We start from the raw sequence: 56,917 nt of genomic DNA on the forward strand, positions 1-56,917 counted from the left end.
CTTCCGGGACGTCGCCGACCACCTCGCCCGCGTCCAGGAGGAGGTCATCGGCTTCGACGAACTGCTGAACTCCATCCTCCAGGCCAACCTCGCCCAGGCGACCGTGGCCCAGAACGAGGACATGCGCAAGATCACCTCCTGGGCGGCGATCATCGCCGTCCCGACGGCGGTCTGCGGGATCTACGGCATGAACTTCGACCACATGCCGGAGCTCCAGTGGAAGTACGGCTACCCGATGGTGCTGACCGGCATCGCGGTGATCTGCTTCGCGATCCACCGCTCCCTCAAGCGCAACGGCTGGCTGTAGCACCGTGGACGGGCGGGCCGGGGCGCTCGGTAGGCTTCCGGCATGACAACCCCACCGCTCGCCAGGGCGCTCGTCGAGGAGGCCACCAAGAAGTCCGGCCTCGTCTGGGTCCGCGGCGAGGGCCCGGCGCGCGCCCTGTGGCACGTGTGGCACGACGGTGCCGCGCTCGTCGTCGGCGACGGGCCGGGCGAGCAGCCGCTGCCCGGTCTGGCGGACGGCGGCGCCGCCGAGGTGACCGTCCGGAGCAAGGACAAGGGCGGCCGGCTGGTCGTCTGGACCGCGTCCGTACGGCAGTTGACGCCCGGTTCGCCGGAGTGGGACGCGGCCGTCGGCGAGCTCAGGGGGAAGCGGCTGAACGCGCCGGACGCGGAGCGGATGACGGAGCGCTGGGCCCGCGAGTGCCGCGTCCTGCGGCTGGAGCCGCGCGAGGCGTTCACCGAGATGTCCGACGAGTCCCTCGCCGCCGCCCCGCTGCCCAGCGACGCGGTCACCCGCCGGCCGGCCCCCGCGGCGCTGCCGAAGCTGCTCCTGCGGCGCTCGCGGCGCCGCTGACGCCCCGCGGGGCCCGGGTCGGGGTGCCGTCAGCCGCCGGACGACGTGGGGAGCTGACGGCCGTAGTCGAGGGTGTCGCCCTTGGCCGGTTCGGCGAGCGGGAAGTCCTTGTCCCATTCGCCGAGCAGCAGCACGCCCGCGCCCGCCGCCCGCGCGAACTGCAGCGGATACGGCTGCCCGATCAGCGCCACGTCGAGGACGCCGCCGGCCCCCTCGGAGGCGAGCACCTTGATGGTCTTCACGCCGCCGACCTGCGTGCGGTCGCCCTTGCTCAGCTCGCCCTGCATCCCGAGCAGCCCGTCCAGGAGCTGGTCCATGTCGGTGAAGCCGCGGAACCGCTTGTACGACGGGTCGTTCTGAGGCACCTTCACGTACTTGTCGCCGAGCTTCTTCGCCGCCTCGGCGTCGGCCTTGCCCGGCTCACCGCCGTCGCCGCCGGCGCCGCTCCAGAAGCCGGCGTCGGCCTTGAGGAAGAGGGCGTCGCCGATCCGCAGCAGCTCGAAGGTGTTGTCCTTCGAGGTGACCGAGCCGCTCGCGCCCTCCTGCTTGAGGCGCATGTTCAGCTTGTACGTGCCGCCCTTGCTGACCAGGGTCCCCGACAGGCGGACCGCCTCGGCCCCGTCCACCGCCGTCCGCGCCTTCTCCTCGATCTCCTCGGCACTGAGCTTGCCGATCCCGTTCGTGCCCGCGTCCGGGTCCTCGCCGCAGGCCGTGAGCCCGGCGGACAGTCCGGCGCACAGCACCGCGGCGACAGCGGCCCGGCCCGCCCGGCCGGCCGAAGGGAGGGGAGTCACCAGCACCCTGCCTCTCATCTCTGGGGGGTTGGCAGACCGCAGCGTACCTGTGCCCGCGGGGCGCGCCCGCAGCCAGCCGTACGGAGGTGGGCCGGGGGCGCCCCGGAACGGTACGGGCTAGCCTGAACCCGTCGAACAGCAGGTTTCCCGGCAAAGGAGGCGCGGTATGGCGGCGGGCGCCCCCCGGGTCTTCGTCTCGCACATCGCGGGCGTTCCCGTCTTCGATCCCAACGGCGACCAGGTCGGCCGGGTGCGCGACCTGGTGGCGATGCTCCGCGTCGGACGCCGGCCGCCGCGGCTGCTGGGGCTGGTCGTCGAGGTGATCAGCAGGCGCCGTATCTTCCTGCCCATGACACGGGTGACGGGCGTGGAATCCGGACAGGTCATCACCACGGGTGTGCTGAACGTGCGCCGCTTCGAGCAGCGCCCCACCGAACGCCTCGTCCTCGGCGAGCTGCTCGACCGGCGGGTGCGCCTGGTGGAGAGCGGCGAGGAGGTCACCGTCCTCGACGTCGCGGTCCAGCAGCTCCCCGCCCGGCGCGACTGGGAGATCGACAAGGTCTTCGTCCGCAAGGGCAAGGGCGGCGCCCTGCGCCGCAAGGGCGAGACGCTGACGGTGGAGTGGTCCGCCGTCACCGGCTTCTCGCTGGAGGAGGACGGACAGGGCGCCGAGAGCCTGCTGGCCACCTTCGAGCAGCTCCGGCCGGCGGACCTCGCCAATGTGCTGCACCACCTGTCGCCCAAGCGCCGGGCCGAGGTCGCCGCCGCGCTCGACGACGACCGGCTGGCCGACGTGCTGGAGGAACTCCCCGACGACGACCAGGTGGAGATCCTCGGCAAGCTCAAGGAGGAGCGGGCCGCCGACGTGCTGGAGGCCATGGACCCGGACGACGCCGCGGACCTGCTCTCCGAACTCCCCGAGGAGGACAAGGAGCGGCTGCTGACCCTGATGCGCCCCGACGACGCCGCCGACGTGCGCCGGCTGCTGTCGTACGAGGAGCGCACCGCGGGCGGCCTGATGACCACCGAGCCGATCGTGCTGCGCCCGGACGCCACGGTCGCCGACGCCCTGGCCCGGGTGCGCGCGGCCGACCTCTCCCCGGCGCTCGCCGCCCAGGTGTACGTGTGCAGGCCGCCGGACGAGACGCCGACCGGCAAGTACCTGGGCACGGTGCACTTCCAGCGGCTGCTGCGGGACCCGCCGTTCACCCTGGTCAGCTCGATCGTCGACAACGACCTCCCGCCGCTGTCGCCGGACACCGCGCTGCCCGCGGTCACCAGCTACCTCGCCGCCTACAACATGGTCGCCGCGCCGGTCGTCGACGAGAGCGGGTCCCTGCTGGGCGCGGTGACCGTCGACGACGTCCTCGACCACCTGCTGCCCGACGACTGGCGGGAGACCGAGTTCGAGGAGTCCGCCCATGGGTAGCGGCGACGGCGGCCAGGGCGAGCGGAGCGAGCCGCGCGACCGGATGCCGGCGGGCGCCAGCGCCTCCTCGCGCCGGGTGCGCCTGGACCTGCCGCGCATGCCGCGCCGGAGTCTGCTGCCGGACTACGACCCGGAGGCGTTCGGGCGGTTCTCGGAGAACATCGCGCGGTTCCTCGGCACCGGCCGGTTCCTCGTCTGGATGACCCTGACGATCGTCGCCTGGGTGGTGTGGAACATCGCCGCCCCCGAGGACCTGCGCTTCGACGAGTACCCGTTCATCTTCCTGACCCTGGTGCTGTCGCTCCAGGCGTCGTACGCGGCGCCGCTGATCCTGCTGGCGCAGAACCGCCAGGACGACCGGGACCGGGTCAACCTGGAGCAGGACCGCAAGCAGAACGAGCGGTCCATCGCGGACACCGAGTACCTGACCCGGGAGATCGCCGCGCTGCGGATGGGCCTCGGCGAGGTCGCCACCCGCGACTGGATCCGCTCGGAGCTGGAGGACCTGGTGCGGGAGCTGGAGGAGCGCCGCGCCGTATTCCCGGCACGGCCCGCGGACCACCGTGACGAAGGCGACCGCTGACGGGTCTTTCCGGAGGTGGCGGGCAGCGCCGTACCATCGTCGGTATGGCTACGGAAGACGCGGTGCTCGAGGCACTGGCGACGGTGAACGACCCCGAGATCAACCGACCGATCACCGACCTGGGCATGGTGAAGTCGGTCACGGTCGGGGACGACGGCACGGTCGCCGTCACGGTGTACCTGACCGTCTCGGGCTGCCCCATGCGGGAGACGATCACCAGGAACGTCACGGAGGCGGTCGCCCGCCTCGACGGCGTCACGGCGGTGGACGTCACGCTGGACGTGATGAGCGACGAGCAGCGCAAGGACCTCGCGGCATCGCTGCGCGGCACCACCGCGGAACGCGAGGTGCCCTTCGCCAAGCCCGGCTCGCTGACCCGTGTCTACGCGGTGGCCTCCGGCAAGGGCGGTGTGGGCAAGTCCTCCGTGACCGTGAACCTGGCGGCCGCGATGGCGGCGGACGGTCTGAAGGTCGGCGTCGTGGACGCCGACATCTACGGCCACAGCGTGCCCCGCATGCTGGGCGCGGACGGCCGGCCCACCCAGGTCGAGAACATGATCATGCCGCCGTCGGCGAACGGCGTGAAGGTCATCTCCATCGGCATGTTCACCCCGGGCAACGCGCCCGTGGTGTGGCGCGGCCCGATGCTGCACCGGGCGCTCCAGCAGTTCCTCGCGGACGTCTACTGGGGCGACCTCGACGTGCTGCTGCTCGACCTGCCCCCGGGCACCGGCGACATCGCCATCTCCGTCGCCCAGCTCGTGCCGAACGCCGAGATCCTCGTCGTCACCACCCCGCAGCAGGCCGCGGCCGAGGTCGCCGAACGCGCCGGGTCCATCGCCGTCCAGACGCACCAGAAGATCGTGGGCGTCGTCGAGAACATGTCGGGCCTGCCGTGCCCGCACTGCGACGAGATGGTCGACGTCTTCGGCACCGGCGGCGGCCAGAAGGTCGCGGACGGGCTGACGAAGACCACCGGCGCGAGCGTGCCGGTGCTCGGCTCGATCCCGATCGACGTCCGGCTGCGCGAGGGCGGCGACGAGGGCCGGCCCGTGGTCCTGACCGACCCCGAGTCCCCCGCGGGCTCCGCGCTCCGCGCGATCGCGGGGAAGCTCGGCGGACGCCAGCGCGGCCTGTCGGGCATGTCACTGGGCATCACCCCGCGCAACAAGTTCTGACACCCGGCGCCCCGTCGCCCCCCGGCCTCAAGCGGCCGGGGGGCGACGGGGTGTCGGAGCCGGTGTCCCGGACGCCGGAGCCGTACGGCCCCGCGCACGGGCCTCACACGTACGGCGTGAGGTCCTCGATCGCCGAGAAGGCCAGGCCGTAGGCGCTCATGCCCCGCCCGTAGGCGCCGATGTGGACGCCGTTGCCCGCCGTGCCCGCCAGGACCCAGCCGAACTCGGACTCCCGGTAGTGGAAGGGCGTCGGCACCCCGTCCACGGGGAGCGAGAGGGCCGACCACTCCTCGCCCGCCAGATCGTCGGCGAGCTCGAAGGCCGTCTCCGTCTGCTGGTCCAGCCAGTCGTCCCGCAGGGTGTGGTCGAGCTGCGGGGGCCAGGTGTGGGCCAGCAGGCCCGAGCCCGCCAGCCAGGCCGCCGAGGAGACCGTGGTGGCGTCCAGGACGCCCGTGCCGTCACCGCTGCGGCGCACCGGGCTCGCCGCGACCGTCACGACGACCGCGAAGCGCTCCTTGTCCGCCGCGCTCGCCTCGTTCCGTATCGACGGCTCGTCCCCGTGGCCGATGGCGCCGTGCTGGACGGTGCCGTCCGCCGCCGTACCCACCTGCATCAGCCGGCGCGGGCCGGTGAACGCCCCGTCCAGGCCGTACCACGGGAAGGCGGCACCGCGGAAGCCCTCGGCGGTGCGCCGGGCCGCGGCCGCGGCCGCGACACCCGGGTCCGGCGCCGTGCCGGTCGTGCTCTGCGCCGTCATCCGGCTCGTCGTAGCCATCTATCCGGCCGCCTCCTCTGTCACTCGCACCCACAGCGGACGGCCCCCGGTCCTGGGGCGTGCTCACTGCCGGACAGATGGAGAGAATAGCCACCCGGCGACGGCGGGCGGCCATTGACAGCCGTCAGGTGGCGTCCGAGTCGAACGGCGGGCGTTCGTCGCGGGCCGGCTTGTCGCGCTTCTTCAGCAGGTCGGGACCGCCGGAGGGGCTGCCGTTGACCGTCGCGGGGACCGCGGTGTCGGACACGCCGGACGGCTCGCGGGCGTTGACCGCGTCCGTGACCTCGTCGATCTCCTTCTTGAGGTCGAAGCTGCTGCGGAGCTCCTTGAGCTCCTTCAGGTCCTCGTTCTCCGCGAGCTGCTTGCGCAGGTACGTCTTGGGGTTCAGGTCCTCGAACTCGAAGTCCTTGAACTCGGGCCCCAGTTCGCTGCGGATGTCTTCCTTGGCGTTCTCCGAGAAGGCGCGGATCTTCCGGATGAAGGCGGCCGCGTCCTGGATGACCTTCGGCAGCTTGTCGGGACCGAAGATGAGCACGGCGAGCACGACCAGAGCCACCAGCTCCAGTCCGCCTATGTCATTGAACACCCTGCTGCTCCTCGTGTTCGCTGTGGCCCGCAGGTCCTCCGGGGTCGGGACCCGATCCACGGTACCTGCCGAATCCGTCGGTCCGGTACCTGCCGGGCGGCACGCAGATGGTCATGAACTGTCCGCCGACCCCAGGGTCAGTGTCACCTTCCGCTCGTCGCCGCCGCGGGTCACGGTGAGCTCCAGCCGGTCCCCGGGGCGGTGGGCGCGGATCTTGACGATCAGCTCCTCGCCGCTGTGCACCCGCTGGCCGTCGACCTCGGTGATCACGTCCCCCGGCTTGATCCCCGCCGCGGCGGCCGGGCCGCCGGGGGTGACCGCGGGGGTGTCGTCCTTGCCCTTGTCGCCGACGCGGGCGCCGTCCCCGGCGAACTTCATGTCCAGGCTGACGCCGATCACGGGGTGGGTGGCCTTGCCGGTGTTGATCAGCTCCTCGGCGACCCGCTTGCCCTGGTTGATCGGGATCGCGAAGCCGAGGCCGATCGAACCGGCCTGGCCGCCGTCCGCGCCGGCCCCGGTGTCGGCGGCCCTGATGGCGCTGTTGATGCCGATCACCCGGGCCTTGGCGTCCACCAGCGGCCCGCCGGAGTTGCCGGGGTTTATCGGGGCGTCGGTCTGGAGCGCGTCGACATAGCTGACGTCGCTGCCGTCGCCCTTCTCGCCGCCGGCCGTGATGGGCCGCTCCTTGGCGCTGATGATGCCCGCGGTGACCGTGTTCTGGAGGTCGAAGGGGGCCCCGATGGCGACGACCGGGTCGCCGACCCGCACGTCGTCGGAGTTGCCGAGGGGCAGCGGCTTGAGGCCGGACACCCCGGTGACCTTGACGACGGCCAGGTCGTAGCCGCTGTCCTTGCCGACCAGGGTGGCCTCGGCCGTCTCGCCGCCGCTGAAGGTGATCGTGATGTCGCCCGACTCGCCCGCCGGGTCGACCACATGGTTGTTGGTGAGGATGTGGCCCTTGCGGTCCAGCACGAAGCCGGTGCCGGTGCCCTGCTCGCCCCCGCCGCTGACGTGGAGCGTGACGACGCTCGGCAGCGCGCTGGCCGCGATGCCGGCCACGCTGTCGGGCGCCCGGTCCCTCGACTCGCTCTCCGCCTGCGGCAGTTCGAGCTGGGTGATGCCTCCGTTGCGCTCCGCGTAGACGCCGATCGCACCGCCCGCGCCGCCCGCCACGAGGGCGATCACCAGGGCGCCGACCAGCAGGGAGCCGCGGCGGCGCTTGCGGGCCGGGGGCTCACCGGCGGCCGTCAGCGGACCGCCGGGCGCGCTCCAGGGGTCGTACTGGAGCCACACGGAGTTCAGCGGCTGCGGCCGCTCGTCCACCGGGTGCGGCTGCGCGTGCGGGTGGATCTGGGGCTGGGGCTCGGCGTGCGGCTGAGGGTGCGGCTGCGCGTGCGGGTGGGGCACGGCCGGGTGCGGCGGCTGCGGGGCGGACGCCTGCGGGGGCGCCGCCGCCGGCTGCGGGGCCATCGGCTGCGCGGGCGCCGGCTGCGGGGCCGTGTACTGCGGGGGGACCGCCGTGCCGTGCGCTGGGGTGGCCACCGGACGCTGCACCGGAGGCGCGGGCGCCCACGGGCCGGGGCCGCCGTAGGGCGGGGTGCTGTACGGGTCCGGGTCGTGCAGCGGAACCGGCCGGGCCGCGGGCTCCGGCTGCGGGGCGGCGGCGGCCGCACGGGCTCGGGGTGCGGGGCGGGCGCGTCGGCCGGAGCCGGACCGGCGGCTGCCGGGTGGGCGTCGGCCGGGGCGGGGACGGCCGGGTGGGCGTCGCCCGGAGCGGGAGCGGGCGCCGGGTCGGCGGCCGGGGCCGCGGCCGGCTCGGGGGTGCGTGGCGCGCCGGGCCGGCTCCACCACTTCGCCTTCGGTCCCGTGGGCTTCCCGTCGTCCATGCTCTCCCCGCAAACTGCCGCTCTCCGCGGTGCCCGCGCGGGCACGCACCCAGGATTCAACCAGGTTTGCGATTCCGTGCGCAGGGCACCGCATGGCTTCCGGTCGGCGCCGTGGCGCCGGCCCGGTCAGCGCAGTGGCGTCAGCGGGGAGGTCCGCGGCATGGAGGCCGCGGCCGTGGCCGGTACGGCGGGTGCCGTGGCGGTGTGCTGCGGTGTGACGGCGGGCGGCAGCACGGAGGCCGAAGCGAGCTGGAGGGTGGGACCGGCGGGCCGTATGAGCGGGGGCAGCGCGGCCGAGTCGTACATCAGGATCGACACCGTGAACGGAGGCGTCCCGGCCGGCACGGCGGGCGGCGCGGTCGGGGCGACGGCGGACGCCGGGCCGCTGTCGGCCCTGCCTCCCCCGCGGCGCCGGTCGCCCTCGCTCGCCCGGACGGCCGTCGAGCCGCCCTGCGAGGCGCCGGTGGACACGCCCGTACCGGGGACGGTGCGGGCGGGCGAGACCTTGTTGCCGCCGTTCTGGCCGCGCGAGCTCGTCTCGCCGGAGAAGTCGACCGGTACCGAGCCGCCGAGGGCGATGGCGGCGAAGGACACCGCGCTCGCCGCGGCGAACGCGAAGCGTCTGCCGCGCCACGGCGACCGCTCAGCCTCCGCGCGGCCGACCTCGTGAATGCGGAACCCGCCGCCCGCTCCGGGCAGGGCCGCGGCGTGCGACCCCCCGGGGACGTACCCGAAGGTCTCCCCGCGCCGTTCGCGGGGATGTTCCGCGGACGGGGTCAGGGCTCCGAAGACGGTGTCGGCCGGGCGCCCGCCGAAGGGGCCCTGCGGGGCGTCGCCCCCGGGCTCCGCGGGCAGCCCCTGGAGCCGCGCGAGCAGTCCCTCGGACAGCGGCGGCGGCGCGGACTGCGCGAACACGCTCTTCAGGCGGCGCTGGGCGTCCGCCTCGGCCTTGCACTTGTGACAGGTGGCCAGGTGCGCCAGCACCCGGTCCCGTGCGTCGTGCCCCAGCTCCCCGTCGACGAGCGCGGCGAGCCTGTCCCCCAGATGCTGTTCCGCCGGAGTCGGACCTGTGCCGTTCACGCCAGTCCGCCCTCCCCGGCGAGAGAGACCGCGACGGCGGGCGTGCGCTGCTCGGCGCGCGCCTGGGGGGACCGGTGCTGGAGCGCCTTGCGCAGGTGGGAGCGGCCACGGTGGATACGGCTGCGGACGGTGCCCAGCTTCACGCCCAGGGTGGCGGCGATCTCCTCGTAGGACAGGCCCTCGATGTCGCACAGCACGACGGCGGCACGGAACTCCGGCGCGAGGGTGTCCAGCGCCTGCTGGACGTCCGCGTCGAAGTGGGTGTCGTTGAAGACCTGCTGCGGGGAGGGCTCGCGGCTGGGCAGGCGCTCGGCCGCGTCGTCGCCGAGGGCGTCGAAGCGGATGCGCTGCTTGCGGCGCACCATGTCGAGGAAGAGGTTGGTGGTGATGCGGTGCAGCCAGCCCTCGAAGGTGCCGGGCGTGTACGTCGACAGCGAGCGGAAGACACGGACGAAGACCTCCTGGGTGAGGTCCTCGGCGTCGTGCTGGTTGCCCGTGAGGCGATAGGCCAGGCGGTACACCCGGGCGCTGTGCATGCTGACGATCTCCTCCCAGGTGGGAGGGGTCCACGCCTGCGATTCCGCATCCGATGCGAAGGTCGCGGTGGTGACGGAGTCGGATGGCACGGAACGGTCAGCGTTCTTGGTCACGGATTTGGGCTCACCCGCCGACCTGAGAAGGCGCCTCAGCACTCCTCCCCGATCCGCAGGTGCAGCCGCACCTCCCCTGTCAGCTCTGGTGGTGTCCAGCGGAGCCCCTACCATAGCCACCTCGCCCGTTAGCTCCGGATAAGAATCTTTACGTGGATTTGGGATCCGGCCACCGGCCCGATCCCCGTCCGTCCCCGTCCTTCACAACGCCCGGTCCCATCTGCGGGTTCCCGGGCGCAGCGGATACAGTCAGCGTCGCGCCAACTACGGGGACAGGAGAGGGTCATTACCGCCAACCGGCAGACGAGCTGGGCGTTCGCCGACGCCTTTGTCGCCGAGGACGACGCTCTGCACTGGGCCCGCGACCGGGCCCGGGAGGCAGGGCTGCCCTCGGTGTCGCCCGGCACCGGCTCCGCGCTGCGTCTGCTGGCCGCGACCGTCGACGCGAAGGCCGTCGCCGAGATCGGCACCGGCACCGGTGTCTCCGGGATCTACCTGCTCCAGGGCATGCGGCCCGACGGCGTGCTGACCACGGTCGACCTGGAACCGGAGCGCCAGCAGTTCGCGCGGGAGGCGTTCCGCGCGGCGGGTTTCGCCGGCAACCGGGCCCGCTTCATCCCCGGGGGCGCGCTCGACGTGCTGCCGAGGCTCGCGGACGGCGGGTACGACCTGGTCTTCTGCGACGGCGACCGCACCGAGTCGCTGGACTACCTTGCTGAATCGTTGCGCCTGCTGCGTCCGGGTGGCCTGGTCTGCTTCGAGGGCGTCTTCGCCGACGGCCGCACGGTCGACTCGGCGGCCCAGCCGGCCGAGGTGCTCCGGGTGCGGGAGCTGCTGCGGGCCGTGCGCGAGAGCTCGGTGCTGCTGCCGGCCCTGCTCCCGGTGGGCGACGGGCTGCTCTGCGCGGTGCGCCGGGGCTGACCCGGCGCGGCGGGCCGGACCGGTCCGGCTCCGCGGACCTGCGGGAGCGCCCGCGGGAACACCACTGCCCCGGGCGCTGCGGCGCGGACCGGGGCAGTGGGGAGATCAGGATGTGTCAGCCGACGACCTTCTTCAGGGCGTCGCCCAATGCATCGGCTTCGTCCGGAGTCAGCTCGACGACGAGCCGACCGCCGCCTTCGAGCGGAACGCGCATGACGATGCCCCGCCCCTCCTTTGTCACCTCGAGCGGGCCGTCACCCGTCCGCGGCTTCATGGCCGCCATGCTCGTTCCCCTTCCTGAAACCAGCTCACGCCAGCCGGCGGCCCCAAGACAGGTGCAGTGTCACCGGCATCGAACACATTGCTTCCAGGCCATTATCCCGCATGGCGGGACCCAAAGACCAACATCAGTCGGCATCGCTTGCGCAACGCGCTCGCGCAAAACCACCCAATTCGGGGATCCGCCTGCGATACTTCGCGCCCGCCGGGCACGACCGTGACGAGGAATGTTTGACGCAGCTCACACGGGCGCGCCGGTCGGTGTGCGGTGATCTCCGTCATGCTGGGCCCCGACACTGCCGTCAGAACCGCAAAGGGGACCCGCCATGGCCGACGCCGTGCTGTACGACGTGACCGACGGACTCGCGACGATCACGATCAACCGGCCCGAGGCGATGAACGCCATGAACGTCGCCGCCAAGGAAGCCCTGCGGGACGCGGCGCGGGCCGCCGCCGACGACTCGGCCGTCCGGGCGGTGCTGCTGACGGCGACGGGCAAGGCGTTCTGTGTCGGCCAGGACCTCAAGGAGCACGTCTCGCTGCTGGCGGCGGCCGAGCAGTCCGGCTCGGGCGGTGTGATGAGCACCGTGCGCGAGCACTACAACCCGGTCGTGCGGGCGCTCACCGGGATGGCGAAGCCCGTGGTGGCCGGGGTGAACGGGGTGGCCGCGGGCGCCGGGCTGGGCTTCGCGCTCGCCGCCGACTACCGGATCGTCGCCGACACCGCCTCCTTCACGACGTCGTTCGCCGGGGTGGCCCTGACCGCCGACTCGGGCGTCTCCTGGACGCTCCCCCGGCTGGTCGGGCCGAGCAGGGCGGCCGACCTGCTGCTCTTCCCGCGCTCGTTCTCCGCCCAGGAGGCCTACGACTGGGGCATCGCGAACCGTCTCGTGCCGGCCGCCGAGCTGGCGGCCGAGGCGCTGAAGACCGCCCGGGCGCTGGCCGAGGGCCCGACCGTGGCGTACGCGGCGCTGAAGGAGTCCCTGGCGTACGGGGCGGACCACTCGCTGGACGAGGCGCTCGACAAGGAGGAGGAGCTCCAGGCGCGGGCCGGCTCCTCCGAGGACCACGCGATCGCCGTGAAGGCCTTCCTCGCGAAGCAGCCCCCGCGCTACCTCGGGCGCTGAGCACCCGGCGCCCCGCCGCACCCGCACCCGGCCCCGCCCGCGCCGGCCGGGAGCCCGCCGGGGCGGGCGCGGACCGGGCGGCAGCCGGCCGGGCGGCAGCGGACCGCCGCGTGCCCGCCGGGCGCGGGTCAGGCGCGGCGGGCGACGCAGCCGTCGAGGTGGTCGTCCACCAGGCCGCAGGCCTGCATCAGCGCGTAGGCCGTCGTCGGACCGATGAAGCGCAGGCCGCGCTTCTTCAGCTCCTTGGACAGCGCCGTCGACTCGTCGGTGACGGCCGGCACGTCGGCGAGGGTCTTCGGGACGGGGCGGCCCTTCCGCTCCGGGGCGTACGACCAGATCAGCTCGTCGAGGTCGCCGGCCGGCCACTCGGCGAGCACCCGGGCGTTCGCCAGGGTCGCGTCGATCTTGGCGCGGTTGCGGATGATGCCCTCGTCGGCGAGCAGCCGGGCCGCGTCGGCCGCGGTGAAACGGGCCACGGCGGCGATGGAGAAGCCGGCGAAGGCGGTGCGGAAGCCCTCCCGGCGGCGCAGGATCGTGATCCAGGAGAGCCCGGACTGGAAGGCCTCCAGGCAGAGCCGCTCGAAGAGCGCGTCGTCGCCGTGGACGGGGCGGCCCCACTCCTCGTCGTGGTAGGCCGTGTAGTCCTCGGTGGACAGGCCCCAGGGGCAGCGCAGCCGGCCGTCCGGGCCGGGGACGGCACCGGTGCTCATCGGTCCCGCTCCTCGGCGGGCCCGGCGGGCCCGGCGGACTCGCCGGGCTTGGTGAACAGGTCGGGCCGGGCGACCGCGGTGGCCTGGGCGCCGGCCAGCGCCGACTCCAGCTCGGCGATCCTGGCGTCCCGCTCGGCGAGCTCCGCGCTCAGCCGGTCGAGCACGTCGTCCACGTCCTCCATGCGGTATCCGCGCGGGGTGACGGGCAGGCGCAGCGCGTCGATGTCGGCCCGCGCGACGGGGCGGTGCGCGGGCAGCGGGTCGACGAGCCGCTCGGGCGCCGCGTCGGGCAGGGCCGTGCTGTCGGTGCCCCCGATCACGGCGAGCGTGACCGCGGCGACCACCACGACCATCGTGATCAGCAAGAAAAAGAACACGAGCGACCCTCTCCCCGGAAGACCCGGGCGCACCCGGGTGGAAACCGTCCCGTGCCGATCGTGCCACGGACGACGGACAGTAGGGTCGCAGGCGGACGACCCGAGGAGGAAACTGCGGATGCTGCGGCTGGGACGGCGTGAGTTCGCCACGCACGAGCCGGTGATCATGGCGATCGTGAACCGGACCCCCGACTCCTTCTACGACCAGGGGGCGACGTTCCTCGACGAGCCGGCGCTGGCCCGGGTCGAGCAGGCCGTCGCCGAGGGCGCGGCCATCATCGACATCGGCGGGGTGAAGGCCGGGCCGGGCGACGAGGTGAGCGCCGAGGAGGAGGTGCGGCGCACGGTCGGCTTCGTGGCCGAGGTCCGCCGCCGCCACCCGGACGTGGTGATCAGCGTCGACACCTGGCGGCACGAGGTCGGCGAGGCGGTCTGCGAGGCCGGGGCCGATGTGCTCAACGACGCCTGGGGCGGAGTGGACCCGAAGCTCGCGGAGGTGGCCGCGCGGTACGGGGCGGGGCTGGTGTGCACCCATGCGGGCGGCGCCGAGCCGCGGACCCGTCCCCACCGGGTCGTCTACGACGACGTGATGGCGGACATCCTGCGGGTCACCGTGGGGCTGGCCGAGCGGGCGGCGGAACTCGGCGTCCGCCGGGACGCGATCATGATCGACCCCGGTCACGACTTCGGGAAGAACACCCGGCACAGCCTGGAGGCCACCCGCCGCTTGGACGAGATGACCCGCACGGGGTGGCCGGTGCTGGTGTCCCTGTCGAACAAGGACTTCGTCGGCGAGACGCTGGACCGGCCGGTCAAGGAGCGGGTCCTCGGGACGCTGGCGACCACCGCGGTCTCCGCCTGGCTCGGCGCCCGGGTCTACCGGGTGCACGAGGTGGCGGAGACCCGGCAGGTGCTGGACATGGTCGCCTCGATCGCGGGCCACCGGCCGCCGAAGGTCGCCCGCCGGGGCCTGGCCTGAGACCGCCCCGGCGGGAGCGCCGTGCCCGCCGGGGGGGGCGGCGAAGCCCTGCGCGTACTTCACGAGCGTCGTCTTCCGCACGAAGAAGCGGCGGCCTCCGACGGTCGCCGAGGAGACGGGCCCCGGACCCGCCTCCCGCGAACCCCGCCCGGCGCGCGACGCCTAGCGGCCGGTCTCCTTGGTCACCATGTTGACCGCCTCTTCCACGTCGTCGGTGACGTGGAAGAGCAGCAGATCGTGCTCGGACGCCTTGCCCTGGGCGACCACGGTGTCGCGCAGCCAGTCCACCAGGCCGCTCCAGTACTCGGTGCCGAAGAGCACGATCGGGAAGCGGGTGACCTTGCGGGTCTGGACGAGGGTGAGCGCCTCGAAGAGCTCGTCCAGGGTGCCGAGCCCGCCGGGCAGCACGACGAAGCCCTGCGCGTACTTCACGAACATCGTCTTCCGCACGAAGAAGTAGCGGAAGTTCACGCCGATGTCGACGTGCTGGTTGATGCCCTGCTCGAAGGGCAGCTCGATGCCGAGGCCGACCGAGATGCCCTTCGCCTCCCGGGCCCCCTTGTTCGCCGCCTCCATCGCGCCGGGCCCGCCGCCGGTGATGACGGCGAAGCCCGCGTCGACGAGGGCCCGGCCGAGCCGCACGCCCGTCTCGTACTCGGGGCTGCCCGGCTTGGTGCGGGCCGAGCCGAAGACGCTGATGGCGCTGGGAAGTTCGGCGAGCGCGCCGAAGCCCTCCACGAACTCCGACTGGATGCGCATGACCCGCCAGGGGTCGGTGTGCACCCACTGCGAGTCGCCCTCGCTGTCCAGCAGCCGCTGGTCCGTCGTCCCCGGCTGCACCTGGTCCCTGCGGCGCAGTACCGGTCCCAGTCGCTGCTCCTCCAACGCACGAAGACCCTCGGAGTTGCTGCTCATGACCTGCTCCCTCCGCCGTACAACATCACGTGTCCGGCAAGGGTAGGTCGCCGAAGGTGACGAATGGCGAAATCCGGGCGATCGGCGGGGTGCCGTTGTGTCGTCCGTCACCGGTCCCCGGCGCGCCCGCCGGGCGCCGGGGACCGTGGCGGGCCCGCCCTCAGGTGGTGAGCCAGTTCCGCAGGCGCTCCTCGCACCGGGTGATCAGGTCCACATGGACGTGCTCGTCCCGCTTGTGGGCGTAGAGGGGGTCGCCCGGGCCGTAGTTGACGGCCGGGACGCCGAGGGCGCTGAAGCGCGAGACGTCGGTCCAGCCGAACTTCGGCTGCGCGGTGCCGCCGACGGCCTCCATGAAGGCGGCCGCCGCCGGGTGGGAGAGGCCGGGCAGCGCCCCGCCCGTGTGGTCGTCGACCACGATCTCGCTCACCCCGCAGCCGGCGAAGACCTCGCGCACATGGGCCTCGGCCTCGGCCATGGTGCGGTCGGGCGCGTAGCGGTAGTTGACGACGACCGTGCAGGCGTCGGGGATGACGTTGGTCGCCACGCCGCCCTCGATGCCGACCGCGTTGAGGCCCTCCCGGTACTCCAGGCTGTCGATGACGGGCCGGCGCGGTTCGTACGCGGCGAGGCGGGCCAGGACCGGGCCGGCGGCGTGGACGGCGTTGGAGCCCATCCAGCTCCGCGCGGAGTGGGCGCGCTCGCCGGTCAGCTTCAGATGGACCCGCAGGGTGCCCTGGCAGCCGCCCTCCACCTGGCCGTTCGACGGCTCCAGCAGCACGGCGAAGTCGCCCGCGAGCCAGTCCGGGTGTGCCTCCGCGACGTGCCCGAGGCCGTTGAGGTGGGCGGCGACCTCCTCGTTGTCGTAGAAGGCGAAGGTGAGGTCGCGGTTGGGCTCGGGGACCGTGGCCGCGATGCGGAGCTGGACGGCCACGCCGGACTTCATGTCGCTGGTCCCGCAGCCCCACAGGACACCGTCGCCGTCCAGGCGCGAGGGCACGTTGTCCGCGATCGGGACGGTGTCGATGTGCCCGGCGAGGACGACCCGCTCGGCGCGGCCGAGCCGGGTGCGCGCGACGACGTTGTTGCCGTACCGGTCGACGGTGAGGTGGGGAAGGCCCCGCAGTGCCTGCTCGATGGCGTCGGCGAGGGGCTTCTCCTCGCCGCTGACCGAGCGGAAGTCGACCAGCGCGGCGGTCAGCGCCGGGCCGTCGAGGGTGAGGTCGAGCGCGGTGTCGGACATGGCCCAGACCCTATGGCTTCCCCTCCGGCGACGGGCGGCCGGGCTGCGCGCCGCCCGGTGGCCGGGAGGGCACGGCCGGGCCGCCGGAGGGTGCCGCGGCGGCCCTCCAGTACCGTGTGGGGCGTGTCCGAGAACGCCTCCCCCGTCCGGCGCGGCCGCTTCCTGCGTTTCACGGCCGCGCTGCTGGTGCTGCTGGGTATCGCCGGGTACGTCGTCGTGCAGTACGTCACCGGGGGCGGCGGAGCGCCGCGGTGCGTGGTGCGGACGTCGGAGGACGGCGGCTCCTCCTACGAGATGACCCCCGAGCAGGCCGACAACGCGGCCACGATCTCGGCCGTGGGCACCACCCGGGGCATGCCGCAGCGCGCCGTCACCATCGCGCTGGCGACGGCCCTCCAGGAGTCGGCGCTGCGCAACATCGACTACGGCGACCGGGACTCGCTCGGCCTGTTCCAGCAGCGGCCCTCGCAGGGCTGGGGCACCCCGCAGGAGATCATGGACCCGGTCTACTCGGCCGGGAAGTTCTACGAGCACCTCGCCGAGGTCCCGGGCTACTCCCGGCTGCCGCTCACCGTCGCCGCCCAGAAGGTGCAGCGCAGCGGCTTCCCCCAGGCGTACGCCAAGCACGAGCCGGATGCCACCCTGCTGGCGGCGGCGCTCACGGGCGGCGCGTCGGCGACGCTGACCTGCTCGGTGCGGCCCGGCGGCGGCGCGGGCGACCCGGCGAAGGTGCGGTCGGAACTGGTGCGCGCCTTCGGGGCGGAGGTGCTGCCCGGCGGGGCCGCCCGGGGCACGGCGGGCGGTACCGCGTCGTCGGTCCTCGCGGTGCCGGTGGCCTCGGCACGGGAGTCGGGCGGCGGCCGGGCGGACCGGCGCGGCTGGGAGCTGGCGCACTGGGCGATGGCCCGTGCGGAGGCGCTGCGCATCACGGAGGTCGCGTACGGGGACCGGGTGTGGAGCGTGGAGCGGTCCGTCGAGGGCTGGCGGACCAGGGACGCCGGATCCGGTGACGGCGGCGACGTCCGCATCCGGATCGCACACTAGGGCGCCACGACACTCGAACGTGTTGTTCCGGTCGTCGGCTGCGAGCGCCGGCGAGAGCCCGTCCACGGCATGGCTCGGCGCGCGCGATCCCTTGCGGCACTTGAGTAGTGACGGTTCATCACCTGGTCGGGCACCGACCCGTCGGCCCCCTTCGGGATGAAACCGATAATGCGACGCGTTACCAATTCTTTACCTCGCCGGGCCGCAACTTCCCCCGCCCTCCGGCCGGTTGTCAGGACGTCCGTACAGCGGGCAGCACCACTCCCCCGTCCGAACGTCCTCTCGCTTCAAGGAGCATCATGTCCCTCCCCCTGACCCGTCGGATCGCCCGTGCCGCGCTGATCATCGCGGCGGGAGCAGCTCCCGTGGTCGGAGCGGCCGGCTCCGCGGGGGCCGCGACCCTCCCCCAGACCCCCGTCGGCGGCCTCTCCGCCCTCGACACCGCGAACGTCGACGGCACGGTCGACGGGGTCTCGAAGGAGACCACCAAGGTGGCCGGCCAGGTCGGCGGCAAGACCGCCGAGAAGGCCGCGCCCGCCGTCGGCAAGACGGCCGAGAAGGCCACTCCGGCCGCCAAGAAGGCCGCGGGCGACACGGCGGGCGAGGCCGGCGGCCTGGTCGGCGGCGCGACCAAGGGCGGCCTGCCGACCGACGCCCTGACCGGCGGCGCCACCGGCGCGCTCGGCGGCGGCCTCCCGCTCGGCGGCTGACGGCCGCACCCACGCGACAGGGCCCGGGAGCGCCTGCTCCCGGGCCCTGTCGCGTGCCGTCGCCCCCGCAGGGGCGGGGGCCCGGTCAGCCGAGGCGCTTGACCGCCGCCTCGACCCGCTCGTCGGTCGCCGTGAAGGCCACCCGCACGAAACGGGCCCCGGCCTCCCCGTAGAAGTCCCCGGGGGCGACCAGGATGCCGAGCTCCGCGAGGTGGGCGACCGTCTCCCAGCACGGCTCGTCACGGGTCGCCCACAGATAGAGGCTCGCCTCGCTGTGCTCGATCCGGAAGCCGTGCGCCTCCAGCGCCGTGCGCAGCGCCGCCCTGCGCGCCGCGTACCGGGCCCGCTGCTCGCCGACGTGCGCGTCGTCGCCGAGGGCGGCGACGGTGGCCGCCTGCACCGGCGCGGGGGTCATCATGCCGCCGTGCTTGCGGATCAGGAGCAGCTCGCCCAGCACCGCCTCGTCACCGGCCACGAACGCGGCGCGGTAGCCCGCCAGGTTCGAGCGCTTGGAGAGGGAGTGGACCGCGACGACGCCCTCGTACGTGCCGCCGCACACGTCCGGGTGGAGCACGGAGACGGGATCGGCCTCCCAGCCCAGCTCCAGGTAGCACTCGTCGCTGAAGACCAGCACCCCGTGCTCGCGGGCCCAGGCCACGATCCGGATCAGCTCGTCCTTGGGGAGCACCTCGCCGGTCGGGTTGGAGGGCGAGTTGAGCCACAGCAGCTTCAGTCCGGCCGGGTCGAGCTCGGTCGGGTCGTCGTAGACCACGGGCTCGGCGCCGGCCAGCCGGGCGCCCACCTCGTACGTGGGGTAGGCGAGCCGGGGGTACGCGACCCGGTCGCCCGCGCCCAGACCGAGCTGGGTCGGCAGCCAGGCCACCAGCTCCTTGGAGCCGACGACGGGCAGCACGTTGCGGTGGGTGACGCCGACGGCGCCGAGCCTGCGCGTGATCCAGCCCGTGAGCGCGTCCCGCAGCGCGGGCGTGCCCCACACGGTCGGGTAGCCGGGCGAGTCCGCCGCCTCCACCAGGGCCTGGCGGATCAGCGCGGGCACCGGGTCGACGGGCGTGCCGACGGAGAGGTCCACGATGCCGTCGGCGTGGGCGGCGGCCGTCGCCTTGTACGGCTCGAGCTTGTCCCAGGGGAAGACGGGAAGGCGCGAAGAGACTGCGGCCACTGCGGAGCTCACTTTCTGCGTACGTCGTGCTGAACACCGCGGTCCCGTACGGACGACGAGCCGTACGGGACCGGGGGAAACGCGAAGGACGGGACCGGCCGGGCCGGATCAGCCGTTCTGCGGCGGCAGGGCGGCCACGAAGGGGTGGTCCCGCTCGATCAGGCCCAGCTTGGAGGCGCCACCGGGCGAACCGAGCTCGTCGAAGAACTCGACGTTCGCCTTGTAGTAGTCCTTCCACTCGTCCGGGGTGTCGTCCTCGTAGAAGATGGCCTCCACCGGGCAGACCGGCTCACAAGCACCGCAGTCGACGCATTCGTCCGGGTGGATGTACAAGGACCGGGAGCCCTCGTAGATGCAGTCGACGGGGCACTCCTCGATGCACGCCTTGTCCTTGACGTCGACACAAGGCTGCGCGATGACGTAGGTCACGCTGTCGTTCCTCCTCGGTAAGGGCTGGCTTGCGCGGGAGCGCGGCGTCGTCGATGCCCGCACCTAGTATCTCCGTTCTCGGGGACGATCCGAACAGGAGGGGCGGGCAGAACCGTGGAATTCACTGCCGCAGCACGGCTGGAGGTCCGGGTGACACCGGCTGACGTGGGCAAACGAGTGTCGGTCCGGTCGGCGGTCCCCTCCGGTGCGCCCGGCGCGAAGTTCACCGACACGGTCGGCGTTCTCACATCCTGGACGGACGGTGTGCTGCTGATCACACGCCGGACCGGGGAGAGCGTCCGCATACCGGAAGCCTCGCTGGTGGCGGGCAAGGAGGTGCCGGCCGAACCGGCCCGGCGGCGCGGGCCGTCGGCGGGCTTCACGGAGCTGGCCCGGGTCACCGCCCGAGCCTGGCAGCCGGTGGAGAGCGAACGGCTCGGCGACTGGGAGCTGCGGGCGGCGGGCGGCTTCACCCGGCGCGCCAACTCGGTTCTCCCGCTGGGCGATCCGGGGATGCCGCTCGACGAGGCGCTGGACCGGGTGCGCGGCTGGTACGCGGAGCGCGGACTGCCCGCCCGGTTGCAGATCGCGACCGGCGCGGCGGGCACCCAGGAGGAACTCGGCGCGGCGCTCGCCGCACGAGGCTGGCTCCGGGAGGTGTCGGCCGAGGTGTGGACCGGGGCGCTCGCGCCGGTGGCCGACCTGACGGACGACGACGCCCGCGTGCGCGTCGGCCGGGCCCCCGACGACTCCTGGACGCGCCGCTACCAGCGCTCCTCGGAACCGGGCCCGCAGGTGCGGGCCGTGCTCACCGCGGGCCCCTCGGTGCTGTTCGCGACCGTGCCCGCCCCGCCGCCGGAGCCCGGCGCCCCGGCTCAGGCGCCCGCGGCGATCGGGCGCTGCGTGGTGGACGGCCGCTGGGCGGGCTTCATGGCCGTCGAGGTGGATCCCGCGCACCGGCGCCGGGGGCTCGCCACGGCCGTGATGGCGGCGCTCGCCCGCCGGGCGCTGGACGAGGGCGCCTCGGCCGCCTGGCTCCAGGTGGAGTCGGACAACGCGCCGGCGCGCGAGCTGTACGCGGGCATGGGCTTCGCGGTCCATCACCACTACCACCACTTCCGCGCCGTCTAGACGGGTACGAGAGGAACATGCACCACGAGCCCCCGCGGTCCGAGTGGCGGCAGCGGTTCGCCGACGAGGCCCGCTCCCCCCGACCCGACCTGGCGACGCTCTGTCTGCTCCTCGGCACCGAGGCGGACCCCGGCCTGGACGACGACGGCATCGACGCCGCCCAGATCGAACTGGACCGCCTCGCCGGGATGCTCCCCTACGGCCTGACCGGGCCGCACATGTGGGCGCGGGCCCTCGGGGACCTGCTGGGCGGCCGGGAGGGCTTCCACGGCACCCCGGTGGACTACCGGCGGCTGGAGTCGTCGCTGCTCCACGAGGTGCTGCGGCGGCGGCGCGGGCTGCCGATCCTGCTCTCCGTCGTGTGGACGGAGGTCGCCCGCAGGGCGGGCGGCCAGGTGTACGGGGTGGCGCTGCCCGGCCACTTCGTCGTCGGCTTCGGCGAGCCGGACGCGCTGGTCCTCGCGGACCCGTTCCACGCGGGCCGGCTGCTCTCGGCCGAGGACACCGAACTGCTCGTGACCGGGGCCACCGGGTCGCCGCCGAGCCCCTCGATGCTCAGGCCTGCGGACCCGCTCGCGGTCGTCTCCCGCGTGCTGAACAACATCCGCGCCTGGGCCGCGCCCCGCCCGGAGCGCTCCGAGGTGGCCCTGTGGGCCCTCGACCTGCTGCTCCTGCTGCCCTCCCACCCGGCCAGGCTGCGCTACGAGCGCGCCCAGCTCCTCGTCCAGCGCGGCGCGTTCACCGAGGGCGCGGCGGAGATGGACGCCTACGCCGAGGTCGTCTCGGCGGTCGAGCCCACCACCGCCGACCTGGTCCGCGGCCGCGCCCGCGCCGCCCGCGCGATGCTGAACTGACCCGCCGGGGAACCGGCACCCCCGCGCGGGCGCCGCTGGCGAGACCATCCCCGGAGCGGGGCCCGCGAGCACGGGCACGCAGCGGCGCCGAAGCTGCCGTCGCCGGGCCGGGGAACCGGCACCCCCGCACGGACGCGCACCCCACGACCCCACCCCGGCCCGGCCCCCGCGACCCCACCCGGGCGCCGGCGCCGCAAACGGGCTCCGCGCCCCGCGCGGGCCCGGCGCGCGGGCAGCCGGAGCTCACCGTGGCGGCCCGCCGGAACGGCGGAACCCCCGCCCGGGTGGCCCGGGCGGGGGTTCGGCGTCCTTGGGGGCGGTCAGCTCGGGTCGAGCGGGATGACCGCGGTGCGCTCCGCGGGCGTCTTGCCGCGCAGCGCCGGTCCCATCGCCTGGGCGACGTCGTCCGCGGAGACCTCGTGCTGCTTGCCGTCACCCTTGGTGATCATGATGCCGTCGAAGACGCCTTCGAGGAGCTGCTCGATCGCGGCCTTGTCGTAGTACTCCACCAGCTTCCCGTCGACCGGCTTCATCGACAGGATCTTCGGCAGGGACTTCGCCGGACCGAACTGGATCTCCTTGCCGCCCGCCTTGATCGTGATCAGGCCGGACATCGCGGGCTCCGCGAAGTCCTTCATGGCCCGGTCGATCTCCGCCTGGCTGATCGTGGGCTCCCTGGTCCCGACCGGCAGCGTGACGACGTTCGGCTTGCCGGTCTCCACCTGGGCGCGGTAGGCGTCCTTGACCGTGGTCATCGAACGGGCGACGTCCAGCGACTCCCCCGGCTTGCCGGGGACGGCGACGGCCTTGCCCGGCTCGAAGCGGATGGTGCCGTCGGAGGCCGAACCCGCGGTGCCCGCGAGGTCGGAGAGGGCGACGCCCAGCTTCTCCTCGTCGACGACGATCACCGGCTGCGCGACGCGCTCGCCCCCGAAGAGGGAGCCGATCACCGACACCGGGTTGTAGTCGCTGCCCGCGGCCCCGCGGACGGTGGCCTGGCTGTCCAGCGAGAGCCCGGCCTTGTCGGGGGCGAGTTCGGTCTTCTCGCCGCCCACGGCGAGCTGGAGCGGGGCCGCGGCACGCTTGCCGAAGGCCGCGTCGAGCTTGTTGACCGCCTCGTCACGGGTCCCGCCGCCGATGTCGACGCCGAGGACGGTGGTGCTCTTCGGCACGTCGGAGTGGTTCAGCAGCAGCCCGGCGCCGTACGCGACGCCGAGCAGGCCGAACACGCCCACGCCCGCCAGCACCAGCTTGGACCGGCCCTTGCGGGCGGGCCGGGCCGCCGCGGGGCGGGGGCGGCTCGGGCGCGGGCGCGGCGGCCGCGGGGCCCGCGCCGGGGCCGCCGGGAAGTCCGGGTCGGCGAAGTCGGCGCCGGGCCCGCCGGCGGCCGGGCCGGGCCTGCCCGGTCCGGGCGGGGCGAACGGCGAGCGGCTCTCGCTCGGGACGACCGGGATGCCGCTGGTGAGCGTGTCACCGGAGACATGGCCGCCACCGGGCTCGGGCGCGGGCTTCTGCGGGGTGAGGACGGCGGTGTCGTCGGACATCCGGGGCGGACCGGCCGGCCCGCCGGGGCCGGGGCCCAGCGGCATGTCGCCGGTGACCGGGCCGGACGTCGGCCCCGCGGGGCCCTGGTCCGGGCCGGGCGGGCGCACACCGAGCGGCGGCGTCCCGCGGCCCGGGGCGAAGCCGTCGCCCTGGCGCGAGCGGTCGGGGCCGCCGCCCGGGGGCCGGGTCGGCAGCCCGGCGGCGGGGGTCTCGTCGACGAGCGCCGACAGGCCGGACGCCGGCTGGCCGCCGGGGGCGAAACCGGCCCCGGCCGGACCGCCCTGGCCCGCGGGGCCGCCCTGGCCGCCGGGGGCGAAGCCGGACGCCGCCGGACCGCCCTGGCCGCCGGGAACGGGCCCGCCGGGGCCGCCCTGCTGCGGCGGGGCCGCGGCGGGGGCGGCGTCGGGGCCGGTGCGGCGGCCGCGGCGGCCGCGCGGGCGGGCTTCTCCTCGGGCGCGGGGGCGCCGGGCCGTCCGTCGTCCTCGGCGGGCGCCGCCGGACGCGGCACGCTGCCCGTGCGCTCGCTCTCGGATCCGCCGGGCGCGGGGGCGCCGCCGGACGGGCCGCCGGACGCCGGGGGCCTGGTGCCGGCGTCGGTGTCGCTCATCGGCGTGCGCATGACGACGGGCGGGATCGGCCGCGAACCGGGGATGTTGATCCGGATGCGGGTCGTCAGTGTGGTCTCGGTCCTGGGCTCCTCGGCCTGCCGCTCGGGCGCCGCTCCCGCGGCGTCGTCCGGAGCGTCCTGCGTCGGATGCAGCGACGGATACTGGCGTGATCCGTACGGCGGTGTGCCCGAGGGGTACGCGGCTCCACCGCGCCCCTGGGGGCCGGCGGACGAACTGTCAGTTTCACGACTCAAAGCAGGTTCTCCCGGTTGGCGTCGCCGCCCGTTCTTACTGGACAGCTGCTGCTGCGGGCGGCTCGGCGGCGCGCACCACCATACTGTCCGCCACGGACCGACACCCCGGGACCGCCCGAAGCGGCCCCCGCGGTCCACCGGCGCACCGTACGGGCGCGGCCAGTTCGGCCACGCACCCGGCCCGTCCGCGGGCCGTGCGCGCGCACGACGCCGTGGACCGGCCACAACGCCCGCACGGCGGGGGTCCGGCGGGCCGGACCCACAGGTCCTTACCGGCCAAGTCGGCCGGGGCCGCCGTCCGGTTGCCGCGGCCGCGACATGGTGGCACACATCACAGCCACCGCCGTACCCCCGAGCATGAAGACCAGCGGTCCGATCCCGGAGGCGAACACGGCGTCGCCCTCGGGTCTGCCGATGCTGAGCACCACCACGGCGAGCAGCCATCCGGCGGCCGGGAACGCGGCACCGAGCTGGGTGCCGGTGGCCCGCCGCCCGGCGGCGAAGACCGCCCCCGAGGCCAGCAGCGCGAGGGCCAACCCGCCCGGGAAGAAGCCGGCTTGGACGAGCGAACCGGCGACGCCGACGAGCGCCCCCAGGGCGGCGAGCAGGACGTAGGCGGCGATGCGGGCGGGCTTCGGCGTCCCGGTGAGGAAGGAGCCCGGCGCGGACGGCCCGCTCATGCGGCGCCTCCCGAAATCTCCCCGACTCCCTCACGTACGCCGCCCGGAGCCGCCCCGGCGGCCCGCCTCGCGCCGCCGTTCCCGCTCGCCGGGACGATCCCGGCGAACAGGTCGTGCTCGCGCTCACCGGGCGCGGCGCCGGACACGCCGACGGCCAACTGGTAGCACTCGGTGGTGAAGAGGGGCTGGCCGAGGTCGTTGGAGAGCGCGAAGAAGGGCCCGTTCACGGCGATCTGGGTGACGTGCGCCCGCATCGCGGCGGCCTTCTGCTCCGCGTAGGCGGTGCCGTCGATCTCGGCGGTGATCAGCTCGTCGTCCACCACACCCGGGATGTCGGCGATGTCCGCGATTCCCGGGAAGTCCCCTGCCGCGGTGGCCCGCAGCCGGGCGAAGCCCTCCTCGGCGAGCGACCGCGGGACCCGGGTCCAGTAGATCTTGTCGACGGTGTGCGGGTCGCCCAGGTCGCGCCGGTAGGCGCGCTCACCGGCGAGGTCCGCGGCACGCATGGCGACCCGGTGGGCCTGGATGTGGTCCGGGTGCCCGTATCCCCCGCGGGGGTCGTAGGTGACGAGCACCTGCGGGCGGACCGACCGGATGACCTCGACCAGCTCGGCGGCGGCCTCGTCCACGTCGGTGCCCCAGAACGCGCCCTCGCGGTGGTTCTGCGGGAGGCCCATCATGCCGGAGTCGCGGAACCGGCCCTGCCCGCCCAGGAAGCGGTGGTCGGTGACGCCCAGCTCCTTCATCGCGTCGGCCAGTTCGCCGGCGCGGTACGGCCCCAGGCGGTCCTCGCGGTCGGGTGCCAGATGGGCGAGGCCGGCGGGGATGACCTCGCCCTCCTCCCCGAGCGTGCAGGTCACCAGAGTGACGTGGGTACCGGCTGCCGCGTACAGCGCCATCGTGGCGCCGTTGGTGATCGACTCGTCGTCCGGGTGTGCGTGCACCAGGAGCAGACGACGGGCGGGGAGATCCTTCATACGGCACAGCCTAGAACGCGCGGCCCCCCGAGTGTCCGCAAAGTGCCGGCGTCCGTCCGCGGGGCGGGTCCGCGAGCGGGGCGGGACGGCCCCGGACACGGCCCCGGCCCGGGGGCGCGCGGTGATCCGGACGAGAGGGGGCTAGAACTTGAGCCCCCCGATCATGCCCGCCACGTTGCTGGTCAGCTCGCTGATGGTCGGCGCGATCGACGAGCTGGCGAGGTAGAACCCGAGCAACATGCAGACCACCGCGTGTCCACCCTTCAACCCGGATTTCCGGATCAGCAGGAAGACGACGATCGCCAGCAGCACCACCGCCGAAATCGAGAGTGCCACGGCGGTTCACCTCCACAGATATTCGACGGGGACGGTCCAGTTGCATGTGCCGGTAGGTTCATACCCACCTTGCGCTACGGATCATAACTATCCGTACCCACGCATCGGTCGGTGCACGGCAGCACACGGGGGCGCACAACGGCCTTGCCCGTGCCATAGGTTCGCCCCATGACAGCGACGCAGCAGCTCTCCTTCCCGCGTCAGTCGGCGCGGACCCAGCGCTTCACCCTGGGGGCGCCCCGGGCCTTCACCGTCTCGCCGGACGGCGCACGCGTGGTGTTCCTGCGCTCGTCCTCCGGCACGGAACGCTCCGGTCTGCTCCGGGTGCTCGACCTCGGCGGGGCGGTGCCCCGCGAACGGATCGCCGCCGATCCGGGTGAACTTCTCCAAGGGGCGGACGAGGAGCTGTCCGCCGAGGAGAAGGCACGGCGCGAGCGGAGCCGCGAGGGCTCCGCGGGGATCGTCGGCTACGCCGTCGACCGGGCCGTGGAACTGGCGGCGTTCACCCTGTCGGGCCGGCTGTTCACCGCCGAGCTGCGGGCCGGCACGGCCCGCGAACTGCCCGTGCCCGGACCGGTGATCGACCCCCGCCCGTCCCCCGACGGCCGGTACGTCGCCTATGTCGCCGGCGGGGCGCTGCGGGTGACGGGCACCGAGGGCGACGGCGACCGGGCGCTCGCCGAGCCGGAGGACGAGCATGTCTCCTGGGGCCTGGCCGAGTTCGTCGCCGCCGAGGAGATGGGGCGCTCGCGGGGCCACTGGTGGGCGCCGGAATCGGACCGGCTGCTGGTCGCCCGGGCCGACGACCGCGCGGTGCGGCGCTGGTGGATCAGCGACCCGGCGCACCCCGACCGGGAGCCGGCCCGGGTCGCCTATCCGGCGGCCGGCACCCCCAACGCCGAGGTCGGCCTCCATCTGATCACCCTGGACGGGGCGCGCACCGAGGTCGTCTGGGACCGGGACGCCCACCCCTACCTCGCCCGGGTGCACTGGTCCCCCGACGGTCCGCCGCTGCTCCTCGTGCAGTCCCGCGACCAGCGGACCCAGGCGTATCTCGAAGTCGACCCGGACACCGGCCGGACGCGGGTGGCCCACCTCGACGAGGACGACGTCTGGCTGGAACTTTTCCCCGGCGTCCCGGCCTGGGCCCCGGATCCCGGGTCCGGCGGCGCGGGCGGCGCACGTCTGGTGCGCATCGCGGACGAGAGCGGCGCCCGGGTGCTGGCCGTCGGCGACCGGGTGCTGACCGGGCCGGACCTCCATGTCCGCGCGGTGCTCGGCGTCGGCGCCGGCGACGTCCTGGTCTCGGCCTCCGCGGGCGAGGCGGCCGGGGCCCCGGAGACGGGCGAGATCCATGTGTACCGGGTCGGGGCGCACGGCGCGGAGCGCCTCTCGCAGGGGCCCGGGGTGCACTCGGCGGTGCGCGGCGGGGACGTGACCGTCCTCGCGTCGGCGGGCCTCGACGCCGCCGGGACGGCCGTGCGCGTGCTCCGCGGCGGCCGGACCGTCGCCGAGGTCGCCTCGCACGCGGAGCGGCCCCTGATCACCGCCCGCCCGCGGTTCGTGGAGGCCGGCGCCCGCCGCATCCCCTGCGCGGTGCTGCTGCCCTCGGACCGGGCGGCGGACGACGGGAGACCGCTGCCGGTGCTGATGGACCCGTACGGCGGTCCGCACGGCCAGCGGGTGCTCGCCGCGCACCACGCGCACCTGACCTCCCAGTGGTTCGCCGACCAGGGCTTCGCGGTGGTCGTCGCGGACGGCCGGGGCACCCCGGGGCGCTCCCCCGGCTGGGAGAAGGCGATCAAGGGCGACTTCGGCCTCACCCTCGACGACCAGGTCGACGCGGTCCGGTCGCTGGCCGGATCCTTTCCCCTCGACCTGGACCGGGTCGCGATCCGCGGCTGGTCCTACGGCGGCTATCTGGCGGGCATGGCCGTCCTGCGGCGCCCGGACGTCTTCCACGCGGCCGTCGTCGGCGCGCCCGTCACGGACCTGCGGCTCTACGACACCCACTACACCGAGCGCTATCTGGGCGACCCCGCCGAGCGGCCGGAGGTCTACACGGCCAACTCGCTGGTCGGCGACGACGGGCTGACGGTGGCCGAGACCCCGCACCGGCCGATGATGATCGTCCACGGCCTGGCGGACGACAACGTGGTCGTGGCCCACGCGCTGCGGCTGTCGTCGGCGCTGCTGTCCGCGGGCCGCCCGCACGAGGTGCTGCCGCTGACCGGGGTGACCCATATGACGCCCCAGGAGCAGATCGCCGAGAACCTGCTGCTGCTCCAGGTGGACTTCCTGAAGCGCTCGCTGGGCATGGACCGCGGCTGACGGCCGCGGTCCGGGCCGGGAGACCTACCAGCCGGGCGGCGGCGACGCGGGCGGCGGCGGCGAGGGCGGCGGGCCGAAGCCGGAGGAGGGGTCGGGCGGCGGGTAGCCGTAGCCGGGCGCGGGCCGGGCGGGCGGATAGCCGTACGAGGGGCGCGCGGGCGGATACCCGTAACCCGGCGCCCGGGCGGGCGGGTAGCCGTAGCCGGACGGCGCCGTGCCGCCCGGGGCGCCGTCGCCGCCGGGCACCGGCTCGCCCGGCCGCAGCAGCACGGCGAGCAGCACCGCACCGCCGACCAGCTCGAACAGGGCGGTGGCGGTCACCAGATGGCGTTCGAGCGGCAGTTCCCCGAGGTACCGCCACAGCTCCTGGCGCACGGCGTGGGCCACCCCCACGGCGCCGTCGGCGGCCAGCAGCACCGCGACGGCGGCGCCCAGCGGCCGGGTGAGCACGGCCCGCGCCAGGCCGCAGCCGGCGGCCACCAGGGCGAGGGCGGCGACCGTCAGGGCGAGCCAGGCGGACGGCACCTCCAGCAGGCGCACCGGCGCCCGGTCGCCGCCGGTGAGCAGATCGAGCCAGACGTCGGCGCCCAGCAGCCAGGCCCAGCGCGCCTGCCAGGCCACCACCACCGCGGCGGACGTGCCGAGCAGCAGGAAGGCGGTCACGGCGGCCCCCCGGCCGGGCCGGGTCGGCGTCAGCGCCTCCGCACCCGGCGCCTGCCGGGTGAACTGCCGCTCACCGGCCGGTCTTCGCCCGGCGGCGGCCGTGACGAGCAGCCCGGTGCCGAGCGCGAGCGCGGCGAAAGCGCTGTAGAGCGCGCGGGTGCGCACGGCGTCGGTGGCCTGGAGGTCCATGTAGGAGGCGGTGAGCACCCACAGGGCGGGCAGCCGCAGGCCGAGGGTCAGCACACCGGCGGCGACCAGCGCGGCGGCGGCGACCGGCGAGCGCAGCGCGGCCACCGCGACGGCGGCGTAGACCAGCAGCAGGGCGGGTTCGACGATCGTGGTCGCCGGCTGCGCCACGGCGACGAAGCCGGGGGCTCCGCCCGTCCAGGAACGCCACAGCGCTGCGGCGGATCCGGTGTCGCCGAGATCCCTGGCGATCCAGGCCGCCACCATCAGTGCGAGCAGGGCGGCCAGCGCCGCACCTGTGATCCGGGCCCCCCGCGAAAGCGTCACATCCACGATCGTGCACGGCCCCCGCTGACCCGACAAGGGCGCCTCGGGCCCACCTCGGGCCCAGGAGGAAGCGCTTGCGCGCGGGTGGCCGGACGGGATCCCATGGCAGGATCCCGTCCGGCCCAACGGCACCCGCACGGCCGTACGTTGTTCAGCGTGACGCGTCCGTATATCGGTACCGGGTCGGTCAGGTTGCCTGTGTGTTAACGCGCCGGATGTCCGGTTCGCACCCTTCCGTCGGACGGCGACGGCTACGACGGCTCGAACCGCGTCGACCCGCCCCCGGCACCCTCGCCACCGTCACCGGACCCACCCGGGCCCCCGGCACCGGACCCGCCGCCGCCCTCACCTCCGGCGCCGGACCCATCGGCTCCATCGGCTCCATCGGCTCCATCGAACCCGCCCGGCGCCGGCGCCCCGCCGGCTTCCGTGCCGCCCTCCTCCGGCTCGTCGCCGCCCGGCACCACATGGCGCTCCTCCGCGAAGTGGCACGCCGACGGGTGCTGGACGGGCCCGGGCACCCCCCGCAGATGCGCCGGGACGGCCAGCAGCGGCACCTCCTGCGCGCACCGCTCCTGGGCCTTCCAGCACCGGGTCCGGAAGCGGCACCCGGACGGGATGTTCGTCGGGGACGGCACGTCACCGGTGAGGATGATCCGCTCCCGGTGCTCACGCGCCTCGGGATCGGGCACGGGCACGGCCGACAGCAGGGCCTGGGTGTAGGGGTGGGTCGGGTGGTCGTAGATCTCCGCGTCCCTGCCGATCTCCACCACCCGCCCGAGGTACATCACGCCGACCCGGTCCGAGATGTGCCGGACGATCGACAGGTCGTGGGCGATGAAGACGTAGCTGAGCGAGAACTCGTTCTGCAGCCGGTCGAGCAGGTTGACGACCTGCGCCTGCACCGAGACGTCCAGCGCGGAGACCGGTTCGTCGGCCACGATGATCTCGGGCTGGAGGGCCAGGCCGCGGGCGATGCCGATGCGCTGGCGCTGACCGCCGGAGAACTGGTGCGGATAGCGGTTGATGTACTCGGGGTTGAGCCCCACCACGTCGAGCAGGTCCTGCACCTTCTTCCGCCGGCTGCCCTTCGGGGCGACCTCGGGATGGATCTCGTAGGGCTCCCCGATGATGTCGCCGACCGTCATCCGGGGGTTCAGCGAGGTGTACGGGTCCTGGAACACCATCTGGATGTTGCGCCGCACGGCCTTCAGCGCCCGCCCGGACAGCTGGGTGATGTCCTCGCCCTTGTAGCGGATGGCGCCCGCGGTGGGCCGCTCCAGATGGACCAGCATCCGGGCGAGGGTCGACTTCCCGCAGCCGGACTCCCCGACGATGCCGAGGGTCTCGCCGGCCATGAGGTCGATGTCGACCCCGTCGACCGCCTTCACCGCGCCGACCTGCTTCTTGAAGAGGATGCCCTGGGTCAGCGGGTAGTGCTTGACCAGGTCGCGCACCTCCAGGATCGCTTCAGCCATTGAGGGTCGCCTCCCAGAAGTGGCACGCGCTGCGGCGCTCCTCGTTCACCTCGTACAGCGGCGGTTCGTCGGTCCGGCACACGTCGCGGGCCATCGGGCAGCGGGGGTTGAAGGCGCAGCCGGGCGGGATGGCCAGCAGGTTGGGCGGCAGACCCTTGATCGCGTACAGCTCCCGGCCCTTCTGGTCCAGGCGCGGGATCGACTCCAGGAGGCCCTTGGTGTACGGGTGGGCGGGCGCCTTGTAGATGTCGTGGACGGGGGCGGTCTCGACGATCCGGCCCGCGTACATGACCGCGATCTTGTCGGCGACGTCGGCGACGACGCCGAGGTCGTGGGTGATCAGGATCAGTCCCATGTTCAGGTCGCGCTGGAGCTCGGCGAGCAGGTCCATCACCTGGGCCTGCACCGTCACGTCGAGCGCCGTGGTCGGTTCGTCGGCGATGATCAGGTCCGGCTCCAGGGACAGCGCCATCGCGATCATGATCCGCTGGCGCATACCGCCGGAGAACTGGTGCGGGTACTGCCCGACCCGCTCCTTCGCCGCCGGGATGCGCACCCGGTCCATCAGCTCGATCGCCTTCAGCCTCGCGTCCTTGCGGGACGTGCCCTGGTGGACGGTGAACATCTCGCCGAGCTGGTCGCCCACGCTGAGCACGGGGTTGAGCGAGGAGAGGGCGTCCTGGAAGATCATCGCCATCTCGGCGCCGCGGATCCCGCGCCGCTCGTCCTCCCCCAGCTTGAGCAGGTCGCGGCCCTTGAAGACGATCTCGCCGCCCGTGATCCGGCCGGGCGGCGTGTCGAGGATGCCCATGACCGCCTGGGCGGTGACGGACTTGCCGGAGCCGGACTCGCCGAGGACGGCGAGCGTCTCACCGGCGGAGACGGTGTAGTCGACGCCGTTGACGGCCCGGGCGACGCCCTCGCGGGTGTGGAACTCGACGTGCAGGTCCCGGACGTCGAGCAGCGGCCCCGACTCGGCGGGCCCGGCGGGTGTGACGGACATGGCCGGCTCCTATCGCAGCTTCGGGTCGAGGGCGTCGCGCACCGCGTCGCCGAGCATGATGAACGCGAGGACGGTGACCGCCAGCGCGCCGGCGGGCCAGAGCATCATGTGCGGGGCGTTGCGGATGTACGGCGACGCGGAGGAGATGTCGATGCCCCAGGAGACCGTCGGCGGCTTCAGACCGGCGCCGAGGTACGACAGGGTCGCCTCCAGGGAGATGTAGGTGCCCAGGGCGATCGTGGCCACGACGATCACCGGCGCGATCGCGTTGGGCGCGATGTGGCGCAGCAGCATCCGGGTGTTGGAGGCGCCGAGCGCCCGCGCGGCCTGGACGTAGTCGTTCTGTTTGGCGGTGATGACCGAGCCGCGGGCGATGCGGGAGATCTGCGGCCAGCCGAGCAGCACCATGAAGCCGACGACGGGCCACACGGTGGTCGAGGTCACGACCGACAGCAGCACCAGGCCGCCGAGGACCACGGGGATGCCGAAGAAGATGTCGGTGAGCCGGGAGAGGACCGCGTCCCAGCCGCCGCCGAAGAATCCGGCGAGGGAGCCGAACAGCGAGCCGAGGATCGCGACCCCGAGCGTGGCGCAGACGCCGACGGTGACCGAGGTCCGGGCGCCGTAGACGGTGCGGGTGTAGACGTTGCAGCCCTGGCCGTTGTAGCCGAACGGGGCCCCGGGCTGGGAGCCCTGCTGGGCCTTGGCCAGGTCGCAGGCGAGCGGGCTGCCGGAGGCGATCAGCGACGGCCAGATCGAGATGACCACCAGGAAGAGGATCACCAGCGCGGAGACGATGAACACCGGGTTGCGCCGCAGGTCGCGCCAGGCGTCGGACCACAGGCTGCGGGGCTTGCCGGCCGGTCCGGTGCCCAGCGGTCCGCCCGGGGTCTTCTCCAGGGTCTCGCCCTCGCTCATGGCGAGGTCGGTCCCGCCGCCCGCGCCGGTGGAGGCGATGGCGTTGTCGTCGAAGGGCTGCTGCTCAGGCATACCGGATCCTCGGGTCGAGAACGGCGTACAGGAGGTCGACGAGCAGGTTCGCCAGCAGGAAGACGATGACGAGCACGGTCACGAAGCCGACGACGGTCTGGGTGTTCTGCCGCAGGATGCCCTGGTAGAGCTGGTAGCCGACGCCGTGGATGTTGAAGATGCGCTCGGTGACGATGGCGCCGCCCATGAGGGCGCCGATGTCGGTGCCGATGAAGGTGACGACGGGGATCAGCGAGTTGCGCAGCAGATGGCGCCGGATGACCCGCCCGCGCGGCAGCCCCTTGGCCTTGGCGGTGCGGACGTAGTCGGAGCGGGAGTTCTCGGCGATCGACGTCCGGGTGAGGCGGGTGACGTAGGCGAGGGAGACCGAGGCGAGCACCAGACCGGGCACGATCAGTTCGTCGAGCCGGGCGTCGGAGGACACCGAGGGGTCGATCACGCCCCACTTGATGCCGAGCACCAGCTGCACGATGAGACCGGTGACGAAGGTCGGCACGGCGATGACGACCAGCGTCAGCAGCAGGACCCCGGTGTCCACGGGGCGCCCGCGGCGCAGGCCGGTGACGACGCCGAGGGTGATGCCGATGACGATCTCGAAGAAGATGGCGACGATCGTCAGCCGGATGGTGACGGGGAAGGCCTCCGCCATCAGTTCGGTGACCGGCTGGCCGTTGAACGCGGTGCCGAAGTCGCCGGTGAAGACGTTGCCCATGTAGGTCAGGTATTGCTGCCAGACGGGCTTGTCGAGGCCGAACTCCTTGCGGAGCTGCGCGGCGGTCGCGGGATCGCACTGCCGGTCGCCGCAGAGGCCGGCGACGGGGTCTCCCATGATGTTGACCATCAGGAAGATCAGCAGCGTGGTGCCGAAGAAGACCGGGATCATCTGCAGCAGACGCCGGATCACGTAACGTCCCATGACACGCTCCGGGGGTCGTCGCGGGAAGGGGGACGGCCCGGCGCTCGCGGTGCGTCGCCGGGCCGGTGGCTTCCGCCGTCAGTTGACCTTGATCTCGTTGTAGACCGGGACGCTGAACGGGTTCAGGGTCACGTTGGAGATCCGCTCCGAGTAGCCGGCGCTGCCGTTCTGGTACCAGAGCGGGATCGCGGCCATCTCGTCGCGGACGACCTCCTCGGCCTGCTTGAAGAGGTCGACCGCCTTCGCGGTGTCGCTCTCGGCGTTGGCCTGGTCCACCAGGTCGTCGAACTTCTTGTTGCTCCACTTGCCGTCGTTGGACGAGGCGTTGGTGTAGTAGAGCGGCTGGAGGAAGTTCTGGATCAGCGGGTAGTCCATCTGCCAGCCGGCCCGGAACGGCCCGGGCATCTTCTGCTCGCCGATCTGGTTGCGGAAGTCGGCGAAGGTGCCGACGGGGTTGCCCACGCATGCCTTCTCGTTGCCGAGGGCGTTGTTGATGGAGTTGCACACCGCGTCGACCCAGTCCTTGTGGGAGCCGGTGTCGGCGTTGTACGTGATCTTGACCTGGCCGCCGGGCAGTCCGCCGCCCTCCTGGATCAGCTTCTTGGCCGCGGCCGGGTCGTAGTCGCAGGAGTCGCCGCAGAGGGTGTCGTCGAAGCCGCCGTCCTCGCCGAGCACCGGGGAGGTCCAGTCCTTCGCCGGGGTGCGGGTCTTCTGGAAGATCGTGTCGGTGATCTGGTCCCGGTTGATGGCGCGGGAGAGGCCGGTGCGCACCTTGGCGCCGTCGGGGGTGTTCCACGCGTCGTCGTAGAACGGGAAGGCGAGGGTCTGGATGATGCCGGCGGGGGTGTTGATGTACCGGTCGCCGAGGTCCGCCTGGACGTTCTTGAGCTGGGAGGCCGGGACGTCGTCGACGAGGTCGAGGTTGCCCGCGATCAGGTCGGTGTAGGCGGTGTTGTTGTCCGTGTAGACCTTGAGGTCGATGCCGCCGTTCTGGGCCTTGTCGGGACCGGGGTAGTCGTCCCAGCGGCGGAGCTGCGCCTCGGAGCCCTTCTGGTACGAGTTCAGCGTGTACGGGCCGTTGCCGACGGGCTTGGCGATCCAGGCGTCGTGGTCGTCGAAGAAGGACTGGGGCAGCGGGGCGAAGGCCGCGTACCCGAGGGTGTCGGGCCAGGTGGAGAACTTCTGGCTGAGCTTCGCCGTGAAGGTCAGGTCGTCGACGACCTTCAGCCCCGAGAGCGACTGCGCGGAGGGCTCGCCGCTCTCGGGGTGGACGGCCTCGTAGCCGTCGATGTAGCCGAAGAAGTAGGCGTTCTTCTGGTTGTTCTTCAGGTTGGCGCCGTAGTTCCACGCGTCGACGTAGGACTTCGCGGTGACCTTCTCGCCGTTGCTGAAGGTCCAGCCGCTCTTGATCTTGATGGTGAAGTTCATCGAGTCGGTGGTCTCGATGCTCTCGGCCATCATGTCGGTGGCGGCGCCGGTCTTCGGGTCGTATCGCTTCAGGCCCCGGAAGATCATGTCGAGGACCTTGCCGCCCTGGACCTCGTTGGTGTTGGCGGGCTCCAGCGGGTTCTGCGGGTCCGTCCAGGAGGAACTGACGATGCCGTCCTCGCCGCCCCCGCCTCCGCTGTCCCCGCCACCACCGCAGCCGGTCGCCGCGAGGGCGACGACTGCCGCGCATGCGGCCCACTTGGCGTGCGTGGCTCCGCGCATGGGGTTCCTCCCGTGTCCTAGGCCTGACTTAGGACCGAATATCACCCCATAGCGGAACTAACGCACTTTCAGGGCGTCCGGGTGGCGGCCGCGGCCGCCGCCGGACGGGTGACCTCCCAGGTGTCGATCGCGTAGTGCAGGGCCATCCCGTGCGCCTCGTACAGGGCCAGGGCGCGTGACTCGTTGGCGGTGTCCACGCCGAGGCCGATGGTGTCCCGGCCGCGGGCCGCGTAGACGGCGAAGGCGTGGCGCAGCAGATGGCCCGCGATGCCCCGGCCGCGGGCCGGACGGCGGACGCCGAGGTTGCGGATCCAGCCCATGGCCTCCCGGTCGTCCCGGCTGAGCATCACGGCGACGTCCCCCTCGCCGTCGAGCGAGGCGATCCACACCAGCGACCAGTCGAGGCGGGCGCCGTCGACGTCGTCCAGCCACTGCTCGTAGGTGCGGGCGTGGTGGTCGAAGTGATCGGCGAACGTCTCCTCGACCAGCGCGTGGGCGAGGCGCCGGTCGGCCTCGTCGCGGCAGTCGCGCAGGGTCAGGGCCGGGCCCGCCGGCGGGGTCGGCGGGAGGTCGGCGGACGCGGAGAGCGGGCGGGTCATGATCTGGTGGCGCCGCACGGTGGACCAGCCCCGGGCGGTCAGCAGCGCGGTGTCCACGGTGGGCGCCGCGTTCAGATGGAGGTGGAGCACGGCGCGTTCGGCGCCGCTCCCGGAGGCCTTCTCGGCGGCCCGGGCCTCGATCAGCTCCAGCAGCAGCACGGCCGCGTCGGAGCGGCCGGGCAGGACGTAGTGGTCGACGCCGATGTCCCCCTGGCCCGAGTCGCTGTAGATCACCCCGTACCCCACGAGGACGGTCCCGTCGGACACCAGCCAGGTGTCGCGGGCGAGGTCGACGTCGGCATGGGCCAGATCGGCCTCGACGGAGTGCAGATCGGTCTCGTGGCGGCCGATCTCGGCGAGGTCGACGGCGTTCAGCAGGGCACAGACGGCGGGCGCGTCGGCGGGCGTCGCCGGACGGACGGTGAGGGACATGCCGACACTGTCGGCGGCCCCGGGCCCCGGGGGCAATCGGTTTTCCCTCCGCCGGACCGGCCCGCGCGCACGGCACGGCCCCCGCCCCGCGGCAGCGGGACGGGGGCCGGATGCACGGCGCCGGGGTCAGCCGGCGTGCACGACGTCCTTCTCCTCGGCGAAGTGGCACGCCGACTCGTGGGCCGCCGGGGTGTCCTGGCCGGCGAAGCGCTCCGGGACCGCCAGCAGCGGGATCTCGGTGGCGCAGCGGTCCTCGGCCTTCCAGCAGCGGGTGCGGAAGCGGCAGCCCGACGGCGGGTTGGCCGGCGACGGGACGTCACCGGTGAGGATGATCCGCTCGCGGCCCTCGCGGGCGGCCGGGTCCGGGACGGGGACGGCCGACAGCAGCGCCTGGGTATAGGGGTGCGTCGGGTGGTCGTAGATCTGGATGTCCGTCCCGATCTCGGCCATCTTCCCGAGGTACATCACGCCGACGCGGTCGGAGATGTGCCGGACGATCGACAGGTCGTGGGCGATGAAGAGGTAGGACAGGTTGAACTCGTCCTGGAGCTTCTCCATCAGGTTGATGACCTGCGCCTGGACGGACACGTCCAGCGCGGAGACCGGCTCGTCGCAGATGATGATCTCGGGGTTGAGCGCGAGACCGCGGGCGATGCCGATGCGCTGGCGCTGACCGCCGGAGAACTGGTGCGGGTACCGGTGGATGTACTCGGGGTTGAGACCCACGACCTCCAGCAGGTCCTGCACCTTCTTGCGGCGGTCGCCCTTCGGGGCGACCTCGGGGTGGATCTCGTACGGCTCCCCGATGATGTCGCCGACCGTCATCCTCGGGTTGAGCGAGGTGTACGGGTCCTGGAAGACCATCTGGATGTTGCGCCGCACGGCCTTCAGCGCGCGCCCGGACAGCTTGGTGATGTCCTGGCCCTTGTAGAAGACCTCGCCGGCGGTCGCCTGCTCCAGCGTCATCAGCAGCTTGGCGACGGTCGACTTGCCGCAGCCGGACTCGCCGACGATGCCCAGGGTCTCGCCCTGGTACAGGTCGAAGGAGATCCCGTCGACGGCCTTGACCGCGCCGACCTGCTTCTTGAAGAGGATGCCCTGGGTCAGCGGGAAGTGCTTGACCAGGTTGCGGACCTGGAGGATCGGCTCACCGCGCGCGACGGTCGCGTCCAGGGCGGCGACGGCCGCCTCCTCCGTCGCGGCCGACACGGTCTCGACGTCGGTGACGTTCGGCGTCGCGTCCACGGCCTCGTTCGTCTTGTTGAGCTCAGCCATGGATCGTCTCCTTCCAGAAGTGGCACGCGCTTCCGCGGCCGGGCAGATCGCCACCGTCCTGCTCGGTCACCGGCACGAGCGGCGGGACCTCGGTGCGGCAGATGTCCTCCGCCTTGGGGCAGCGCGGGTTGAAGGCGCAGCCACTGGGGATCTTGAGCAGGTTGGGCGGCAGACCCTTGATCGCGTACAGCTCCTGGCCCTTCTGGTCCAGGCGCGGGATCGAGTCGAGCAGACCCCGGGTGTACGGGTGGGCCGGACGCTTGTAGAGCTCGTGCACGGGGGCGGTCTCGACGATCCGGCCCGCGTACATGACCGCGATCTTGTCCGCGACGTCGGCGACGACGCCGAGGTCGTGGGTGATCAGGATCAGGCCCATGTGGTACTCGCGCTGGAGCTCGGCGAGCAGGTCCATGACCTGCGCCTGGACCGTCACGTCGAGGGCCGTGGTCGGCTCGTCGGCGATGATCAGGTCCGGCTCCAGGGCCAGCGCCATGGCGATCATGATGCGCTGGCGCATACCGCCGGAGAACTGGTGCGGGTAGTCGTTGACCCGGGCCTTGGCGGCGGGGATCTTCACCCGGTCCATCAGCTCGATGGCCTTGGCCTTGGCCTCCTTCTTGGAGAGGCCCTGGTGCACCCGGAACATCTCGCCGAGCTGGTAGCCCACCGAGAGCACGGGGTTGAGCGAGGACAGCGCGTCCTGGAAGATCATGGCGATCTTGGAGCCGCGGATCTTCCGGCGCTCCTCGTTCGACATGGTCAGCAGGTCCTGGCCGCGGAAGAGCACCTCGCCCTTGGGGATGCGGCCGGGCGGCATGTCGAGGATGCCCATGATGGCCTGCGCCGTCACGGACTTGCCGGAGCCGGACTCGCCGAGGACGGCGAGCGTCTCACCGGCGGAGACGGTGTAGTTGACACCGTTGACGGCCTTGGCCACACCGTCGCGGGTGTGGAACTCGACGTGCAGGTCGCGCACTTCGAGCAGCGGGCCGTCGCTGTCCCCGGCGCTGCGGGGCGCGGGGACGGGGGAAGTCTTGTCGATGATGGTCACGTACGCCTCCCTCAGCGCATCTTCGGGTCGAGGGCGTTGCGGACCGCATCGCCGAACATGAGGAACGCGAGCACCGTGATCGACACCATCACCGAGGGGATGATCAGCACGTACGGGGCGTTGCGGATCTGGGCGAAGCCGTCGGAGACGTCGATGCCCCACGACACGGTCGGCTCGGCGAGGCCGATGCCCAGGAAGGACAGCGTGGCCTCCGCGCCGATGTAGCCGCCGAGCGCGATGGTGGCGACGACGATGACCGGCGCCAGGGCGTTGGGCATGATGTGCCGGATCATGATCCGGCTCGTCGAGGCGCCGAGCGCACGGGCGGCGACCACGTAGTCGGCCTGCTTGACGGTGATCACCGCGCCGCGGGCGACACGGGCGATCGAGGTCCAGCCGAGGAAGGACAGCGCCAGGATGACGGTCCACACGGCGCGCCTCTCGAAGCTGGTCAGGACGACCATCGCGCCGAGCAGGAACGGGATGCCGAAGAAGATGTCGGTGAGACGGGACAGCAGGCTGTCGACCCATCCGCCGAAGTAGCCGGCCATCATGCCGAGCGCGCCGCCGAGCAGGGTGACGATGACCGTCACGCTGATGCCGACGGTGATCGAGGCGCGGGCGCCGTGGATGACACGCGCGTAGATCGACCGGCCCTGGATGTCGTAGCCGAACCAGTCGGGGGAGAAGAAGTGCCCCCACTGCGGCTTCTGCAGGTAGTGGTTGACCAGGTCGCCGTCACGCGGCGACGCGCTGGTGAACAGCCCCGGCCAGGCGGCCATGACGACCAGCACCAGGATGAGCACCGAGGAGACGATGAACAGCGGGCTGCGGCGCAGGTCGCGCCAGGCGTCGGACCAGAGGCTGCGCGGCTTGCCCGAGGGGGCCGGACCGGCCTCGGCGATCAGCACGGTGTCCGGTGCCGCCGCGGTCGTGAGCCTCTCGGAGGTCTCGGCGGTCTCTGCGATTTTCTCAGGCATACCGGATCCTCGGGTCCAGGACCGCGTAAAGCAGGTCGACGAGCAGGCTGCAGATGAGGTAGACGAGGACGATCAGCGTCACGATGCCGACGACCGTGGCTCCCTCGCGCCGCCTCAGCGCCTCGAAGACGAGGCTGCCGACGCCGTGGATGTTGAAGATGCCCTCGGTGACGACCGCGCCCGCCATGAGCGTGCCGAGGTCGGTGCCGAGGAAGGTGACGACGGGGATCATCGAGTTGCGCATCAGGTGCACACCGACGATGCGGCGCCGGGGAAGCCCCTTGGCGACCGCGGTGCGCATGTAGTCCGAGCGCAGGTTCTCGGCGACCGACGTGCGGGTCAGCCGCGCCACGTACGCGAGGGACAGCGCGGCCAGCACGGAGGCCGGCAGCAGGAGTTCGTTCCACGACTCCTCGAGGGAGACGTTCGGCTCCACCACACCGAGCTGGAAGGCGAAGAAGTACTGGGACAGACGGCCCAGGACGAACGAGGGAACGGAGATGAGCAGGAGCGTGAGGAGCAGCAGCCCGCGGTCCCGGAGGGTGTCGGGCTTGAGCCCCGCGAGGACACCGAGGGTGATACCTGCGACGACCGTGAAGACGAACGCGAACATCGTCAGCTGGATGGTGACCGGGTAAGCCTCGGCGATCACCTCCGCGATGGGACGCTGGCTGGCGATCTGCATGCCGAAGTCGCCCTGGAACAGCTTGCCGAGGTACATGAGGTACTGCACCAGGACGGGCTTGTCGAGACCGTACTCGGCCTTCAGGGAGTCGATCTGGGTCTGATCGACGTTCTGTTCGCCTGCCAGCGCTCTGACGGGGTCGCCGGGGAGCGCGTACATCATGAGGAAGATCAGCAGGGTTGACCCGATGAACACCGGGATCATCTGGAGCAGTCGTCGTGCGACGTAGCGCCCCATAGGTGCCTCCGTGAGGGGTTAACCGGTCCGGGGGGCGCCGTGCGCACAGCACGGTGCCCCCGGACCACCGCCGCCGCCGGATGACCGACGGCGGCGGGTGATGGCCGAGTGGGGATGGGCCCGTCAAGCGTTACTTGACGGTGACTCCGGGCAGCTCGAGGTCGCCGTGGAAGTCGACCTTGACGTTGTCGACAGCCTTGCCGTGGCCACCGTTGATGCGGTAGTACCACAGCGGGATGGCGGGCATCTTCTCGAGCAGCTTCTTCTCGACCTCCTGGTAGCCCTTCACGGCCTCGTCCAGGGAGTTCGCCTTGTCCGCCGCGGCCATCAGACCGTCGATCTCCTTGTCGGAGAAACGACCGTTGTTGGACTCGGCGTTGGTGTGGTAGAGCTCCTTGATGAAGTTCACGTTGACGGGGTAGTCGGCCACCCAGCCACCGCGGTACATCGACTTGACCTGGTCGTTGTCACGAGCCTCGAGGTCGGTCGGGAAGTCCGGCTTGGCGTCGCCGACGCAGTCGACACCGGTCGCCTTGCGGATGGACTCGCAGACGGCGGTCACCCACTCCTTGTGGCCACCGTCGGTGTTGTACTGGAGGAACAGCTTGTTGTCCGGGACGCCGCCGCCCTCGGTGATGAGCTGCTTGGCCTTCTCCGGGTTGTACGTGAAGACGTCCGTACCCAGGTCCTGGTTGCCCTTGACCTGCGGCGGCGTGAAGCTCGTCGCGGGGGTACGGGTGTTGTTCAGGACGGTCTTGGTGATCGTGTCGCGGTCGATCGCCATGGACAGACCCTGGAGGACCTTGGGGTCGATGTCCTTGAACGTCTTGGAGTAGAACGCCGGGACCAGCGACTGGATGGCCGCGTACGGCTGCTCGATGGCGCCGTCGCCCAGGTCCTGCTTGTACTTCGGCAGGTCCGTCGGGCCGACCTGGCGGATGATGTCCAGGTTGCCGGAGACGACGTCCTGGTACGCGGCCTCGAGGGTCGCGTAGTTCTTGAACTGGATGCCCTTGTTCTGCGCCTTGTTGGGGCCCTGGTAGTCAGGGTTGGCCGCAACCTGGATCAGCTTCTTGTGGGTCCACTTCTCGAACTTGTACGGACCGTTGCCGACCGGCTTCTGGCCGAACGCCTTCGGGTCGTCGAAGAAGACCTTGGGCAGCGGGGCGAAGGTGGCGTAGCCCAGCTTGTAGTTGAAGTACGGGACCTTCTCGGCCAGCTCGATCGTGAAGGTGGTCTCGTCGACGACCTTCAGACCGGACATCTTGTCGGCCTTCGGGTCACCCTTCTCCGGGTGCACGTCGGCGTAGCCGGCGATGTCGCCGAACCAGAACGCGTTCTGCTGGTTGTTCTTGATGTTGGCGTACCAGTTCCACGCGTCGACGTAGGACTGCGCGGTCACCGCCTCGCCGTTGTGGAACTTCCAGCCCGCCTTGAGCTTGACGGTCCACGTCTTCGAGTCGGTCGTCTCCACGGACTCGGCGTTCGTGTAGACGATGTTGCCCTGAGCGTCGAAGTCCAGCAGCTGGGTGAAGAGCGACTGAATGACGTACGAGCCGTTGGTCTCGTTCGTGTCCGCCGGGATCAGCGGCTTCTGCGGCTCGCCGACGTCGATCGAGACGTAGCCCGCGGGCTTGCCCGAGGCGCTGCCCTTGTCCTTGTCCGAGCCACTGTCGCTGCCACCACAGGCAGTCGCGGCCATGGCGACGACTATCGCACCCGCGACCCACTTGGCGCTCTTGGCACCACGCATGGGTTCCTCCTCATGAGTCCACTTTGTCACTACAAGAGGGGCATTGCTGACGCGCCGACACCCCTGACGGCGCTGTGTCAATGCCCCGAGTGTGCTCGTGAGTCGGCGCTCCCCACAGCGCATGACCCATTGACCCGAGCTCAATGGAGCCAACTATTAAGTACGTCCGGGCCGTAAACCACACTTAAAGGGTCTCGTTTTGACAACATCAGAGGTGGCTGTCAGACCGAAATCCGGACAAAGCGAGCACAGACAGACACCCGCGAAACGGACCGTTAACACATGTTCCGGAGAGCGACGGTCGATATGCGGACACTCGGGTCGGCTAAACGATTTGACGAACAGGCCCGGCCCCTCGCCTTGTCAGCGAGGGGCCGGGCCTGGTGTATGCGGTTTTCCCGGGCCTTCGCCGGCCCCGCCGGACGCCCCTCGGGGCGCCCGGCGCCCCGCGGACCCCGCCAGGGGTGTCCGCGGGCGCTGAGGACGCGTCAGCCGTGCTTGGCGCGCGAGGCCGAGCGGGCGCGCTCGCGCTGGTCGAGGACGACCTTGCGGATGCGGACGGCCTCCGGGGTCACCTCGACGCACTCGTCGTCGCGGCAGAACTCCAGCGACTGCTCCAGCGAGAGCTTGCGCGGGGGCACGATCGCCTCGAACGAGTCGGCGGAGGAGGAGCGCATGTTGGTGAGCTTCTTCTCCTTGGTGATGTTCACGTCCATGTCGTCGGAGCGGGAGTTCTCCCCGACGATCATGCCCTCGTACACCTCGGTGCCGGGGTCGGTGAACAGCACGCCGCGCTCCTGGAGGTTGGTCATCGCGAACGCGGTGACGGCGCCGGAGCGGTCGGCGACCAGGGAGCCGTTGTTGCGCGTCTGGAGCGGGCCGAACCACGGCTCGTGGCCCTCGTGGATGGAGTGGGCGATGCCCGTGCCGCGGGTGTTCGTCAGGAACTCCGTCCGGAAGCCGATGAGGCCGCGGGACGGGACGACGAACTCCATGCGGACCCAGCCGGAGCCGTGGTTGGACATGTTGTCCATCCGGCCCTTGCGGACGCCCATGAGCTGCGTGACGGCGCCCATGTGCTCCTCGGGCACGTCGATCGTCATGCGCTCGACGGGCTCGTGGACCTTGCCGTCGACCTCCTTGGTGACGACCTGCGGCTTGCCGATGGTCAGCTCGAAGCCCTCGCGGCGCATCTGCTCGACCAGGATGGCCAGCGCCAGCTCGCCGCGGCCCTGGACCTCCCAGGCGTCGGGGCGCTCGGTGTCGAGGACGCGGAGCGAGACGTTGCCGATGAGCTCGCGGTCGAGGCGGTCCTTGACCTGGCGGGCGGTGACCTTGCGGTCCTTCACGGCATTCTTGGCGTCGGCGCCCTTGCCGGTGCCGCCGCGGCCGACCAGCGGCGAGGTGTTGGTGCCGATGGTCATGGAGATGGCCGGCTGGTCCACCGTGATCAGCGGGAGGGCGACCGGGTTCTCCGGGTCGGCCAGGGTCTCGCCGATCATGATGTCGGGGATGCCCGCGACGGCGCAGATGTCACCGGGGCCGGCGACCTCGGCCGGCTTGCGGGTGAGCGCCTCGGTCATCATCAGCTCGGTGATGCGGACGTTGGCCACCGTGCCGTCCCGCTTGATCCACGCGACCGTCTGGCCCTTGCGCAGCTCGCCCTGCTCGACGCGGAGCAGCGCGATGCGGCCGAGGAAGTTGTCGGCGTCGAGGTTGGTGACGTGGGCCTGGAGCGGCGCGTCCTCCTCGTACGCCGGGGCCGGGACGTGCTCCAGGATCGTGGAGAAGAACGGCTCCAGGTTCTCGGAGTCCTGCGGGACCGTGCCGTCCTGCGGCTTGGTCAGCGAGGCGATGCCGTCGCGGCCGCAGGCGTAGACGATCGGGAACTCGATCTGGTCCTCGTCGGCGTCCAGGTCGAGGAAGAGGTCGTAGGTCTCGTTGACGACCTCGTCGATCCGGGAGTCCGGGCGGTCCGTCTTGTTGATGCAGAGGATGACCGGCTTGCGCTGCTGGAGGGCCTTGCGCAGCACGAAGCGGGTCTGCGGCAGCGGACCCTCGGAGGCGTCCACCAGGAGGACGACGGCGTCGACCATCGACAGACCGCGCTCGACCTCGCCGCCGAAGTCGGCGTGGCCGGGGGTGTCGATGATGTTGATCGTGATCGGGGCCCCGCCGTCCTTGGGGTGATACTTCACCGCCGTGTTCTTGGCGAGGATCGTGATGCCCTTCTCACGCTCCAGGTCGTTCGAGTCCATCATGCGGTCGTCGAGCTGCTGGTGGGCGGCGAAGGCACCGGCCTGCTTGAGCATGGCGTCGACGATGGTCGTCTTGCCGTGGTCGACGTGGGCGACGATGGCGACGTTGCGGATGTCGTGGCGCGTGGGCATGGGTGGCTTGCGCTTCTCTCGGATCGTGGGATGCGGCGTCAATTCCTCTTACGCCCGCCGGGCGGACGCGCCACGGCTACCGTCCATGGTACGGGGCCGCCGCCGTGGGGGCCGTCCGGAGCGGACGGGGCCCGGCGAAGGGGACGAGGATCACGCCGCGGGCGCGGGGGTGCGGGGCGCCGCGCGACTCGGGTCTGGGTGATCACGACCTTGCCCGCCGGCGGTGCCGGCGGGCAAGGGAGTTGAGCCACTTCTGAGCTTGTGCAAGCGATGGCCGATTACCGCTTCTCGGCCCCGTTGACCTGGGACTTCTTGTAACCCATGTCCTGGTACGACGGGGACTTGAAGCCGAAGGCCCCGACATTGGCCAGGGAGCCCCGCACCGCGACCAGCTCGGGCCGCTGGTACAGCGGGATGGAGCCCGCCGCCGCCCAGATCCTGGCGTCGGCACGGCGCATCAGATCGCGCGCGGTGTCCTCGTCCAGCTCACCCGCCGCCTGATCGAACAACTGATCGATGTAGTCGCTGCCGACCCGGGTGTAGTTCTGCTCGACCAGCAGCGATCCGTCGGACGCCGGCTTCGGCTTGGCGTAGATCGGCCGCGCGTCGGTCGCCGGGTAGGCGCTCGCCGGCCACGAGTACAGGGCCAGGTCGTAGTCACCGGACGCGACGTGGTCCTTGAAGTAGTTCTCGTCGTCGACCTTGACGATCTCGGTGCGGATCCCGACCCGCCGCAGCATCGCGGAGATCTTGTCGCCGACCGAGCGCAGCACCTGCGAGCCCGGCCCCGAGGGGAGCACGAACCGCAGCGACAGGGCCTTGCCGTCCTTGCCGACGGCACCGCCCGCCGGGGCGGGCGCCGCGGTGCCGCGGGGCGCGTAGGCGCCGGCCACCCCGTCGCCCCGGTGCTGTCCGCCGGCCGCCGCGGTGTCCGCGGACCCCGGGCCCTCGGCGACCGTCCGGGCCTGCTGCTCCAGCGCGAGGCTCTGGAGGGCCGCCCCGGGGGCGGGGGCGAGGACACGGGTCGCGGCCGCGGCGCGGTCGCGGAGCCGGGCGTCGGCGGCGGGCTTGTCGTCGCCGACGATGTAGAGGCCGTCGTCGGACGCGGCGTCCGGGGCGGCCCCGGGCTTGTCCGAGGCGCGGTCGCCGTCCTTCCCGCTCTCCTCGGCGCCCTGCTTCGTGCCGGACGGCGAGGCGCTGCCCGAGGGGCCGCCCGCTCCGGCGCCCGCCTCGGCCGGCTCGGGCTTCTGCCGGGCGCCGCCCGGGGTCCAGCCCGCGTCGGCGAGCAGGCCCTGCGCCTCCTGGGTGCTCTGCTTGCCGAGCGCCCCGCTGCCGTCCTTGTAGACCGGCTGGCCGGCGAGGGCGAGGTGGCTGCCGGGCGGCTCGGCGGGCAGCCCGAGCGGGCCGAGCACCGTGTCGGCCAGTTCCCCGCGGTCGAGCGCGCGGGCGACGGCCCGGCGGACCCGCTCGTCGGCGAGCGGTCCGCTCTCCCCGTTCATCGCGAGCTGGGTGTACGCGGGCTCCAGCGACTTGCGGACCCGGAAGCCGCGCAGCGCCGACTGCTCCTCGGCGTAGAGCCGCTGCGCCTTCGCGGTGCGCTCGCGGGCCGCGCGGGCGGTGTCGGCGAGGCTCTCGTCGGAGCCGTGGGCCAGCGCCCAGGAGCGGAGGGCCGCCGAGGGGGTGACGTCCGCGCCGGGGCCGTGCGCGACGGGCTCGCCGCCGCGGCCGGCGTCCTTCGCGGCGTACGCGATGCGCTCGGCTCCGGACCGGTCGATCTCGGCCACGTCCAGCGTGCCCGCCGCCAGCGCGGCGACCCGCTGCTCGCGCGGCACCGCGGTGAGGACCAGGCTCTCCAGCTTGGCCCGGCGGCCCCACCAGCGCGGGTTGCGCACCAGGGTGGTGGCCTTCGCCTTGCCGTCGATCCTCTGGACCCGGAAGGGCCCGGCCGTGGCGGCGAGCGCGGTGCGGGCCCGCTCGTTGAAGGCGGCCGGGGTGGCGGTCACCTCCTTGGGGTAGAGCGGGGTGAACAGCGACCGCCAGTCCGCGTACGGCTTGGTGAAGGTGACCTTGACCTCCAGGTCGCTGGAGCCCCGCTCGATCCGGTCGATCCGCTCGTACCCGGCGTTGCGCGCCGTCCAGAACGCGGAGTCCTTGCCGCTCAGCGCGCGCCACTGGGAGAGGAAGTCGGGGGCCCCGATCTCCCGGCCGTCGCTCCAGACGGCCTGCTGGTTGAGCTTGTAGAGGACGACCTGCTTCGGTTCGCGCTCGACGACCTCGGCCGATTCCAGGTAGTCGGGGTTGCGCTGGGGGCGGCCGCGTTCGTCGACGGTGAAGAGCGCCGGCAGCACGGCGCCCGCGATACGGGCGGTCGTGGCGTCGGCGTCGGCCTGGAAGGCGTTGAGCGTGGCGGGCACCGAGTCCACGGCCCAGCGCACGGTGCCGCCGTCGGCGGTGGCGTCACGGCCGGCGGGCGCGATGTCCTGGGCCGGAGGCTTCGCCTTGCTCTCGTCGTCGCCGGAGCCGCAGGCGGCGAGAGCGGGCAGAGCCAGTACGCCGCTGGTGAGCAGGGCCACGGAGCGGAGTCTTCGGGAGCATGTCCGCCCTCGGAGGGCCTCGACCTGGGACATGGCATGTACCTCTTCGTCCTGGTTCGTCGAATTTGGAGATGATCACACCTATTCCTCCACTGAAGTGGACGGAGCCGCCCCGCGGGCGCAGACACGGCGGGGGCCGCCGCCGAGGCCACCCGGGCGGCCCAGCGGCGAGCCCGCGGCCGGCCGGACCGAGCGGCCGGAAACACACGCACCGGGGCCGCGGACGCCGGTAATCCCGTACGTCCCCTTCACAACACCGGATGTGACGCGCAACACTCTCAGGCGCATGAGCGATGCCACCCGCACTCCGCGGAAGTGAGGACACGTCATGTCCCAGCAGGACGAGTTGACGGCGATGCGGCAGCACGTCGACGAGCTCACCCGGCGCGTCGGGAGACTGGAGCAGGCACTGGAGGCCGCCCTGCGGGGCGCCGCGCCGGCCCCGCCCGGCACGCCGAAGCCCCCGGCCCCCGTGGACCTGGTCACCATCCCGGACACCCCGTACGACAGCACCCTGTGGACGGACTCGGACGACGAGGGGCTCGGCGCCCGCGACCGTCACGCACCCTGACCCGCGCACACCCCCCGGACCTCACCCGATCCCACTCCACCCGGAGTCCCCGTTGGCCACAGGTACCGAACCACAGCCCGCCGGCACGGGAGTGCACGGAGCCGGCCGGGCCGCCATCCGCGCCCGCCATCTGCGCACGGACCGCTGGTGGCTCTCCCCCGCCCTCACCGCGGCGGGGCTCCTCGCCTTCGTCGTCTACTCGTCCTGGCGCGCCTTCGCGAACGCCGACTACTACGCGGCGCCGTACGTGTCGCCGTTCTACTCGCCCTGCCTCGCCGAGAACTGCGTCCCGATGAAGGGCGGGCCGAACTGGGAGATCTTCGGAAGCTGGTGGGGGCTGTCGCCCGCGCTGCTGATCCTGGTCTTCCCGCTGGGCTTCCGGCTGACCTGCTACTACTACCGCAAGGCCTACTACCGGGGCTTCTGGGCGTCGCCCCCGGCCTGCGCGGTCGCCGAGCCGCACCGGACGTACACCGGCGAGACCCGCTTCCCGCTGATCCTCCAGAACGCCCACCGGTACTTCTTCTACGCGGCGCTGCCGGTCGCCGCGATCCTCACCTACGACACCGTGCTCGCCTTCCGCGACGAGACCTACGCCTGGGGCCACATGGGGCTCGGCACCGTGGTGCTGCTGGTGAACGCCGTGCTGATCTGGGCGTACACCCTCTCCTGCCACTCCTGCCGGCACATCGTCGGCGGCCGGCTGCGGCACTTCTCCCGGCATCCGGTGCGCTACCGGCTGTGGAGCTGGGCGGGGCGGCTCAACGCGCGCCACATGCAACTGGCCTGGGCCTCGCTGTTCAGCGTCGGGCTCGCGGACCTCTACGTGTACCTCGTCGCCACCGGCGTCTTCGACGATCCCCGCTTCTTCTAGGCCCCTGTTCCAGGCCCCTGCGGTTCCAGGCCCCTACGGAAGGTTGCCCTCCGGCATGACACAGCTCGAACGTCAGCAGTGGGACGTGGTCATCGTGGGCGCGGGCGGCGCCGGACTGCGCGCCGCGATCGAGGCGCGCGAGCGGGGCGCGCGCACCGCGGTGGTGTGCAAGTCCCTCTTCGGCAAGGCCCACACCGTGATGGCCGAGGGCGGCATCGCCGCCTCCATGGGCAACGTCAACGACCACGACTCCTGGCAGGTCCACTTCCGCGACACCATGCGCGGCGGGAAGTTCCTCAACCAGTGGCGGATGGCCGAGCTGCACGCCCGGGAGGCGCCGGACCGGGTGTGGGAGCTGGAGACCTGGGGCGCGCTCTTCGACCGGACCGCGGACGGGCGGATCTCCCAGCGGAACTTCGGCGGCCACGAGTACCCGCGCCTCGCCCACGTCGGCGACCGGACGGGGCTGGAGCTGATCCGCACCCTCCAGCAGAAGATCGTCTCCCTCCAGCAGGAGGACCGCGACGCGTACGGCGACCCCGAGGCGCGGCTGAAGGTCTTCCAGGAGTGCACGGTCACCCGGATCCTCAAGGACCCGGCGCCAGGGCGGGACGGGGCGGTGGCCGGGACGTTCTGCTACGAGCGCGAGACCGGCCGCTTCTTCGTCCTGGAGGCGCCCGCCGTGGTCCTGGCCACCGGCGGCATCGGCAAGTCCTTCAAGGTGACCTCCAACTCCTGGGAGTACACCGGCGACGGCCACGCGCTGGCGCTGCTCGCGGGCGCGCCGCTGCTCAACATGGAGTTCGTGCAGTTCCACCCCACGGGGATGGTCTGGCCGCCGTCCGTGAAGGGGATCCTCGTCACCGAGTCGGTGCGCGGCGACGGCGGGGTGCTGCGCAACTCCGAGGGCCGCCGCTTCATGTTCGACTACGTCCCGGACGTCTTCAAGGAGAAGTACGCCGAGTCCGAGGAGGAGGGCGACCGCTGGTACGAGGACCCCGACGCCAACCGGCGCCCGCCCGAGCTGCTCCCCCGCGACGAGGTCGCCCGCGCGATCAACGCGGAGGTCAAGGCCGGCCGGGGCTCCCCGCACGGCGGGGTCTTCCTGGACGTCTCCACCCGGATGCCGGCCGAGACGGTCCGCCGGCGGCTGCCGTCCATGTACCACCAGTTCAAGGAGCTCGCGGACGTCGACATCACCGCCGAGCCCATGGAGGTCGGGCCGACCTGCCACTACGTGATGGGCGGTATAGCCGTCGACTCGGACACCGCGGCGGCCGCCGGGGTACCGGGCCTGTTCGCCGCCGGCGAGGTGGCGGGCGGGATGCACGGCTCCAACCGCCTCGGCGGGAACTCCCTCTCCGACCTGCTCGTCTTCGGCCGCCGGGCCGGTCTGCACGCCGCCGCACTCGCCGCGGCGCACCCGGACCGGCCGTCGGTGGACGAGGCGGAGGTGGCGGCGGCCGCCGCCGAGGCGCTGGCCCCCTTCGGCGCCGCGACCGGCACCGAGGGCGCCCCGGAGAACCCGTACACCCTCCACCAGGAGCTCCAGCAGACGATGAACGACCTGGTGGGGATCATCCGGCGGGCCGGTGAGGTGGAGCAGGCCCTCGAACGGCTGGCGGTGCTGCGCGAACGGGCCGCCCGGGCCGGGGTCGAGGGGCACCGCCAGTTCAACCCCGGCTGGCACCTCGCCCTGGACCTGCGCAACATGCTGCTGGTCAGCGAGTGCGTCGCCCGCTCCGCGCTGGAGCGCACCGAGAGCCGCGGCGGCCACACCCGTGAGGACCGCCCCGCCATGGAGCGGGCCTGGCGCCGGGTGAACCTGCTCTGCCGCCTCGCCCCCTCGACGGCCGCCCCCGGCGGGGGCGCCGTCGTGCTCGACCGCCGGGAGACCGAGCCCATCCGCCCCGACCTGCTCGCCCTCTTCGAGAAGGAGGAGCTGGTCAAGTACCTCGCCGAAGAGGAGCTCGCCACATGAGCACGTACGACGCGCGGTTCCGGGTGTGGCGGGGCGACGCCGAGGGCGGCGGCCTGGAGGACTTCACCGTGGAGGTGAACGACGGCGAGGTCGTGCTCGACATCGTCCACCGGCTCCAGGCCACGCAGGCCCCCGACCTCGCCGTCCGCTGGAACTGCAAGGCGGGCAAGTGCGGCTCGTGCAGCGCGGAGGTCAACGGCCGCCCGCGGCTGCTCTGCATGACCCGCATGTCCGTCTTCACCCGCGACGAGACGATCACGATCACCCCGCTGCGCGCCTTCCCCGTGGTGCGGGACCTGGTGACCGATGTGTCGTTCAACTACGCCAAGGCCCGCGAGATCCCCTCGTTCGTGCCGCCGTCCGGGCTGGAGCCCGGCGCGTACCGGATGCAGCAGATGGACGTGGAGCGCTCGCAGGAGTTCCGCAAGTGCATCGAGTGCTTCCTGTGCCAGGACACCTGCCATGTGGTGCGCGACCACGAGGAGAACAAGGAGGCCTTCGCGGGGCCGCGCTTCCTGATGCGGGTGGCCGAGCTGGACATGCACCCGCTGGACGCCGCCGCCGAACGGGGACTGGACCGGCGGGCGACCGCGCAGGACGAGCACGGCCTCGGCTACTGCAACATCACCAAGTGCTGCACCGAGGTGTGCCCCGAGTCCATCGCCATCACCGACAACGCCCTGATCCCGCTGAAGGAGCGGGCCGTGGACCGCAAGTACGACCCGCTGGTGTGGCTGGGGAGCCGGATCCGGCGGCGCGGGGAGCGGGACACGGAGGCGTAGTCCGTCCGGTCGCGGGCCCTCATACCCGGACATAGCCTCCCGTATGTGACACGGACAGCCGCTCATGCCCTGATCGCGGCGCTGGTGGCGGCGTGGTGGCTGACCGGGCCCGCCGCCGCCGGCGCCCGCGCCGACGACCCCGTCGAGCTCTCCCGGCAGGGCCAGATCACCGACCGCGTCGACGCGCTCGGCGACCGGGAGCCAGCCGTCGCCACGGCCCTCGACCGGCTCTACGACGAACAGCGCCTCCAGCTCTTCGCCGTCTACGTCGACGGCTTCTCCGGCCTCGACGCGCCCGAATGGGCCGCCGAGACCGCCACGCGCAACGGCCTCGGCCAGGACGACGTCCTGCTCGCCGTCGCCACCGGCGACCGCGAGTACGCCTACTGGGTCGACGACGCCTCCCGGCTGACCGACGCCCAGCTCGCCGCCGTCGCCCGCGACGGCATCGAGCCCGCGCTGCGCGCGAACGACTGGGCGGGCGCGGCGATCGGCGCGGCCGACGGCTACGGGGCCGTCCTCGCCGGGCGCCCCGTACCCGAGGTCGCCGTCACCCCCGGCGAGGCGGACCCCGGCGGCGGGCAGGGCGCCGGCACCGGGGCGGGCGACCTGGTGCTGCCCGTGGCGGTCCTGGGCGGCGCCGGCGCGCTCGCCGCGTACGCCTGGGTCAGGCGCCGGCGGCGGACCGGCACCCGCACCACCCCCCGGGGCGGCCAGGAGGGCTGGGGCGAACCGCCTCCGGTCCCGCTGACCGATCTCGACGTCCGGGCCAAGCAGGCCCTCGTCGACACGGACGACGCGCTGCGCACCAGCCGGGAGGAACTCGGCTTCGCCGTGGCCCAGTTCGGCGAGGAGGCCGCGAAGCCGTTCACCGCCGCGGTCGACCACGCCCAGACGGAGCTGACCAGCGCCTTCCGGGTGCGCCAGCAGCTCGACGACGCCTACCCCGAGGACGAGGCGAGCCGCCGGGCCATGCTGGACGAGATCCTCGGCCGGTGCGCCGAGGCCAACCGCCGGCTCGACGCCGAGTCCGCGGACTTCGACCGGCTGCGCGCCCTGGAGCAGAACGCGCCGGAGGCCCTGGCCGCGGCCCGCGCCGCCTTCGACGACGTCAACGGCCGGATGATCAGCGCCGAAGCGGCCCTCGGCGTGCTGCGCGAGCGCTACGCGCCGACCGCCTCCGCGCCCGTCGGCGGGGCCGTGGACGAGGCCGGGGACCGGCTGGAGTTCGCCTCCCGCTCGCTCGACGAGGCCGGCCGGGCGCTCGGCACGGACGAGCGCGGCACGGCCGCCGTCCAGGTGCGCGCGGCCGAGGGCGCGATCGCCCAGGCCGCGCTGCTGGTCGACGCGGTGGACCGCAGGGCCGTGGAGCTGGCCGAGGCGGCCGGCCGGCTGCCCGGCGCGCTCACCGAGACCGAGACCGACCTCGCCGAGGCCCGCGGTCTGCTCGACGGCACCCCGGAGGGGGTGGCCACGGCGGCGCTCCAAGGGCGTGTGGCCCGGGCCCGGACCGTGGCCGGGGAGGTGCGGCAGGAGATCGAGGCGGGGCCCTACGACCCGATCGACGCGCTGCGGCGGGTGGAGGAGGCCGACGCGGCGCTCGACGAGGCGCTGGCAGCGGCCCGGGAGGACGAGCAGGGCACCCGGCGGGCCAGGGCCCTGCTGGACCGCGCCCTGCTCGGCGCCCGCGCGGCGGTCGGCGCGGCGGCCGACTACATCGCCACCCACCGCGGCGCCGTCGGCAGCGAGGCCCGCACCCGGCTGGCCGAGGCGCAGCGCCGGCTGGAGCGCGCCGAGGCCCTGTCGGGCGACGGCGGCAGCGGCGGCGACCCGCAGGCGGCGCTGGTGGAGGCGCAGCAGGCGGACGCGATGGCCCAGCAGGCGCACACCCTCGCCGAGAACGACGTGCGCGGCTACGGCTCCGGCTTCGACGGCGGATTCGGCGGGCCGGGCGGCTTCGGGGGGCCCGGCGGATTCGGCGGCGGACCGGGCGGGCGGCGCGGCGGCGGCCTCGGCGGCGCGGTCCTCGGCGGGATCATCCTCGGCGGCATGCTCGGCGGCGGCCGGGGCCCGGGCGGCGGCGGGTTCGGCGGCGGCCCGGGCAGCTTCGGCGGCGGGGGGACCCGTGGGCGGATGGGCGGCGGCCGCTTCTGACCACCGCCGCGGCCCCGGCCCCGTCCGCCGCCTCCCGCCGCTTCCCGGCGTACACACCCTCCTCGACGTCCTTGACACCGCGCACCCAAGGAGAGACCCGATGACCAAGCAGACCATCCTCGGCCGCGTCGCCCAGCTCGCCAAGGCCAACATCAACGCGCTGCTCGACCAGGCCGAGGATCCGCAGAAGATGCTCGACCAGCTCATCCGCGACTACGCGAACAACATCGCCGAGGCGGAGGCCGCCGTCGCGTCCACGATCGGCAATCTGCGGCTGCTGGAGCAGGACCACCGGGAGGACGTGGACGCCGCGAAGGAGTGGGGCGGCAAGGCGCTCGCGGCCAGCCGCAAGGCCGACGAACTGCGCGCGGCCGGGAAGGCCGCCGAGGCGGACACCTTCGACAACCTGGCGAAGGTCGCGCTCGGCAGGCAGCTCGGCTCGGAGAAGGAGGCCCGTACCGCGGAGCCGTCCATCGCCTCGCAGACGGAGGTCGTCGACAAGCTCAAGGCGGGCCTGACGCAGATGAAGGAGAAGCTGCGCGAGCTCCAGGCCAAGCGGGACGAGCTGGTCGCCCGCGCGACCTCGGCCCAGGCGCAGAACCGGATGCTGGACGCGGTGAAGAGCATCGACGTGCTCGACCCGACGAGCGAGCTCAGCCGCTTCGAGGACAAGGTGCGCCGCGAGGAGGCACGGGCGATGGGGCAGCAGGAGCTGGCGGCGTCGTCGCTGGACGCACAGTTCGAGCGGCTCGACGACGCCGAGGACGACGCGGAGATCGCGACGCGGCTGGCGGCCCTGAAGACCGGATGAGCGCGGGGCGGCGGGCGCCCCGGGGCCGGGCGGCGGGCGTCCGCCGGGGCGGGGGCGCCCCCGGCGCGGAGGAGCCTCCCGGCGGCGGGCGTCCGCATCGGCGGACGGCCTCGGCGGCGGACGGCCTCGGTGCGGAGGGGCTCGCCCGCTGCGGACGGCACCGGGGCCCGGGCGCGTCGGCGGTCGCGCCTCCTCGGTGGTCGCGCCGGCGCGTCCGCAGGTCAGAACATGCTCAGCAGCTGGTCCACCGTCGGTTCGGAGGGCTCCCCGTCGGGCAGGCCCAGTTCGAACCAGACCGTCTTGCCGCGCGGGGTGCGCCGTGAGCCCCAGCCCGCGCTGAGCAGGCCGACGAGCTGGAGGCCGCGGCCGCCCTCGTCCGTGTCGCGCGCCCGGCGGCGGCGGGGCTGGACCAGGCCGGCGTCCCACACCTCGCAGACCAGGGTGCGGTCGCGCAGCAGCCGCAGCCGTATCTCGCCCTCGCCGTAGCGCAGCGCGTTGGTGACCAGTTCGCTGACGAGCAGTTCGACCGTGTCCACCAGCGCCTCGAGGTCCCAGGAGAGGAGCTGGGCGCGGGTCAGCTCGCGGGCGCGGCCCACCGAGCGCGGCTCGCGGGGCAGCCGCCAGTCGCCGACGGCCTCGGCGGGCAGCCCCTGGATGCGCGCCATCAGCAGGGCGATGTCGTCCTCGCCGTGGCGGGTGTCGAGGCTGGCCAGCACGTGGTCGCAGACGTCCTCCAGGACCCGCCCGGGGTCGGTGAGGGCGTTGCGGAAGGCGGTCAGGCCCTCGTCGAGGGGGTGGTCGCGGGACTCGACGAGCCCGTCGGTGTAGAGCGCCAGGAGGGACCCCTCCGGCAGCTCCACCTGGACCTCCTCGAAGGGTTCGCCGCCCACGCCCAGCGGCATCCCGGGCGGGACGTCGAGCAGCAGCGCCTCCTCGCCCGGTTCGACGAGGACGGGCGGCAGATGGCCGGCGTTGGCGAAGGTGCAGCGGCGGGTGACCGGGTCGTAGACGGCGTAGACGCAGGTGGCGAGGTAGACCTCGGAGAGGTCGGCCTCCCGCGAGCTGCCGGGGCGGGGCGGGGCGGCGGACGCGCCGGAGCGGCGGAGCTGGGAGGGCGTGCCCGGGCCGCCGAGGCCGCGGGCTATCTCGTCGAGCGCGGAGAGCACCTCGGCGGGCTCCAGGTCGAGCAGCGCCAGGGTCCGTACGGCGGTGCGCAGTTCGCCCATGGCGACGGCGGCGCGCAGCCCGCGCCCCATGACGTCGCCGACGACGAGGGCGGTGCGGTGGCCGGGGAGCTCGATGACGTCGAACCAGTCGCCGCCGACCTCGGTGGTCGTGGTGCCGGGCAGGTAGCGGCAGGCGATGTCGAGCCCCGCCGCCTCCGGGTCGCCCGGCGGCAGCAGGCTGCGCTGGAGGATGAGGGCGCGCTCGTGCTCCCGGCGGTAGAGGCGGGCGTTGTCGATGCAGACGGCCGCGCGGGCGGCGAGTTCGGCGGCGAGGGCGCGGTCGCGTTCGCCGAAGGGTTCGCTGCCCTTGGCGCGGGCGAACTGGACCAGGCCGACGACCGTGTCGTGGGCGACCATCGGCACGGCGAGCGTCGACTGCACCAGGCTGCCCTCGCCGCCGGGTATCGTCCGCACGCTCGCGGCCCGCAGGGCGCCGGCGCAGGGCGAGTTGAACGGGAAGCGGTGCACCTCGCCGACGGCGGCGGGGGCGGAGCCCGCGGGGACGCAGTCGGGGGTGGTCAGCAGCGGCGCGTCGGAGACGGCGCTGGCGAAGGCGACCCGGCGCAGTTCGGCGCTGCCGCCGCCGTAGCCCTGCGCGGGGGCCGAGCCGTACTGGCCCGGAGGCGCCTCGTCCCCGGTGAGCAGGGACTGGTACAGGTCGACGGAGGCCAGGTCGCAGAAGCCGGGCACGGCGACGTCGAGGAGCTCGCGGGCGGTGGTCTCCAGGTCGAGGGAGTTGCCGATGCGGGCGCTCGCCTCGTTGAGGATCGCGAGGTTGCGGCGGGCGCTGGCGGCCTCACGG

Annotated in this window: 49 protein-coding genes and 2 pseudogenes (2 of these 51 only partly in view); 19 read left to right on the forward strand and 32 right to left on the reverse strand. The window is 73.0% G+C overall.

The window, feature by feature from the left end:
- Both JE024_RS12360 and JE024_RS12365 read left to right on the forward strand, forming a co-directional pair.
- Positions 1–307, forward strand: the 3' portion of a protein-coding gene (locus JE024_RS12360; RefSeq protein ID WP_205373633.1) for a magnesium and cobalt transport protein CorA. Its footprint begins 809 nt before the window's first position; 307 of the gene's 1,116 nt are visible here — the last part of the coding sequence; its start codon lies off the left edge, out of view; the stop codon is at positions 305–307.
- Between the two features lie 42 nt (positions 308–349).
- On the forward strand, positions 350–859 hold the full coding sequence (locus tag JE024_RS12365; protein ID WP_205373634.1) for a hypothetical protein: 510 nt from the start codon (positions 350–352) through the stop codon (positions 857–859).
- A gap of 29 nt (positions 860–888) precedes the next feature.
- On the opposite strand, the gene JE024_RS12370 is transcribed toward JE024_RS12365, so the two are convergent.
- The gene (locus JE024_RS12370; RefSeq protein ID WP_205373635.1) at positions 889–1,653 is read right to left on the reverse strand and encodes a hypothetical protein; all 765 of its coding nucleotides are present in this window, start codon (positions 1,651–1,653) and stop codon (positions 889–891) included.
- A 166-nt stretch (positions 1,654–1,819) separates the two neighbouring features.
- Between JE024_RS12370 and JE024_RS12375 the strand changes: the two genes are divergently transcribed.
- From JE024_RS12375 to JE024_RS12385, 3 genes are read left to right on the forward strand one after another with little or no spacing between them, the layout of a single operon-like run.
- Positions 1,820–3,082, forward strand: a complete 1,263-nt coding sequence (locus tag JE024_RS12375) for a magnesium transporter MgtE N-terminal domain-containing protein (RefSeq protein WP_205373636.1) — start codon at positions 1,820–1,822, stop codon at positions 3,080–3,082.
- Positions 3,075–3,665 carry a DUF1003 domain-containing protein gene (locus JE024_RS12380; RefSeq protein ID WP_205373637.1) on the forward strand — a complete coding sequence of 197 codons (591 nt, stop codon included), beginning with the start codon at positions 3,075–3,077 and terminating at the stop codon, positions 3,663–3,665. Before JE024_RS12375 ends, JE024_RS12380 begins: the two co-directional genes overlap by 8 nt.
- 44 nt (positions 3,666–3,709) lie before the next feature.
- Positions 3,710–4,843: an Mrp/NBP35 family ATP-binding protein gene (locus tag JE024_RS12385; RefSeq protein WP_205373638.1), complete on the forward strand. Its 1,134-nt coding sequence runs from the start codon at positions 3,710–3,712 to the stop codon at positions 4,841–4,843.
- A gap of 103 nt (positions 4,844–4,946) precedes the next feature.
- Here JE024_RS12385 and JE024_RS12390 read toward each other — a convergent pair whose 3' ends face one another.
- The 5 genes and pseudogenes from JE024_RS12390 to sigE all read right to left on the reverse strand — a co-directional run bounded on the left by JE024_RS12390 (position 4,947) and on the right by sigE (position 9,934).
- On the reverse strand, positions 4,947–5,618 hold the full coding sequence (locus JE024_RS12390; RefSeq protein ID WP_372449796.1) for a hypothetical protein: 672 nt from the start codon (positions 5,616–5,618) through the stop codon (positions 4,947–4,949).
- A gap of 124 nt (positions 5,619–5,742) precedes the next feature.
- On the reverse strand, positions 5,743–6,204 hold the full coding sequence (locus JE024_RS12395) for a sec-independent translocase (protein WP_205373639.1): 462 nt from the start codon (positions 6,202–6,204) through the stop codon (positions 5,743–5,745).
- Positions 6,205–6,315: 111 nt separating this feature from the next.
- Positions 6,316–8,090, reverse strand: a pseudogene (locus JE024_RS12400) (S1C family serine protease).
- A gap of 126 nt (positions 8,091–8,216) precedes the next feature.
- A complete protein-coding gene (locus JE024_RS12405; protein WP_205373640.1) occupies positions 8,217–9,170 on the reverse strand; it encodes an anti-sigma factor family protein in 954 nt (317 codons plus the stop codon).
- Positions 9,167–9,934, reverse strand: coding sequence for an RNA polymerase sigma factor SigE (gene sigE / locus JE024_RS12410; RefSeq protein ID WP_205373641.1), 768 nt, complete (start codon positions 9,932–9,934; stop codon positions 9,167–9,169). The genes JE024_RS12405 and sigE overlap by 4 nt, the downstream gene beginning before the upstream one ends.
- A 104-nt stretch (positions 9,935–10,038) precedes the next feature.
- Between sigE and JE024_RS12415 the strand changes: the two are divergent.
- A pseudogene (locus tag JE024_RS12415) lies at positions 10,039–10,741 on the forward strand (O-methyltransferase).
- Positions 10,742–10,856: 115 nt separating this feature from the next.
- Here the strand turns inward: JE024_RS12415 and JE024_RS12420 are convergent.
- Positions 10,857–11,024 (reverse strand): DUF3117 domain-containing protein, encoded by a 168-nt coding sequence (locus JE024_RS12420; RefSeq protein ID WP_003966491.1) that lies wholly within the window; start codon positions 11,022–11,024, stop codon positions 10,857–10,859.
- A 322-nt stretch (positions 11,025–11,346) separates the two neighbouring features.
- Here JE024_RS12420 and chcB point away from each other — a divergent pair, with 322 nt between their 5' ends.
- Positions 11,347–12,147, forward strand: a complete 801-nt coding sequence (gene chcB / locus JE024_RS12425) for a 2-cyclohexenylcarbonyl CoA isomerase (protein ID WP_205373642.1) — start codon at positions 11,347–11,349, stop codon at positions 12,145–12,147.
- A gap of 128 nt (positions 12,148–12,275) precedes the next feature.
- On the opposite strand, the gene JE024_RS12430 is transcribed toward chcB, so the two are convergent.
- Together JE024_RS12430 and JE024_RS12435 are read right to left on the reverse strand one after the other, a co-directional pair.
- Positions 12,276–12,857, reverse strand: coding sequence for a DNA-3-methyladenine glycosylase I (locus tag JE024_RS12430; RefSeq protein WP_205373643.1), 582 nt, complete (start codon positions 12,855–12,857; stop codon positions 12,276–12,278).
- Positions 12,854–13,234 carry a DivIVA domain-containing protein gene (locus tag JE024_RS12435; RefSeq protein ID WP_205373644.1) on the reverse strand — a complete coding sequence of 127 codons (381 nt, stop codon included), beginning with the start codon at positions 13,232–13,234 and terminating at the stop codon, positions 12,854–12,856. Before JE024_RS12435 ends, JE024_RS12430 begins: the two co-directional genes overlap by 4 nt.
- A 118-nt stretch (positions 13,235–13,352) precedes the next feature.
- Between JE024_RS12435 and folP the strand changes: the two genes are divergently transcribed.
- Entirely contained in the window at positions 13,353–14,213 is an 861-nt protein-coding gene (gene folP / locus JE024_RS12440; RefSeq protein ID WP_205373645.1) for a dihydropteroate synthase, read from the forward strand.
- A gap of 162 nt (positions 14,214–14,375) precedes the next feature.
- Here the strand turns inward: folP and JE024_RS12445 are convergent, their stop codons facing one another.
- Both JE024_RS12445 and dapE read right to left on the reverse strand, forming a co-directional pair.
- A complete protein-coding gene (locus JE024_RS12445; RefSeq protein ID WP_205373646.1) occupies positions 14,376–15,128 on the reverse strand; it encodes an LOG family protein in 753 nt (250 codons plus the stop codon).
- A gap of 160 nt (positions 15,129–15,288) precedes the next feature.
- A complete protein-coding gene (gene dapE / locus JE024_RS12450) occupies positions 15,289–16,368 on the reverse strand; it encodes a succinyl-diaminopimelate desuccinylase (RefSeq protein ID WP_205373647.1) in 1,080 nt (359 codons plus the stop codon).
- A 123-nt stretch (positions 16,369–16,491) separates the two neighbouring features.
- On the opposite strand from dapE, the gene JE024_RS12455 reads away from it, so the two are divergent.
- Together JE024_RS12455 and JE024_RS12460 are read left to right on the forward strand one after the other, a co-directional pair.
- Positions 16,492–17,412, forward strand: coding sequence for a VldE C-terminal domain-containing protein (locus tag JE024_RS12455; RefSeq protein ID WP_244882798.1), 921 nt, complete (start codon positions 16,492–16,494; stop codon positions 17,410–17,412).
- Between the two features lie 299 nt (positions 17,413–17,711).
- Entirely contained in the window at positions 17,712–18,122 is a 411-nt protein-coding gene (locus tag JE024_RS12460; protein ID WP_205373649.1) for an ATP-binding protein, read from the forward strand.
- A gap of 85 nt (positions 18,123–18,207) precedes the next feature.
- On the opposite strand, the gene JE024_RS12465 is transcribed toward JE024_RS12460, so the two are convergent.
- The gene (locus JE024_RS12465; RefSeq protein ID WP_205373650.1) at positions 18,208–19,302 is read right to left on the reverse strand and encodes a bifunctional succinyldiaminopimelate transaminase/glutamate-prephenate aminotransferase; all 1,095 of its coding nucleotides are present in this window, start codon (positions 19,300–19,302) and stop codon (positions 18,208–18,210) included.
- Between the two features lie 108 nt (positions 19,303–19,410).
- Positions 19,411–19,731, reverse strand: a complete 321-nt coding sequence (gene fdxA, locus JE024_RS12470; RefSeq protein ID WP_105869511.1) for a ferredoxin — start codon at positions 19,729–19,731, stop codon at positions 19,411–19,413.
- 114 nt (positions 19,732–19,845) lie between these two features.
- Between fdxA and JE024_RS12475 the strand changes: the two genes are divergently transcribed.
- Entirely contained in the window at positions 19,846–20,862 is a 1,017-nt protein-coding gene (locus JE024_RS12475) for a GNAT family N-acetyltransferase (RefSeq protein ID WP_205373651.1), read from the forward strand.
- Between the two features lie 17 nt (positions 20,863–20,879).
- Positions 20,880–21,716, forward strand: coding sequence for a transglutaminase family protein (locus tag JE024_RS12480; protein ID WP_205373652.1), 837 nt, complete (start codon positions 20,880–20,882; stop codon positions 21,714–21,716).
- 320 nt (positions 21,717–22,036) lie between these two features.
- Here the strand turns inward: JE024_RS12480 and JE024_RS42275 are convergent, their stop codons facing one another.
- From JE024_RS42275 to JE024_RS12500, 4 genes are all read right to left on the reverse strand, one after another.
- Positions 22,037–23,260: a hypothetical protein gene (locus tag JE024_RS42275; protein ID WP_372449797.1), complete on the reverse strand. Its 1,224-nt coding sequence runs from the start codon at positions 23,258–23,260 to the stop codon at positions 22,037–22,039.
- A gap of 1,132 nt (positions 23,261–24,392) precedes the next feature.
- Positions 24,393–24,803, reverse strand: coding sequence for a DUF6113 family protein (locus JE024_RS12490; protein ID WP_205373653.1), 411 nt, complete (start codon positions 24,801–24,803; stop codon positions 24,393–24,395).
- Positions 24,800–25,780, reverse strand: coding sequence for an N-acetyl-1-D-myo-inositol-2-amino-2-deoxy-alpha-D-glucopyranoside deacetylase (gene mshB, locus JE024_RS12495; protein WP_205373654.1), 981 nt, complete (start codon positions 25,778–25,780; stop codon positions 24,800–24,802). The genes JE024_RS12490 and mshB overlap by 4 nt, the downstream gene beginning before the upstream one ends.
- Positions 25,781–25,921: 141 nt before the next feature.
- Entirely contained in the window at positions 25,922–26,116 is a 195-nt protein-coding gene (locus JE024_RS12500; RefSeq protein ID WP_187742231.1) for a hypothetical protein, read from the reverse strand.
- Positions 26,117–26,284: 168 nt separating this feature from the next.
- Here JE024_RS12500 and JE024_RS12505 point away from each other — a divergent pair, with 168 nt between their 5' ends.
- Complete coding sequence (locus JE024_RS12505; protein WP_205373655.1) at positions 26,285–28,447, forward strand: prolyl oligopeptidase family serine peptidase; 2,163 nt, start codon at positions 26,285–26,287, stop codon at positions 28,445–28,447.
- Positions 28,448–28,471: 24 nt separating this feature from the next.
- On the opposite strand, the gene JE024_RS12510 is transcribed toward JE024_RS12505, so the two are convergent.
- The 14 genes from JE024_RS12510 to JE024_RS12575 all read right to left on the reverse strand — a co-directional run bounded on the left by JE024_RS12510 (position 28,472) and on the right by JE024_RS12575 (position 47,749).
- Positions 28,472–29,623, reverse strand: a complete 1,152-nt coding sequence (locus JE024_RS12510) for a hypothetical protein (protein ID WP_205373656.1) — start codon at positions 29,621–29,623, stop codon at positions 28,472–28,474.
- 251 nt (positions 29,624–29,874) lie between these two features.
- On the reverse strand, positions 29,875–31,101 hold the full coding sequence (locus JE024_RS12515; RefSeq protein ID WP_205373657.1) for an ABC transporter ATP-binding protein: 1,227 nt from the start codon (positions 31,099–31,101) through the stop codon (positions 29,875–29,877).
- Positions 31,094–32,104 carry an ABC transporter ATP-binding protein gene (locus JE024_RS12520; protein ID WP_205373658.1) on the reverse strand — a complete coding sequence of 337 codons (1,011 nt, stop codon included), beginning with the start codon at positions 32,102–32,104 and terminating at the stop codon, positions 31,094–31,096. Before JE024_RS12520 ends, JE024_RS12515 begins: the two co-directional genes overlap by 8 nt.
- Positions 32,105–32,113: 9 nt before the next feature.
- A complete protein-coding gene (locus tag JE024_RS12525) occupies positions 32,114–33,094 on the reverse strand; it encodes an ABC transporter permease (RefSeq protein WP_205373659.1) in 981 nt (326 codons plus the stop codon).
- A complete protein-coding gene (locus JE024_RS12530; protein ID WP_205373660.1) occupies positions 33,087–34,010 on the reverse strand; it encodes an ABC transporter permease in 924 nt (307 codons plus the stop codon). Before JE024_RS12530 ends, JE024_RS12525 begins: the two co-directional genes overlap by 8 nt.
- A 78-nt stretch (positions 34,011–34,088) precedes the next feature.
- Entirely contained in the window at positions 34,089–35,720 is a 1,632-nt protein-coding gene (locus JE024_RS12535) for a peptide ABC transporter substrate-binding protein (protein WP_205373661.1), read from the reverse strand.
- A 68-nt stretch (positions 35,721–35,788) separates the two neighbouring features.
- Positions 35,789–36,751, reverse strand: a complete 963-nt coding sequence (locus JE024_RS12540) for a GNAT family N-acetyltransferase (protein ID WP_205373662.1) — start codon at positions 36,749–36,751, stop codon at positions 35,789–35,791.
- A 126-nt stretch (positions 36,752–36,877) separates the two neighbouring features.
- A complete protein-coding gene (locus JE024_RS12545) occupies positions 36,878–38,026 on the reverse strand; it encodes an ABC transporter ATP-binding protein (RefSeq protein ID WP_205373663.1) in 1,149 nt (382 codons plus the stop codon).
- Positions 38,019–39,077 carry an ABC transporter ATP-binding protein gene (locus JE024_RS12550; protein WP_205373664.1) on the reverse strand — a complete coding sequence of 353 codons (1,059 nt, stop codon included), beginning with the start codon at positions 39,075–39,077 and terminating at the stop codon, positions 38,019–38,021. The genes JE024_RS12545 and JE024_RS12550 overlap by 8 nt, the downstream gene beginning before the upstream one ends.
- Positions 39,078–39,088: 11 nt before the next feature.
- On the reverse strand, positions 39,089–40,057 hold the full coding sequence (locus JE024_RS12555; RefSeq protein WP_205373665.1) for an ABC transporter permease: 969 nt from the start codon (positions 40,055–40,057) through the stop codon (positions 39,089–39,091).
- On the reverse strand, positions 40,050–40,979 hold the full coding sequence (locus tag JE024_RS12560; RefSeq protein WP_205373666.1) for an ABC transporter permease: 930 nt from the start codon (positions 40,977–40,979) through the stop codon (positions 40,050–40,052). Before JE024_RS12560 ends, JE024_RS12555 begins: the two co-directional genes overlap by 8 nt.
- Positions 40,980–41,109: 130 nt before the next feature.
- Positions 41,110–42,732: a peptide ABC transporter substrate-binding protein gene (locus tag JE024_RS12565; protein WP_205373667.1), complete on the reverse strand. Its 1,623-nt coding sequence runs from the start codon at positions 42,730–42,732 to the stop codon at positions 41,110–41,112.
- Between the two features lie 488 nt (positions 42,733–43,220).
- The gene (gene typA / locus JE024_RS12570; protein ID WP_205373668.1) at positions 43,221–45,122 is read right to left on the reverse strand and encodes a translational GTPase TypA; all 1,902 of its coding nucleotides are present in this window, start codon (positions 45,120–45,122) and stop codon (positions 43,221–43,223) included.
- Positions 45,123–45,400: 278 nt separating this feature from the next.
- Positions 45,401–47,749, reverse strand: a complete 2,349-nt coding sequence (locus JE024_RS12575) for an ABC transporter family substrate-binding protein (RefSeq protein WP_205373669.1) — start codon at positions 47,747–47,749, stop codon at positions 45,401–45,403.
- Between the two features lie 295 nt (positions 47,750–48,044).
- On the opposite strand from JE024_RS12575, the gene JE024_RS12580 reads away from it, so the two are divergent.
- The 6 genes from JE024_RS12580 to JE024_RS12605 all read left to right on the forward strand — a co-directional run bounded on the left by JE024_RS12580 (position 48,045) and on the right by JE024_RS12605 (position 54,889).
- Positions 48,045–48,287, forward strand: coding sequence for an Rv0250c family protein (locus JE024_RS12580; protein WP_205373670.1), 243 nt, complete (start codon positions 48,045–48,047; stop codon positions 48,285–48,287).
- A 52-nt stretch (positions 48,288–48,339) separates the two neighbouring features.
- Entirely contained in the window at positions 48,340–49,161 is an 822-nt protein-coding gene (gene sdhC / locus JE024_RS12585) for a succinate dehydrogenase subunit SdhC (RefSeq protein ID WP_205373671.1), read from the forward strand.
- A 55-nt stretch (positions 49,162–49,216) separates the two neighbouring features.
- Positions 49,217–51,142, forward strand: coding sequence for a fumarate reductase/succinate dehydrogenase flavoprotein subunit (locus tag JE024_RS12590; protein WP_205373672.1), 1,926 nt, complete (start codon positions 49,217–49,219; stop codon positions 51,140–51,142).
- Positions 51,139–51,924 (forward strand): succinate dehydrogenase/fumarate reductase iron-sulfur subunit, encoded by a 786-nt coding sequence (locus tag JE024_RS12595; protein WP_205373673.1) that lies wholly within the window; start codon positions 51,139–51,141, stop codon positions 51,922–51,924. Before JE024_RS12590 ends, JE024_RS12595 begins: the two co-directional genes overlap by 4 nt.
- Positions 51,925–51,969: 45 nt before the next feature.
- Positions 51,970–54,078 carry a TPM domain-containing protein gene (locus JE024_RS12600; RefSeq protein ID WP_205373674.1) on the forward strand — a complete coding sequence of 703 codons (2,109 nt, stop codon included), beginning with the start codon at positions 51,970–51,972 and terminating at the stop codon, positions 54,076–54,078.
- 100 nt (positions 54,079–54,178) lie between these two features.
- Entirely contained in the window at positions 54,179–54,889 is a 711-nt protein-coding gene (locus JE024_RS12605; RefSeq protein WP_205373675.1) for a PspA/IM30 family protein, read from the forward strand.
- A 221-nt stretch (positions 54,890–55,110) separates the two neighbouring features.
- Here the strand turns inward: JE024_RS12605 and JE024_RS12610 are convergent, their stop codons facing one another.
- Positions 55,111–56,917, reverse strand: partial view of a SpoIIE family protein phosphatase gene (locus tag JE024_RS12610; RefSeq protein ID WP_205373676.1) — the 3' portion only. It continues 776 nt past the right edge of the window; 1,807 of the gene's 2,583 nt are visible here — the last part of the coding sequence; the start codon falls outside the window, past its right edge; its stop codon occupies positions 55,111–55,113.

Origin of the sequence: Streptomyces zhihengii (assembly GCF_016919245.1) — a bacterium.
GTDB classification, from domain to species: Bacteria; Actinomycetota; Actinomycetes; order Streptomycetales; family Streptomycetaceae; genus Streptomyces; species Streptomyces zhihengii.

Bases quoted from the DNA above. Each gene is read 5' to 3' on its own strand.
- JE024_RS12365 (WP_205373634.1), top strand. From the start codon at position 350: ATGACAACCCCACCGCTCGCCAGGGCGCTCGTCGAGGAGGCCACCAAG.
- JE024_RS12375 (WP_205373636.1), top strand. From the start codon at position 1,820: ATGGCGGCGGGCGCCCCCCGGGTCTTCGTCTCGCACATCGCGGGCGTT.
- JE024_RS12380 (WP_205373637.1), top strand. From the start codon at position 3,075: ATGGGTAGCGGCGACGGCGGCCAGGGCGAGCGGAGCGAGCCGCGCGAC.
- JE024_RS12385 (WP_205373638.1), top strand. From the start codon at position 3,710: ATGGCTACGGAAGACGCGGTGCTCGAGGCACTGGCGACGGTGAACGAC.
- JE024_RS12390 (WP_372449796.1), bottom strand. From the start codon at position 5,618: ATGGCTACGACGAGCCGGATGACGGCGCAGAGCACGACCGGCACGGCG.
- sigE (WP_205373641.1), bottom strand. From the start codon at position 9,934: ATGGTAGGGGCTCCGCTGGACACCACCAGAGCTGACAGGGGAGGTGCG.
- JE024_RS12420 (WP_003966491.1), bottom strand. From the start codon at position 11,024: ATGGCGGCCATGAAGCCGCGGACGGGTGACGGCCCGCTCGAGGTGACA.
- chcB (WP_205373642.1), top strand. From the start codon at position 11,347: ATGGCCGACGCCGTGCTGTACGACGTGACCGACGGACTCGCGACGATC.
- JE024_RS12430 (WP_205373643.1), bottom strand. From the start codon at position 12,857: ATGAGCACCGGTGCCGTCCCCGGCCCGGACGGCCGGCTGCGCTGCCCC.
- folP (WP_205373645.1), top strand. From the start codon at position 13,353: ATGCTGCGGCTGGGACGGCGTGAGTTCGCCACGCACGAGCCGGTGATC.
- JE024_RS12445 (WP_205373646.1), bottom strand. From the start codon at position 15,128: ATGAGCAGCAACTCCGAGGGTCTTCGTGCGTTGGAGGAGCAGCGACTG.
- dapE (WP_205373647.1), bottom strand. From the start codon at position 16,368: ATGTCCGACACCGCGCTCGACCTCACCCTCGACGGCCCGGCGCTGACC.
- JE024_RS12460 (WP_205373649.1), top strand. From the start codon at position 17,712: ATGTCCCTCCCCCTGACCCGTCGGATCGCCCGTGCCGCGCTGATCATC.
- JE024_RS12480 (WP_205373652.1), top strand. From the start codon at position 20,880: ATGCACCACGAGCCCCCGCGGTCCGAGTGGCGGCAGCGGTTCGCCGAC.
- JE024_RS42275 (WP_372449797.1), bottom strand. From the start codon at position 23,260: ATGTCCGACGACACCGCCGTCCTCACCCCGCAGAAGCCCGCGCCCGAG.
- JE024_RS12490 (WP_205373653.1), bottom strand. From the start codon at position 24,803: ATGAGCGGGCCGTCCGCGCCGGGCTCCTTCCTCACCGGGACGCCGAAG.
- mshB (WP_205373654.1), bottom strand. From the start codon at position 25,780: ATGAAGGATCTCCCCGCCCGTCGTCTGCTCCTGGTGCACGCACACCCG.
- JE024_RS12505 (WP_205373655.1), top strand. From the start codon at position 26,285: ATGACAGCGACGCAGCAGCTCTCCTTCCCGCGTCAGTCGGCGCGGACC.
- JE024_RS12515 (WP_205373657.1), bottom strand. From the start codon at position 31,101: ATGGCTGAAGCGATCCTGGAGGTGCGCGACCTGGTCAAGCACTACCCG.
- JE024_RS12520 (WP_205373658.1), bottom strand. From the start codon at position 32,104: ATGTCCGTCACACCCGCCGGGCCCGCCGAGTCGGGGCCGCTGCTCGAC.
- JE024_RS12525 (WP_205373659.1), bottom strand. From the start codon at position 33,094: ATGCCTGAGCAGCAGCCCTTCGACGACAACGCCATCGCCTCCACCGGC.
- JE024_RS12530 (WP_205373660.1), bottom strand. From the start codon at position 34,010: ATGGGACGTTACGTGATCCGGCGTCTGCTGCAGATGATCCCGGTCTTC.
- JE024_RS12535 (WP_205373661.1), bottom strand. From the start codon at position 35,720: ATGCGCGGAGCCACGCACGCCAAGTGGGCCGCATGCGCGGCAGTCGTC.
- JE024_RS12540 (WP_205373662.1), bottom strand. From the start codon at position 36,751: ATGTCCCTCACCGTCCGTCCGGCGACGCCCGCCGACGCGCCCGCCGTC.
- JE024_RS12545 (WP_205373663.1), bottom strand. From the start codon at position 38,026: ATGGCTGAGCTCAACAAGACGAACGAGGCCGTGGACGCGACGCCGAAC.
- JE024_RS12555 (WP_205373665.1), bottom strand. From the start codon at position 40,057: ATGCCTGAGAAAATCGCAGAGACCGCCGAGACCTCCGAGAGGCTCACG.
- JE024_RS12560 (WP_205373666.1), bottom strand. From the start codon at position 40,979: ATGGGGCGCTACGTCGCACGACGACTGCTCCAGATGATCCCGGTGTTC.
- JE024_RS12565 (WP_205373667.1), bottom strand. From the start codon at position 42,732: ATGCGTGGTGCCAAGAGCGCCAAGTGGGTCGCGGGTGCGATAGTCGTC.
- typA (WP_205373668.1), bottom strand. From the start codon at position 45,122: ATGCCCACGCGCCACGACATCCGCAACGTCGCCATCGTCGCCCACGTC.
- JE024_RS12575 (WP_205373669.1), bottom strand. From the start codon at position 47,749: ATGTCCCAGGTCGAGGCCCTCCGAGGGCGGACATGCTCCCGAAGACTC.
- JE024_RS12580 (WP_205373670.1), top strand. From the start codon at position 48,045: ATGTCCCAGCAGGACGAGTTGACGGCGATGCGGCAGCACGTCGACGAG.
- JE024_RS12590 (WP_205373672.1), top strand. From the start codon at position 49,217: ATGACACAGCTCGAACGTCAGCAGTGGGACGTGGTCATCGTGGGCGCG.
- JE024_RS12595 (WP_205373673.1), top strand. From the start codon at position 51,139: ATGAGCACGTACGACGCGCGGTTCCGGGTGTGGCGGGGCGACGCCGAG.
- JE024_RS12605 (WP_205373675.1), top strand. From the start codon at position 54,179: ATGACCAAGCAGACCATCCTCGGCCGCGTCGCCCAGCTCGCCAAGGCC.